Source organism: Streptomyces aurantiaciflavus (assembly GCF_049808595.1).
Lineage (GTDB): Bacteria > Actinomycetota > Actinomycetes > Streptomycetales > Streptomycetaceae > Streptomyces.
Window position 1 is genome coordinate 259,758 of sequence record NZ_JBNCAQ010000001.1, and the last position, 54,695, is coordinate 314,452.

Annotated in this window: 65 protein-coding genes, 1 tRNA gene and 1 pseudogene (1 of these 67 only partly in view); 56 read left to right on the forward strand and 11 right to left on the reverse strand. The window is 71.4% G+C overall.

From position 1 onward, the window contains the following. Nucleotides 1-153 precede the first annotated feature (153 nt). From ACPT94_RS01080 to ACPT94_RS01265, 38 genes are all read left to right on the forward strand, one after another. Nucleotides 154-489 carry a hypothetical protein gene (locus ACPT94_RS01080; protein WP_425244824.1) on the forward strand — a complete coding sequence of 112 codons (336 nt, stop codon included), beginning with the start codon at nt 154-156 and terminating at the stop codon, nt 487-489. Nucleotides 490-503: 14 nt separating this feature from the next. Beyond that, a complete protein-coding gene (locus ACPT94_RS01085) occupies nt 504-836 on the forward strand; it encodes a hypothetical protein (RefSeq protein WP_425244825.1) in 333 nt (110 codons plus the stop codon). Next, entirely contained in the window at nt 833-1,030 is a 198-nt protein-coding gene (locus ACPT94_RS01090; protein ID WP_425244826.1) for a hypothetical protein, read from the forward strand. The genes ACPT94_RS01085 and ACPT94_RS01090 overlap by 4 nt, the downstream gene beginning before the upstream one ends. Further along, the gene (locus ACPT94_RS01095; protein ID WP_425244827.1) at nt 1,027-1,572 is read left to right on the forward strand and encodes an Lsr2 family DNA-binding protein; all 546 of its coding nucleotides are present in this window, start codon (nt 1,027-1,029) and stop codon (nt 1,570-1,572) included. Before ACPT94_RS01090 ends, ACPT94_RS01095 begins: the two co-directional genes overlap by 4 nt. Continuing rightward, nucleotides 1,542-1,712 carry a hypothetical protein gene (locus ACPT94_RS01100; protein ID WP_425244828.1) on the forward strand — a complete coding sequence of 57 codons (171 nt, stop codon included), beginning with the start codon at nt 1,542-1,544 and terminating at the stop codon, nt 1,710-1,712. The genes ACPT94_RS01095 and ACPT94_RS01100 overlap by 31 nt, the downstream gene beginning before the upstream one ends. Before the next feature lie 2 nt (nt 1,713-1,714). Beyond that, nucleotides 1,715-1,915: a hypothetical protein gene (locus ACPT94_RS01105; RefSeq protein ID WP_425244829.1), complete on the forward strand. Its 201-nt coding sequence runs from the start codon at nt 1,715-1,717 to the stop codon at nt 1,913-1,915. 82 nt (nt 1,916-1,997) lie between these two features. Continuing rightward, entirely contained in the window at nt 1,998-2,237 is a 240-nt protein-coding gene (locus tag ACPT94_RS01110) for a hypothetical protein (RefSeq protein ID WP_425244830.1), read from the forward strand. Beyond that, nucleotides 2,234-2,890, forward strand: coding sequence for a hypothetical protein (locus ACPT94_RS01115; RefSeq protein WP_425244831.1), 657 nt, complete (start codon nt 2,234-2,236; stop codon nt 2,888-2,890). The genes ACPT94_RS01110 and ACPT94_RS01115 overlap by 4 nt, the downstream gene beginning before the upstream one ends. A 93-nt stretch (nt 2,891-2,983) precedes the next feature. Then, on the forward strand, nt 2,984-3,877 hold the full coding sequence (locus ACPT94_RS01120) for a helix-turn-helix domain-containing protein (RefSeq protein ID WP_425244832.1): 894 nt from the start codon (nt 2,984-2,986) through the stop codon (nt 3,875-3,877). Then, nucleotides 3,874-4,032, forward strand: a complete 159-nt coding sequence (locus tag ACPT94_RS01125; protein ID WP_425244833.1) for a hypothetical protein — start codon at nt 3,874-3,876, stop codon at nt 4,030-4,032. Before ACPT94_RS01120 ends, ACPT94_RS01125 begins: the two co-directional genes overlap by 4 nt. Further along, nucleotides 4,029-4,343 (forward strand): hypothetical protein, encoded by a 315-nt coding sequence (locus tag ACPT94_RS01130; RefSeq protein WP_425244834.1) that lies wholly within the window; start codon nt 4,029-4,031, stop codon nt 4,341-4,343. The genes ACPT94_RS01125 and ACPT94_RS01130 overlap by 4 nt, the downstream gene beginning before the upstream one ends. Nucleotides 4,344-4,439: 96 nt before the next feature. Beyond that, nucleotides 4,440-6,509 (forward strand): cell division protein FtsK, encoded by a 2,070-nt coding sequence (locus ACPT94_RS01135; protein ID WP_425244835.1) that lies wholly within the window; start codon nt 4,440-4,442, stop codon nt 6,507-6,509. Nucleotides 6,510-6,901: 392 nt separating this feature from the next. Next, on the forward strand, nt 6,902-7,093 hold the full coding sequence (locus tag ACPT94_RS01140; RefSeq protein WP_425244836.1) for a hypothetical protein: 192 nt from the start codon (nt 6,902-6,904) through the stop codon (nt 7,091-7,093). A 161-nt stretch (nt 7,094-7,254) separates the two neighbouring features. Then, nucleotides 7,255-7,677: a hypothetical protein gene (locus ACPT94_RS01145; protein ID WP_425244837.1), complete on the forward strand. Its 423-nt coding sequence runs from the start codon at nt 7,255-7,257 to the stop codon at nt 7,675-7,677. A 93-nt stretch (nt 7,678-7,770) separates the two neighbouring features. Further along, nucleotides 7,771-8,061, forward strand: coding sequence for an HNH endonuclease (locus tag ACPT94_RS01150; RefSeq protein WP_425244838.1), 291 nt, complete (start codon nt 7,771-7,773; stop codon nt 8,059-8,061). Between the two features lie 10 nt (nt 8,062-8,071). Further along, nucleotides 8,072-8,368 (forward strand): hypothetical protein, encoded by a 297-nt coding sequence (locus tag ACPT94_RS01155; RefSeq protein WP_425244839.1) that lies wholly within the window; start codon nt 8,072-8,074, stop codon nt 8,366-8,368. 4 nt (nt 8,369-8,372) lie between these two features. Next, nucleotides 8,373-8,582, forward strand: coding sequence for a hypothetical protein (locus ACPT94_RS01160; RefSeq protein ID WP_425244840.1), 210 nt, complete (start codon nt 8,373-8,375; stop codon nt 8,580-8,582). Nucleotides 8,583-8,725: 143 nt separating this feature from the next. Further along, nucleotides 8,726-9,277 carry a helix-turn-helix domain-containing protein gene (locus ACPT94_RS01165; protein ID WP_425244841.1) on the forward strand — a complete coding sequence of 184 codons (552 nt, stop codon included), beginning with the start codon at nt 8,726-8,728 and terminating at the stop codon, nt 9,275-9,277. Continuing rightward, the gene (locus ACPT94_RS01170; RefSeq protein ID WP_425244843.1) at nt 9,240-10,781 is read left to right on the forward strand and encodes a terminase; all 1,542 of its coding nucleotides are present in this window, start codon (nt 9,240-9,242) and stop codon (nt 10,779-10,781) included. Before ACPT94_RS01165 ends, ACPT94_RS01170 begins: the two co-directional genes overlap by 38 nt. 22 nt (nt 10,782-10,803) lie before the next feature. Then, the gene (locus tag ACPT94_RS01175; RefSeq protein ID WP_425244844.1) at nt 10,804-12,009 is read left to right on the forward strand and encodes a phage portal protein; all 1,206 of its coding nucleotides are present in this window, start codon (nt 10,804-10,806) and stop codon (nt 12,007-12,009) included. Further along, nucleotides 12,006-12,680 (forward strand): HK97 family phage prohead protease, encoded by a 675-nt coding sequence (locus tag ACPT94_RS01180; protein WP_425244845.1) that lies wholly within the window; start codon nt 12,006-12,008, stop codon nt 12,678-12,680. The genes ACPT94_RS01175 and ACPT94_RS01180 overlap by 4 nt, the downstream gene beginning before the upstream one ends. 137 nt (nt 12,681-12,817) lie before the next feature. Further along, nucleotides 12,818-14,206 carry a class III extradiol ring-cleavage dioxygenase family protein gene (locus ACPT94_RS01185; protein WP_425244846.1) on the forward strand — a complete coding sequence of 463 codons (1,389 nt, stop codon included), beginning with the start codon at nt 12,818-12,820 and terminating at the stop codon, nt 14,204-14,206. Nucleotides 14,207-14,279: 73 nt separating this feature from the next. Next, nucleotides 14,280-14,549 carry a hypothetical protein gene (locus ACPT94_RS01190; protein ID WP_425244847.1) on the forward strand — a complete coding sequence of 90 codons (270 nt, stop codon included), beginning with the start codon at nt 14,280-14,282 and terminating at the stop codon, nt 14,547-14,549. Nucleotide 14,550: 1 nt separating this feature from the next. After that, nucleotides 14,551-15,147 carry a phage gp6-like head-tail connector protein gene (locus tag ACPT94_RS01195; protein WP_425244848.1) on the forward strand — a complete coding sequence of 199 codons (597 nt, stop codon included), beginning with the start codon at nt 14,551-14,553 and terminating at the stop codon, nt 15,145-15,147. Nucleotides 15,148-15,155: 8 nt separating this feature from the next. Next, nucleotides 15,156-15,605, forward strand: coding sequence for a hypothetical protein (locus ACPT94_RS01200; RefSeq protein WP_425244849.1), 450 nt, complete (start codon nt 15,156-15,158; stop codon nt 15,603-15,605). After that, complete coding sequence (locus ACPT94_RS01205; protein WP_425244850.1) at nt 15,602-15,793, forward strand: hypothetical protein; 192 nt, start codon at nt 15,602-15,604, stop codon at nt 15,791-15,793. Before ACPT94_RS01200 ends, ACPT94_RS01205 begins: the two co-directional genes overlap by 4 nt. A gap of 1 nt (nt 15,794) precedes the next feature. Continuing rightward, nucleotides 15,795-16,532 (forward strand): hypothetical protein, encoded by a 738-nt coding sequence (locus tag ACPT94_RS01210; RefSeq protein ID WP_425244851.1) that lies wholly within the window; start codon nt 15,795-15,797, stop codon nt 16,530-16,532. A gap of 71 nt (nt 16,533-16,603) precedes the next feature. Continuing rightward, nucleotides 16,604-17,014 (forward strand): phage tail tube protein, encoded by a 411-nt coding sequence (locus ACPT94_RS01215; protein WP_425244852.1) that lies wholly within the window; start codon nt 16,604-16,606, stop codon nt 17,012-17,014. Then, nucleotides 17,014-17,178 carry a hypothetical protein gene (locus ACPT94_RS01220; protein ID WP_425244853.1) on the forward strand — a complete coding sequence of 55 codons (165 nt, stop codon included), beginning with the start codon at nt 17,014-17,016 and terminating at the stop codon, nt 17,176-17,178. Before ACPT94_RS01215 ends, ACPT94_RS01220 begins: the two co-directional genes overlap by 1 nt. Then, nucleotides 17,178-17,690 (forward strand): hypothetical protein, encoded by a 513-nt coding sequence (locus tag ACPT94_RS01225; RefSeq protein WP_425244854.1) that lies wholly within the window; start codon nt 17,178-17,180, stop codon nt 17,688-17,690. Before ACPT94_RS01220 ends, ACPT94_RS01225 begins: the two co-directional genes overlap by 1 nt. Nucleotides 17,691-17,699: 9 nt before the next feature. Continuing rightward, nucleotides 17,700-18,113: a hypothetical protein gene (locus ACPT94_RS01230; RefSeq protein ID WP_425244855.1), complete on the forward strand. Its 414-nt coding sequence runs from the start codon at nt 17,700-17,702 to the stop codon at nt 18,111-18,113. 179 nt (nt 18,114-18,292) lie between these two features. Next, the gene (locus tag ACPT94_RS01235) at nt 18,293-20,614 is read left to right on the forward strand and encodes a phage tail tape measure protein (protein WP_425244856.1); all 2,322 of its coding nucleotides are present in this window, start codon (nt 18,293-18,295) and stop codon (nt 20,612-20,614) included. Between the two features lie 2 nt (nt 20,615-20,616). Continuing rightward, nucleotides 20,617-23,994, forward strand: coding sequence for a hypothetical protein (locus ACPT94_RS01240; RefSeq protein ID WP_425244857.1), 3,378 nt, complete (start codon nt 20,617-20,619; stop codon nt 23,992-23,994). Nucleotides 23,995-24,006: 12 nt separating this feature from the next. Beyond that, nucleotides 24,007-24,516 carry a hypothetical protein gene (locus tag ACPT94_RS01245; RefSeq protein WP_425244858.1) on the forward strand — a complete coding sequence of 170 codons (510 nt, stop codon included), beginning with the start codon at nt 24,007-24,009 and terminating at the stop codon, nt 24,514-24,516. A 10-nt stretch (nt 24,517-24,526) separates the two neighbouring features. Continuing rightward, nucleotides 24,527-24,784, forward strand: coding sequence for a hypothetical protein (locus ACPT94_RS01250; protein ID WP_425244859.1), 258 nt, complete (start codon nt 24,527-24,529; stop codon nt 24,782-24,784). A gap of 71 nt (nt 24,785-24,855) precedes the next feature. Beyond that, a complete protein-coding gene (locus tag ACPT94_RS01255) occupies nt 24,856-25,956 on the forward strand; it encodes a hypothetical protein (protein ID WP_425244860.1) in 1,101 nt (366 codons plus the stop codon). A 35-nt stretch (nt 25,957-25,991) separates the two neighbouring features. Beyond that, nucleotides 25,992-26,183 (forward strand): hypothetical protein, encoded by a 192-nt coding sequence (locus tag ACPT94_RS01260; RefSeq protein ID WP_425244861.1) that lies wholly within the window; start codon nt 25,992-25,994, stop codon nt 26,181-26,183. Nucleotides 26,184-26,192: 9 nt separating this feature from the next. Further along, a complete protein-coding gene (locus ACPT94_RS01265) occupies nt 26,193-26,462 on the forward strand; it encodes a hypothetical protein (RefSeq protein ID WP_425244862.1) in 270 nt (89 codons plus the stop codon). Between the two features lie 712 nt (nt 26,463-27,174). On the opposite strand, the gene ACPT94_RS01270 is transcribed toward ACPT94_RS01265, so the two are convergent. After that, the gene (locus tag ACPT94_RS01270; protein WP_425244863.1) at nt 27,175-27,915 is read right to left on the reverse strand and encodes a GntR family transcriptional regulator; all 741 of its coding nucleotides are present in this window, start codon (nt 27,913-27,915) and stop codon (nt 27,175-27,177) included. 160 nt (nt 27,916-28,075) lie between these two features. Between ACPT94_RS01270 and ACPT94_RS01275 the strand changes: the two genes are divergently transcribed. The 3 genes from ACPT94_RS01275 to ACPT94_RS01285 all read left to right on the forward strand — a co-directional run bounded on the left by ACPT94_RS01275 (nt 28,076) and on the right by ACPT94_RS01285 (nt 29,244). Further along, nucleotides 28,076-28,444, forward strand: coding sequence for a hypothetical protein (locus ACPT94_RS01275; protein WP_425244864.1), 369 nt, complete (start codon nt 28,076-28,078; stop codon nt 28,442-28,444). Then, nucleotides 28,441-28,614: a hypothetical protein gene (locus ACPT94_RS01280; protein ID WP_425244865.1), complete on the forward strand. Its 174-nt coding sequence runs from the start codon at nt 28,441-28,443 to the stop codon at nt 28,612-28,614. Before ACPT94_RS01275 ends, ACPT94_RS01280 begins: the two co-directional genes overlap by 4 nt. 519 nt (nt 28,615-29,133) lie before the next feature. After that, nucleotides 29,134-29,244, forward strand: a tRNA-OTHER gene (locus ACPT94_RS01285). Between the two features lie 25 nt (nt 29,245-29,269). Here ACPT94_RS01285 and ACPT94_RS01290 read toward each other — a convergent pair. Continuing rightward, a complete protein-coding gene (locus tag ACPT94_RS01290; protein WP_425244866.1) occupies nt 29,270-30,016 on the reverse strand; it encodes a 4'-phosphopantetheinyl transferase family protein in 747 nt (248 codons plus the stop codon). A gap of 190 nt (nt 30,017-30,206) precedes the next feature. Between ACPT94_RS01290 and ACPT94_RS01295 the strand changes: the two genes are divergently transcribed. Beyond that, nucleotides 30,207-30,977, forward strand: coding sequence for an alpha/beta fold hydrolase (locus ACPT94_RS01295; RefSeq protein ID WP_425244867.1), 771 nt, complete (start codon nt 30,207-30,209; stop codon nt 30,975-30,977). 15 nt (nt 30,978-30,992) lie between these two features. Here the strand turns inward: ACPT94_RS01295 and ACPT94_RS01300 are convergent, their stop codons facing one another. Beyond that, entirely contained in the window at nt 30,993-31,373 is a 381-nt protein-coding gene (locus ACPT94_RS01300; RefSeq protein ID WP_425244868.1) for an S-adenosylmethionine decarboxylase family protein, read from the reverse strand. A 446-nt stretch (nt 31,374-31,819) separates the two neighbouring features. On the opposite strand from ACPT94_RS01300, the gene ACPT94_RS01305 reads away from it, so the two are divergent. From ACPT94_RS01305 to ACPT94_RS01315, 3 genes are read left to right on the forward strand one after another with little or no spacing between them, the layout of a single operon-like run. Further along, nucleotides 31,820-33,598: a GNAT family N-acetyltransferase gene (locus ACPT94_RS01305; protein WP_425244869.1), complete on the forward strand. Its 1,779-nt coding sequence runs from the start codon at nt 31,820-31,822 to the stop codon at nt 33,596-33,598. Further along, entirely contained in the window at nt 33,595-34,704 is a 1,110-nt protein-coding gene (locus ACPT94_RS01310; RefSeq protein WP_360336694.1) for an HAD-IIIC family phosphatase, read from the forward strand. Before ACPT94_RS01305 ends, ACPT94_RS01310 begins: the two co-directional genes overlap by 4 nt. Beyond that, nucleotides 34,701-34,994 carry an acyl carrier protein gene (locus ACPT94_RS01315; RefSeq protein WP_360336696.1) on the forward strand — a complete coding sequence of 98 codons (294 nt, stop codon included), beginning with the start codon at nt 34,701-34,703 and terminating at the stop codon, nt 34,992-34,994. Before ACPT94_RS01310 ends, ACPT94_RS01315 begins: the two co-directional genes overlap by 4 nt. A gap of 19 nt (nt 34,995-35,013) precedes the next feature. Here the strand turns inward: ACPT94_RS01315 and ACPT94_RS01320 are convergent, their stop codons facing one another. The 3 genes from ACPT94_RS01320 to ACPT94_RS01330 form a co-directional block, all read right to left on the reverse strand. After that, a complete protein-coding gene (locus ACPT94_RS01320) occupies nt 35,014-35,880 on the reverse strand; it encodes a tyrosinase family protein (protein WP_360336698.1) in 867 nt (288 codons plus the stop codon). Continuing rightward, the gene (locus ACPT94_RS01325) at nt 35,864-36,376 is read right to left on the reverse strand and encodes a tyrosinase family oxidase copper chaperone (RefSeq protein ID WP_425244870.1); all 513 of its coding nucleotides are present in this window, start codon (nt 36,374-36,376) and stop codon (nt 35,864-35,866) included. The genes ACPT94_RS01320 and ACPT94_RS01325 overlap by 17 nt, the downstream gene beginning before the upstream one ends. A gap of 300 nt (nt 36,377-36,676) precedes the next feature. Further along, nucleotides 36,677-36,952 carry a hypothetical protein gene (locus ACPT94_RS01330; RefSeq protein WP_360336700.1) on the reverse strand — a complete coding sequence of 92 codons (276 nt, stop codon included), beginning with the start codon at nt 36,950-36,952 and terminating at the stop codon, nt 36,677-36,679. Nucleotides 36,953-37,503: 551 nt separating this feature from the next. Between ACPT94_RS01330 and ACPT94_RS01335 the strand changes: the two genes are divergently transcribed. From ACPT94_RS01335 to ACPT94_RS01375, 9 genes and pseudogenes are all read left to right on the forward strand, one after another. Beyond that, the gene (locus tag ACPT94_RS01335; protein WP_360336702.1) at nt 37,504-38,652 is read left to right on the forward strand and encodes a DUF3344 domain-containing protein; all 1,149 of its coding nucleotides are present in this window, start codon (nt 37,504-37,506) and stop codon (nt 38,650-38,652) included. A gap of 47 nt (nt 38,653-38,699) precedes the next feature. Further along, a complete protein-coding gene (locus tag ACPT94_RS01340) occupies nt 38,700-39,863 on the forward strand; it encodes a glycosyltransferase (protein WP_360336704.1) in 1,164 nt (387 codons plus the stop codon). Between the two features lie 15 nt (nt 39,864-39,878). Continuing rightward, on the forward strand, nt 39,879-41,303 hold the full coding sequence (locus ACPT94_RS01345; protein ID WP_425244871.1) for an exopolysaccharide biosynthesis polyprenyl glycosylphosphotransferase: 1,425 nt from the start codon (nt 39,879-39,881) through the stop codon (nt 41,301-41,303). A gap of 29 nt (nt 41,304-41,332) precedes the next feature. Continuing rightward, the gene (locus ACPT94_RS01350) at nt 41,333-42,658 is read left to right on the forward strand and encodes an O-antigen ligase family protein (RefSeq protein ID WP_425244914.1); all 1,326 of its coding nucleotides are present in this window, start codon (nt 41,333-41,335) and stop codon (nt 42,656-42,658) included. Continuing rightward, nucleotides 42,655-44,436 carry a murein biosynthesis integral membrane protein MurJ gene (gene murJ / locus ACPT94_RS01355; protein WP_360336708.1) on the forward strand — a complete coding sequence of 594 codons (1,782 nt, stop codon included), beginning with the start codon at nt 42,655-42,657 and terminating at the stop codon, nt 44,434-44,436. The genes ACPT94_RS01350 and murJ overlap by 4 nt, the downstream gene beginning before the upstream one ends. Beyond that, nucleotides 44,420-45,184, forward strand: a complete 765-nt coding sequence (locus ACPT94_RS01360) for a polysaccharide deacetylase family protein (protein WP_360336710.1) — start codon at nt 44,420-44,422, stop codon at nt 45,182-45,184. Before murJ ends, ACPT94_RS01360 begins: the two co-directional genes overlap by 17 nt. 1 nt (nt 45,185) lies before the next feature. After that, nucleotides 45,186-46,334 (forward strand): glycosyltransferase, encoded by a 1,149-nt coding sequence (locus ACPT94_RS01365; protein WP_360336712.1) that lies wholly within the window; start codon nt 45,186-45,188, stop codon nt 46,332-46,334. Further along, on the forward strand, nt 46,334-46,990 hold the full coding sequence (locus tag ACPT94_RS01370; RefSeq protein ID WP_425244872.1) for a YveK family protein: 657 nt from the start codon (nt 46,334-46,336) through the stop codon (nt 46,988-46,990). Before ACPT94_RS01365 ends, ACPT94_RS01370 begins: the two co-directional genes overlap by 1 nt. Further along, nucleotides 46,987-48,084 (forward strand): annotated as a pseudogene (locus ACPT94_RS01375) (GNAT family N-acetyltransferase); the annotation flags it as partial. The gene ACPT94_RS01370 and the pseudogene ACPT94_RS01375, both read left to right, overlap by 4 nt. Nucleotides 48,085-48,125: 41 nt before the next feature. Here ACPT94_RS01375 and ACPT94_RS01380 read toward each other — a convergent pair. Further along, nucleotides 48,126-49,511, reverse strand: coding sequence for a glycoside hydrolase family 26 protein (locus tag ACPT94_RS01380; RefSeq protein WP_425244873.1), 1,386 nt, complete (start codon nt 49,509-49,511; stop codon nt 48,126-48,128). Between the two features lie 200 nt (nt 49,512-49,711). On the opposite strand from ACPT94_RS01380, the gene ACPT94_RS01385 reads away from it, so the two are divergent. Continuing rightward, on the forward strand, nt 49,712-50,968 hold the full coding sequence (locus tag ACPT94_RS01385) for a carboxylate--amine ligase (protein ID WP_425244874.1): 1,257 nt from the start codon (nt 49,712-49,714) through the stop codon (nt 50,966-50,968). Next, entirely contained in the window at nt 50,968-52,233 is a 1,266-nt protein-coding gene (locus ACPT94_RS01390; RefSeq protein ID WP_425244915.1) for an NAD(P)-binding domain-containing protein, read from the forward strand. The genes ACPT94_RS01385 and ACPT94_RS01390 overlap by 1 nt, the downstream gene beginning before the upstream one ends. Before the next feature lie 581 nt (nt 52,234-52,814). On the opposite strand, the gene ACPT94_RS01395 is transcribed toward ACPT94_RS01390, so the two are convergent. The 4 genes from ACPT94_RS01395 to ACPT94_RS01410 all read right to left on the reverse strand — a co-directional run. Beyond that, nucleotides 52,815-53,066, reverse strand: coding sequence for a hypothetical protein (locus ACPT94_RS01395; RefSeq protein ID WP_360336719.1), 252 nt, complete (start codon nt 53,064-53,066; stop codon nt 52,815-52,817). Nucleotides 53,067-53,296: 230 nt separating this feature from the next. Then, on the reverse strand, nt 53,297-53,578 hold the full coding sequence (locus ACPT94_RS01400; protein WP_360336721.1) for a hypothetical protein: 282 nt from the start codon (nt 53,576-53,578) through the stop codon (nt 53,297-53,299). A 432-nt stretch (nt 53,579-54,010) separates the two neighbouring features. Beyond that, complete coding sequence (locus ACPT94_RS01405) at nt 54,011-54,295, reverse strand: hypothetical protein (protein ID WP_360336723.1); 285 nt, start codon at nt 54,293-54,295, stop codon at nt 54,011-54,013. Nucleotides 54,296-54,622: 327 nt separating this feature from the next. After that, a protein-coding gene (locus ACPT94_RS01410) for an ABC transporter permease (RefSeq protein ID WP_425244875.1) crosses the window boundary here: on the reverse strand, nt 54,623-54,695 show its end. It continues 800 nt past the right edge of the window; the window shows 73 of its 873 coding nt (coding positions 801-873); its start codon lies off the right edge, out of view; its stop codon occupies nt 54,623-54,625.

Here is a 54,695-nt window from a genome sequence, read left to right on the forward strand (position 1 = left end):
GTGGCGGGACGGGGAGAGTTCGGGCCACCGCGGCCCGAACGAGAACGGGCCACCGCGGCCCCAACTCGACAACGAGGACGCCGAAGAGGTTCGGGCACCCGCGGCCCGAACACTCCAGGGGTTTTCCATGGGGGTTCCCAAGAGGTGGCTGGTGTGAGTGGTCAGCCACAGGACGCACGTACGCGCGACGTCCTCGATGGAGCTCCCGACGCCGCAGCGGCGCCGCCGCTGCGCTCGGTGCCGAGCGCCCCCGGCGGCCGCAGCAGGAAGCCCGAGACGGACAGCGGGCAGCGGCCACTACTGCTGGCCGTCCGCTCGCCACACCAGGTCTCTGCCGAGGAACTGGCCGCGCTGCGCGCCGCCGCGACACCCGACGAGATCCGCCAGGCCATCACCGAGCTGGGCGGCGCCCAGGCCCTGTTCGTCTACGGCCACCGTCTCGTCGCGCCCTACCTCGCCGACCTGCCCGATCACCACACCGGCACCTGACCGGAGGACTTCAGATGCCCAGTCGACAAGGCGTCACAACCTGCCCCAGCTGCAACGAGCCCATCCGCTGGGCCATCACCGAGGCCGGCCGCCGCCAGCCCGTCAACCCCGAGCCCGACGACAGGGGCAACGTGGCCGTCTACACCGACGCCACTGGCACCCTGCGGGCCCGCGCCCTCACCAAGGACCGCCCCACCCCGGAACACCTGGAATGGCGCGCCATGCCGCACGTGGCCACCTGCGCCGGGCCCGAGCCCCGGGTGCTGCCCTCGGCCCAGGTGATCCCGCTCGCCCGACGCCGCCGCCCCGCCGTACGCCGCGGGCCCTGGCAGCGGGGGCAGCGGTGAGCCGGGCCCTCGGCATCGTGGCCGATGCCGTCGCCGCGGTCATCGCCGCCGAGGTCCAGGCCGCGTTCCGCGTCACGGAAAGCGAGGCACGCGCCGTGGGACGTGCCGCTGTCTCCGCCCTCCGCGGCGACGGCTGGTTCATCACCTGCCTGCCCATGCAGATCGAGCCGCCACAGCGGAGCGACCGGCCATGACCATCGCCGCCCTGCGCGCCCTACTCGACGAGATCGACGAGCAGGGCGGCCCCGAAGCCGCCCGCCAGTGGCGCCTCCACCTCCCCGACGACACAGAAAGCCAGCACGCCATGACCCAACCCATTCCGCAGCTCCCGAAGAACGACCTTCCGCCTAGCGCCACGCCGGCCTCCGACGCCGAGCGACTGCCCCTCGGCAAGCTGCTCGCTTGGGGCGACGAGCACCTCGACCCGGAGGTGCAGGACCAGGCCACCCGCGCCCGGATTGCAGTCACTGGCCTCCGCAAGCGCTACGCCGCCGACCAGGAGCTGAAGGCGATCACGACCGAGGCCGAGCAGCTCGAGCAGCGGCTGGCCGAGCTGCGCGCCCGCGAGGCCGAGCTGGCCCCGCCCAAGGCCAAGACCAAGCGGAAGCCCGTGGAGTACCCCGCGGCCGAAGTGCGGGCGTGGGCGAGGCAGAACGGTCACGACTGCCCGCCCGTCGGCCGCGTCCCGAAGGCCATCGTCGATGCGTGGCGGCTGGCCACCGGGAACGCCGCGTGATCGGCGTCCTCGCCTACCTGGCCAGCGTCGTCGCCTGGGCGGGCCTCGCCTGCGGCCACCCCGGCCAGGACCTGCGCACCGCCACCCGCCTGATCGCCCGCACCATCCGCCGCACCATCCGCCCACGAACGGAGCCCTGACCATGCGCGAAGTGAAATGCCCCGGCTGCCCCGGCCGCCGCGCCGTCAAGCAGTACCTTTGCCCGGACTGCTGGCGCGCCCTTCCCAACGCCACCCGCGGCCGCCTCGCCCTCCGCGACCCCCGTGCCCTGTTCCGCCTGCGTCAGCTGCACCAGGCGCTCGAGGCCGGCACCCCGCTCGGCATCATCCGGGTCAGCCGGTGAGCGCCGAACGGGCAGTGGCCGTAGCCGCCTTCCTTGCCGTCCTCGGCGCGATCGCCCTGGCGCTGCGCAGTGGTGGTGAAAAGTGACAGCACAGGACCGCCCCCAGGACACCGCACCCGTGGCGCGCGGCTTCCGGCTGCACCTGGGCCACGGCCGCGTGTACGACGGGGCCGAGTTCCCCTCCGGGTTCGTGGTCGTCCTCGAGGACCCCGAGTACGGCCTGGCTGTCACCGCGCGCAACGCCGACGACCTTCTGCGCGGCTACGGACGCGGCCACATCGAGTGGCCGGACACCGACGAGAACGAGGGGACGGAACGATGACGTGCGGACTGTGCGGGACGAACGAGGCGGACGGCTACCTGTGCCCGGGCTGCACGCTGGCCACGGGCACGCGCCTGGACGGCATGCCGCGCCTGTACGAGGCGCTCGCGGGTTTCCTGCACCCCGGCGGCCGCCGCCCCGAGTTCGGCCGTACGCGGCCCGCCGAGGCCCCTCTGCCGATCGTTGAGCCGGTTTTCAACCTCCGGGGCCCGGGCGGCATCGTCGGCGTCCTGGAGGACTGGCGCAGCGCCATGCAGGCCGAGCGTGGTTGGGGCGAGCCCCTCACTGGGGGGACGATCGCCCGCCGCATCGTCGTCGCCTCGCGCGCGCTGTCCATCAACCTTGAGTGGATCGCGGCCAGCTGGGACATGGCTGGCCAGCTTGCCGACGAGGTGCGCCAGCTCGAGCGCAACGTCGCCGCGATCGTTGATCCGCAGGACCCGGACGAGCGCCCGCAGGAACTGGGCGCGTGCCCGGTGTTCCTGGACGAGGGCGCCGTGTGCGGCGCCGTCCTGCTGCGGCGGCCGGCGCAGACGGCCGTGCAGTGCACGTGGTGCGGCAGCAGCTGGCCGCCGTCGCGCTGGCTCGACCTCGCCAAGGCCCAGCAGGCCGTCGAGGAAGAGCAGCAGGAGGCGTCCTTGACGGCCGCCTGAGAACTCAGCGGCCCCCGCCGGTGCGTGCAACACCGAGCGAGGGCCTGACCTTCACTCCCTGACTTCGGCTAAGAACACCAAGGAGATCCGGCTATGGCGCATCCTGCCATGCCCCATTGGGCCCAGCGTCTGCTCGCTCGGCTCAACCCCCGCTCACCGCAGCGCGGGCACCGTCCTGCCGCGCCCCTGTGGGTGCGCGGCCTCACGGCCGGCGGCCGCCCGATCGTGCTCGGCGTGGCCCTGCTGATGTGCGCCCCCGGCGAGTACCACCTGGCCCGCAACGCGGGCTGGCGCGACCCCTTCACGTACGGGATGCCGGTGGTCCTGTCCGCTTACGCGGGCATCGCGGCCGCCGTCGCCTCGACCCGCCGCCCGGGCGACCGCGGCCGCTGGTCCGCGATCATCGGCGCGTGCCTCGCGCTCGGCCTCGCCATGGCCGCCCAGGTCGTCAGCCACCTGATCGACACCAATCACCTCGAGGCCGACCAGCCCCTGCTGATCGCGGTCACCTCACTGGTTCCGCCGGCCGTCGTGGGACACCTGCTGCACCTTGCCGCCTCGCCCCCGGCCGCCCAGGACACACACGCGTCCCGCGCCGTCCCGCAGGCCTCCGGCGTCCCGCTCGCCCCGGCCACGAGCAGCGCGGCCGCGCCTACCGTGACCCTGGAACGCTTCGACGACCAGGACACCGCCGAGACGCTCGCGTTGCCGCCCGCGCGGCCGCGCCTCGTACGCCCCCGCCCGGGCCTGCGCCGTCCCTCAGGACGAGGCCTTCACCCGCGCACGCGACAGCGCGCAGGACGCCCCCACTCGGGAGGCACAGCACCGCGTCTCGTCGGCTCGTCCGAGGCCGCCAAAATCCTCGGCATCGAGCCGTCGACCGTACGCAGCTGGGTCGCCGCCGGCCGCCTGGTCCCGTACGGCAAGAACGCTCTGGGACACAACCTGTTCGACGCGTCCCGGCTTGGCCAGGAGGTGCGGGCATGAGCCAGCTGGTCCTCGGCGCCGTCCTCGGCCTGGTCGTCGTCCTCGTCCCGGGCCTAGCCGCCGACCTCGCCGCGCAGCCCGTCGTGCTCGCGTTCGTCCTCGGCATCGTCGCGCGTCCCGCCCTCGCCCGCAGGGTGCGGAGGTGGACGCCATGAGCGACGACCTGGCCCAGGCCGCGCGCGAGGCCGTCGAGGCCTCCGACAACAGCGAGCAGCTCCGGCTGATCCTGGCCATGCTGCACGCCCAGCAGTTGACGCAGGCCGCCCAGCCTCAGCCGAGCCACGCCCCCGCGCCCCGTCAGCAGTTCAACGCGGTCAAATGGCTGGTCATCGGCGGCACGGCGGCCCTGCTCGCCCTCGCGTTCGCCCTGTCCATGATCGCCGTGGCCATCCTGGGCGTCTGCGCGACCGCCTGCCTGCTCGTCCTGCGGTCCCTGTGGCGCGAGATTCTCCGCGGCAGGGACTGACCACCAGTACAACGCGCCGAGGACGGCCCTCCGCCACCACGCATCAGGCCGTCCTCGGGCACTCCCAACCCCACCTGAGGGCAAGGAACCACCAGCATGACCGATACGGTTCAGCGTCCCGCCGTGGACGCGCCCGCGCCTGTCCAGGACACCCCCGTCCCGGCGCGTCCTGTCGACAACCCCAACCTGCCCGCGCCCGGCGTCTCCACCGAACGCCGGCGCCCGATCGTGCCCGCCTGGCTCAAGGACCGCACCGAGTTCGCAACGGCCGTCCGCCACACCGGCGGCCGCCTCGCGTACACCGCCGCCTACCACACGCCCCGACTCCCCTGGTACGGCATCCAACTGACCGCCATGGCCCCACGCGGCGCATGCCGCTTCATCGCCAGCACCAACCGGTGGCTGTGGGACCGCGAGGCCGCACCCCTGCGCGACTACGCCGTCCGCCAGGAGGACGTCGAGGAATACCTGAAGCTCGCCCGCCTCCGCGGGAACCGGGTACGCCTCCGCGGCCTCGTCACCGTGACCGCCCTCGTCTTCGGCATCGGGTTCGCACTGTGGCTGTACGTCATGGCCCCAGCTTTCCTGTGGGCGTTCGCCGCCGGTGGCGTGCTGACCCTCGGCTACGCCGGGCAGCAGCCCGACGCCCCGGTCATCGGCCCCGCCGTCCTGCGCACCGAACTCCAGCGGCTCACCGGAATGATCGTGCTGCGCGGCCTGGAGTCGATCGGTAACCCGAAGATCAGCGCTGCCATCAAGAAGGGCGGTGACATGGACGGCCTCCGCTTCACCTCGGAGATCGTCCGAGACGGCCCCGGCTACCGCGCCGACCTGGACCTGCCGTACGGCGTAGTTCCGGAGGACGTCATGGAACGGCGCGAGGCCCTCGCCTCCGGCCTGCGCCGCAAGCTGGGCTGCGTGTGGCCGTCCGGCGACCCCGACGAGCACGAGGGCCGCCTGGTGCTGTGGGTCGGCGACAAGCCCATGAACGAGACGACCAAACCCGCCTGGCCGCTACTGAAGGACGGCCAAGTCGACCTGTTCAAGCCCGTCGTGTTCGGCAACGACCAGCGCATGCGGAACATCGTCGTCACCCTGATGTTCGCCTCTGTCGTCATCGGCTCCATCCCTCGCATGGGCAAGACGTTCCTGCTGCGCCTACTGCTGCTCATCGCCGCCCTCGACCCGCGCGCCGAGCTGTGGGCGTTCGACTTCAAGGGCACCGGCGACCTCGGCCCGCTGGAACCCGTCTGCCACCGGTACCGCTCCGGCGAGGACGACGAAGACGTGTTGTACGTCCTGCACGCCCTGCGGGAGCTGAAAGACGAACTGCGCCGCCGGGCCAAAGTGATCCGCTCCCTGCCACGCTCACGCTGCCCCGAGTCGAAGGTGACCCCGGCCTTGGCCAGCGACCGCAGCCTCGGCCTGCACCCGATCGTGGTGGGCTTCGACGAGTGCCAGGTGCCGTTCGAGCACGAAAAGTACGGCGCGGAGCTGGAATCGATCTGCACGGACATCGCCAAGCGCGGCCCGGCCCTCGGCATCGTCGGCATGTTCGCCACCCAGCGCCCCGACGCCAAGAGCCTTCCGCCCGGCATCAGCGCGAACGCTGTCCTACGGTTCTGCCTGAAGGTCATGAGCCACACCGCCAACGACATGGTCCTGGGCACCGGCGCCTACAAGGCCGGCATCCGCGCCACCATGTTCAGCCGCTCCGACCGCGGCATCTGCTGGATGGCCGGCGAGGGCGACGACCCCCTGATCGCGGCCTCCGCGTTCGTCGACGCCCCCGGCGCCGAGTTGGTCGTCGCACGCGCCCGCCAGATGCGCGAGGAGTACGGCAACATCACCGGCCACGCCCTCGGCGAGGGGCCCTCGGCATCGCGCGGCATGGACGTCCTCGGCGACGTCCTCAAGGTCATGCGCGCCGACGAGGAGCAGCTGTGGTGTGAGCGAATCGCTGCCCGCCTCGCCGACAACTGGCCGGACGTCTACGGCGAGTGGACGACTGCGAACGTCGCCCCAGCGCTACGGCCGTGGGGCGTCGCAACCGCCGACGTGTGGGCCACCGGTGATGACGGAAAGGGCACCACCAAGCGCGGAATCAAGCGCGCCGACGTCGCCGCCGCACTCACACGCCGTGACGCTGACCGGGCCGCCGCCTGACGCTCGCACACCCGCTAGGCCTAGCACCCCACCCTGCTAGGCCTAGCACCCCTACAAGCACCAGAACACGCCCCTGACCTGTTACCTAGCGCCTAGCAGCGGGGGCCCAGGAAACGGGAATAACCGCCTCAGGAAGGATCACAGCCCCTCATGCTGATCGCTAGTGCTGCGCTCGTCGCGGCCCTCGGCTGCTACGCAGTGTTATGCGCCGTCAAGCCGTTCGCCCCCTGCCGCAGATGCAAGGGCGAGGGGCAGATCCACCGATGGCTCACCGGACACCAGACCTGCCCACGCTGCGGCGGCCACAAGCTCCGGCTACGCATCGGCCGGCGCGCACACAATGCCTGGCGCCGCACATACGACCAGGGCGCCCGCTGACGCACCATGGACAGATGACACACCCCGTCCTCGTCGACGCCTACGCCGCCCAGGCCGCCACCGGCATACGGCCCGGCACCATCCGCGTCTGGCTCCACCGCGGCAAGCTCACCCGCCACGGCCACGACGACCGCGGCCGCGCCCTGGTCGACCTGCACGAAGTCCAGGCCCACGCCCAGGACGCGGCCGCCGCCAAGTCCGCTTGACCACGTTGATCACACGGTGTAACACTCAAGCCGTGTTCGGCGTGCCCGGACGCGGACAGCACTCGACGCCCTCGGCCCCGATCGCTCACACGAATCGGCCGAGGGCGTCGCTGTGCCTGGTGCATGATGGCCCCTCAGTCTCAGCAGTCCCTGGGGGGAACATGCGCATCCGTAAGGCCGCCGCGGCCGCCGTCATCCTCACCACCAGCCTCACCGCCTGTGGCAGCAGCGACGACGACACCACCGACGCCGCCAGCAAGGCCACGCCGAAGGCCTCGGCGACCCACACGCCCGACCCGGGCTACAGCGAAGCCATGAAGGCCGCCGGCATCCCGCCCGAGCCCACCGGCGAGAAGCGGGCCCAACTCCTCAAGGCCCTCGCCGCGGTAAACCCGGACATCGTCAAGTACGAGGGCAAGGCCATCGACGCTGCCCGCAACCAGTGCAGCGCCATCAATGGCGGCGCCCAGCGCCTCGAGTGGTCCGCCTCGCAGCGCTTCACCTACAAGGACGTCACGACCACCGAGGCCCAAGGCAAGAAGATCAACCAGGCCCTCAAGGACACCGGCTTCTGCAAGGTCTGACCCGAGCTACCCATTTGAGGCGCCCCGGCGCCGACCGCCAGCGGCCCCGTACCCACCAGGTACGGGGCCGCACCCACACCCGCCTGAGGACACATGGCCAGCCGCGACGAACTCACCAGTTACGAGTACCGCCAACTGCGCGCCCGCATCCTGCGCGAGAGCGACGTGTGCATCGTGTGCGGCCACGGCGCCTCCGACGCCGTCGACCACATCCACCCCGTGAGCCGGGGCGGCGCTCGCCAGGACCCCGACAACCTGGCCCCCATCCACGGCGTGGCCGGCTGTCCCGTCTGCCTCCGCAAGTGCAACAGCGAGAAGAGCGACCGGCCGCTGTCCGAGGTGAGCCAGTTGGTGACCAGCGTCGACTGGTTCGCCGGACCATAGAGAGGAAGGTATGGCTCACCCCGACCGCCCCTGCCCTCACGAGAACTTCGACGCCTTCGTCGACGTCAACCGGATCACGGCGAGCGACGACGACCCGACCGTGGTCGGCTACTCCGCCGACATCAGGGTCAAGTGCCACGACTGTGGCGAACCGTTCCGGTGGACCGGAGCGCCGGCGGGCGTCTCGCCGCGCCAGCCCATGTGCAGCGTCGACGAGACCGAGCTGCATGCACCGCTGCGCCCCGCGTCCGCCGACCCGGACTTCGGCCTCGGCCTGCCCGGGTTTGCCGTCACGTTCCGAGGCTGATCCTGTGCTGACGATCGTGCTGCCGATGGAGCCCGACCCGCACCCCGAGCCGCGGTACGAGGACTACCCCACGCACGATGCCTACCTCCTGGCCTGGTACACCTGGCGCGCGCTGCGCCGCGACGAGCGGCTGACCGACGAGGAACTCACGGCCCAGTTCGAGGTGACCGAGCAGTTCATCAAGGCTCGGAACCCAGACGCATTGTGGCTCTGACCTGGGCTGATCGGCTGGGATCTCCCTGGCGTTTTAGGAATCGGACATATCGCAACCCCGCGCCCAGCTGTTTTTTTTCTCTCCCCGGGGCCCCCAAGGGGCCGCCATGATCGCGGACTGATCACCGGCGTATAGAGGAGGCGATGATGGCGGCTCGGGCCATCCAGATTGGCGAGGCCGGCGGATTCCTCGCCGCCGCCGTCGTCTCACACCGCCAGCGCCACGGCTGGGACCAGACCTACCTCGCCAAGGCCGTCACCGATGCCGGCCGCCCCATGAGCGCGTCCGTCCTCGGCAAGATCGAGGGGGGCGTCCGCCGAGTCGACGCCGACGACCTGGTTGCGCTCGCCGCGGCCCTCGAGGTCGAGCCGTCACAACTGCTCCCCGGCGGAGCCGACTCGGACGAGCAGAAGAGTGACCCGTTCGAGGACGTCGCCGGGCCAGGCCGCGTACGCGCCCGGGTGCTCGACGACCTCGATGCCCTCGGCGACCTCGAGGAGCTGGGCCCCACAGCACCCACCCTGGCCGCCGTTGCCGTACGGCTGGCGCAGGAGATCGACGCCCCCGTATCGCTCGGCAACTCCCTGCACTCTCTGTCCCGGGAGCTGCGCGAAGTCCTCGCGGAGCTGCGCTCCCTCGCGCCGGAGGAGCCGGACGATGACGACGACCTCGACGACCTGGCGACCCCCGACTGAGTTCGTCGAGCAGTGCCGCGAGCTGTACGGGCTGGAGTGCCCACCGATGTGGGGCACTCCGCGCCGGCCGGAACTCCCGACGCTGGGCGGCAAGGTCGCCAAGATCATGGAACGGCTGGGCTTCACGCCGATGCCCTGGCAGCGGTACGTGTGGGACGTCGCCATGGAGATCAACCCGGACACGGGCGTCTTCTGGCACCGCAACGTCGGGCTCTCGGTGCCGCGTCAGCAGGGCAAGACCCAGGGGCTGCTGGCGGTCAAGGTCCACCGTGCGCAGGCCTACAAGCGGCAGCGCATCATCTACGCCGCCCAGAACCGCAGCATGGCGCGCGAGCGGTGGGAAGACGAGTTCTGGGCGACGATCGAGGTGTCCCGGCTGGCGCGCCGGTTCGCCATCCGCAAGGCCAACGGGCACGAGGCGATCATCGCCAAGTCGACCCGCTCGCGTATCGGCATCACGTCGAACACCGAGCAGGCCGGCCACGGCCCGCCGCTGGACCTGGGCGTGATGGACGAGCTGTTCGCCCACGGCGACGATCGCCTCGAGCAGGCTTTCTCCCCGGCCATGCTGACGAGACCGATGGCCCAGCTGTGGTGGGCGTCTGCCGGCGGCACTGAGAAGTCGGTCCCGCTGAACAAGAAGCGACAAGCGGGCCGGGAGCTGATCGAGGAACTGTGGCGTACAGGGGTGTTCACCCGTACGGCCTACTTCGAGTGGTTCGCCCCGGAGGACATGCCGCGCGACGACCCGGCCACGTGGCGCGCGACCCTTCCGGCCCTCGGCTACACCGTGACCGAGGACGTCATCCAGGCCGAGCTGGAGAAGTTGGACCCGGCCGAGTTCGACCGCGCGTACCTCAATCGCACGCGTAAGGCGGCGCCGCCGCCAGACCCCAATGTGCCCAAGGCCGCGTGGCCGGGGCTGGTCGACCGGACGAGCAAGGCCAACAAGGATGTGGCCCTGGCGATCGACGTCTCGCAGGACCGGAAGTACGCGTCCATCGGGGCCGCGTGCCGACGGCCGGACGGGAAGGTGCACCTCGAGGTCGTGGCCCGGCGTCCTGGGACCGACTGGGTAGTGCCCGCCGTGGTGCGGCTGGCCGCGCTCTGGAAGCCCGTAGCCGTCGCTGTCGCCAGCTCGGGTGCGCCGGCCGGATCGCTGATCGACGACCTGATCGCTGCAGGCATCGACGTGCCCAAGGACAAGGAGCACCCGGAGCGCGGCGACCTGGCCGTGATGCGGTCGGGCGACATCACCGAGGCGTGCGGGCAGATGGCCGACGCCATGAATCAGGGCACGGCCGTGCACCTGGACCAGGTGCCGCTCACGGCCGCCGTCAACGGAGCGCGGACCAGGCGCAATGGCGACGCGTGGACGCTGGACCGGACGACGTCGCTGGTGGACATCAGCCCGCTGTGCGCGGTCACCTTCGCCCGCTGGGCGCTGGTCATCCGGGGCCCGCACGTGCTGGACGACTACGACATCGCGGACTCGTTCGCGTGAGAGGGGGCGGGCCGTGGGCGTCGTGTCGAGGTTGAAGCAGATGTTCACCCGGGACGCGCAGATCACTTCCGCCGAGGACCTGTTGGCCCAGTCACGCGAGCGGCGCAGCAGCCGCGTGCACGTCACCAGCGACACAGCGCTGAGGAACTCGGCCGTGTGGGCGTGCCTTCGGCTGCGTGCGGACCTGATGTCGACATTTCCCATCGACGTCTACCGGTACGTCAACGGCATCCAGGTCGAGGTGCCCAAGCCTCCCGTCTTGGTCACCCCGGGCGGGCTCGAGGTCGGCATCAAGGAGTGGATGTACTCCACCGAGTTCGACCTGGACCGAGGCGGGAACTGCTTCGGCCTGATCACCGAACGGACCGGCGTCATCGGGCCGGACGGGCGAGGCCTGCCAGGACGGATCGAACTCGCCGAGCTGGGCGCCGTCACCGTCCGCGCGAACGGGCCGACCATCAAAAAGTTCATCATCAACGGCCAGGAGTACGAGCCGTGGGAGGTCTGGCACGAAAAGCAGTACACCGTGGCCGGCTTCCCTCTGGGCCTGTCTCCGGTGGCCTACGCCGCATGGTCGATCGAGGAGTCGCTGAGCGCCCAGCAGTTCGCCCGTGACTGGTTCGCCGCCGGCGCCGTGCCCCTGGCTGAGCTGAAGAACACCGCCAAGACCGTGGACAAAGACCAGGCCCGCATCGCCCGCGAGCAGTTCCGGGCGGCCGTCGACAGCTCAGGCCTGTTCGTCCACGGCGTGGACTGGGAGTACAAGCCGATTCAGGCCGTCGCCTCACAGTCCGCGTTCCTCGAGGCCCGGCAGTACGGGGCCACCGACATCGCCCGCTTCTTCGGCTGCCCCGGTGACCTGATCGACGCCGCCGTGTCCGGCAGCTCGATCACCTACGCCAACATGACCCAGAGGAACTTGCAGTTCCTCATCATGAACCTGGGCCCGGCCGTGGGCCGCCGCGAAGACGCGTTCAGCCGCAAGCTGGTCTCCGGCCCGCGGTTCGTGAAGCTCAACACGGACGCACTGCTGCGGATGGACCCCGAGACTCGAGCCCGCACGATCGGCGCCCGCATCACCGCCCGCACGCTCGCCCCGTCCGAGGCCCGGGCGCTCGACAACCTGCCGCCCTTCACCGACGACCAGCTGGCCGAGTTCGACCGGCTCTTCGGCTCGCGCTCCGTCCCCGCGCAACCCACGAACGCCGTACCGGGAGCACCGTCATGACCACCACCACGCTCGCCGCCGCCGCGGCCGAACGAGCCCAGCACGTCCGCCAGCGTGCCGACCGCCCCTCGCAGCGCCGCAGCGCCCAGCAGCCCGGCGCCCGCGCGTCCGTGCGCGCCACCCTGACCGGCGTCCAGCTACGCGAGAGCGGCGACGGAGGCAGCACGCTGGAGTTCGTCGGGCACGCCTCGGTGTACGAGCGTGGCTACGAGATGTGGGACATGTTCGGCCCGTACACCGAGATCGTCTCCGAGGGCGCCGGCGCTGACTCCCTCGCCCGCGCGAACCTCGACGTGCCGCTGGTCCTCGGGCACGACCAGCTGCGGCGCCTGGCCCGCACGACGACCGGCACGCTGTTCCTCACCGAGGACGCCAACGGGTTGTTCGTCCACGCGCCCGCCCTGGACCCGGCGGACCACGACGTCGCGTACATCGCGCCGAAGCTGAAGGCCGGCCTCATCGATGAGATGTCGTTCGCGTTCCGCATCGAGTCGGGCCAGTGGTCCCCGGACTACACCGAGTACCGGATCAACCGGTACGACATCCACCGCGGCGACGTTGCGATCGTCGGCTACGGCGCGAACCCCCACACCGGTGCGAGCCTGCGGCAGCCCGCGGCCGCGCCGTCGGGCCGGGCCCGCGCGCTGCTGGAGATCGCGCTCGCCCGCTGACCTCTGATCTTCCCGCCGCCCGGCGGGAGTACTGCCCTGCGCTCTGCGCGCACGAGTCCACCCGGCGCTATGGCCTCGGGTGGCCGTCTGTCCTGGACCGGGGCGTCTGGACTCAACCGACCAAGGAGGGCCGAGCCTTGACGCTCGCCGAACTGATCGCCCAGGCGCGCACCGCGCTGAACACGGCGATCACCACCCGACAGCAGGAGCAGGACGCGCTCATCGCGCTGCGCTCCGACGAGAACCTGACCGAGGAGCAGGTGACCGCGCAGGTCGCCCGCCGTGACGCCGCCGACGCCGAGGTCACCCGGCGCCAGGAGGCCCTCGCCGAACTGGAAGCGGAGCAGGCCCGCGAGGACGAGCTGGCGGCGCTGTCCGCCCGCACCACGCCCTCGGCCACCCGTGCCCCGGCCTACGACCGGGTCGCCCGCGTCGGCCAGGAGGAGCGCACGTACCGGCCCGACATCGACCGACGCGGCGCGCAGTTCGAACGCGACGTCGCCGCCGCCTTCCTCGGCGACTACGACGCCCAGGCCCGCCTCGCCCAGCACATGGCCGAGGAGCGCACCCTGCGCGGCGACCAGCTGCGCGCCGTGGGCACAGGCGCGTTCTCCGGCCTCGTCGTGCCGCAGTACCTGACCGACATGTACGCGCCCGCCGCGCAGGCCAACCGGCCGTTCGCGGACGCCTGCCGCCACCACGACCTGCCCGCCCAGGGCATGCAGGTCAACATCAGCCGAGTCACCACCGGCTCGTCGGTCGACAACCAGTCGGCAGAGAACGCGGCCGTGGCCGAGCAGGACATGGACGACACCAACCTGCCCATCACCGTGCAGACCGCGGCGGGCCAGCAGACCATCTCCCGCCAGGCCGTCGAGCGCGGCGCCGGCGTCGAGGCCGTCGTCATGGACGACCTCTTCCGCCGGTACAACACCAACCTCGACAACAAGCTGCTCAACCAGGCCTCCACCGGCCTGACCAACGTGGCCACCGCCATCACCTACACGGACGCCACGCCGACCGCGGCCGAGCTGTACCCGAAGGTGATCGAGGGCCTGGCCGGCGTCGAGGCCGCCATGCTCGACATGGCCTCCGGCGACAACATCGCGGTGATGAACTCCCGCCGTTGGTACTGGATGCAGAACGCCATGGGCTCCACCTGGCCGCTCATCACCCAGCCCGGCATCATCGCCCAGACCCTCGGCGCGAACTACGCCACCGCCTACGGGCGCGGCATCCGCGGCATCCTGCCCAACGGCACCCCGGTCATCGTCGACAACAACGTCGCGACCAACCTCGGCGCAGGCACCAACGAGGACGAGATCTACCTCGCCGACCGCCAGGAATGCCACCTCTGGGAAGACCCCGACGCGCCCATGTACATCCGGGCCGAGCAGACCAAGGCCGCCAGCCTCGGCGTCCTGCTCGTCGTCTACGGCTACTTCGCCTACACCTTCCAGCGCTACGCGCACTCCCGGAAGATCGCCGGTACCGGCCTGATCACGCCGACCTTCACCGGCGTCTGATCCCCCATCCGGGCGGGCCCGCCTCGACTCCGGCGGGCCCGCCCAGTTCACCACCCCACCAGGGAGCACCGTCATGAGCGAACCCCAGACCGAAGACACGATGATCGCCGCCCTGCTGCGCGAGCGCGAGGGCCTGGTGCAGCTCGGCAAAAAGGACCGCGTCGCCCAGGTCGACGAACAGCTGAAGCTGCGCGGCTACAAGCCCCGCCGCACGCAGGACAAGCCGCAGACCCCGGCGCCGCCGGCTCCGACACCGACGCCGGCCGAGGCACAGAAGGTTGAGGAGCAGCAGCGCACCGAGCCGCCCAAGGGCCGTCAGCCGCAGGGCAAGAGCGCGACCTGAGGTGGCCAACGAATACGTCACCCTGGAAGAGCTGAAGGCCCAGTTCGACATCGAAGCCGGGGACACCAGCCGGGACTCGCTGTTGAACCGGGCCCGGGCGTCCGCGTCCCGCAGCATCGACAAGACCACCGGCCGCCGCTTCTGGCTCGACGCGGCGCCGGTGCAGCGGGTGTTCAACTCGCGCGGGCGCATCGTGCGCGAGGCCGACGGCGACCTGTTCCTCGTCGACGACATCGGCAGCGCTGACGGCCTGGTCGTCGAGACCGGATCCGGGACATCCTGGACGGCCGTGTCGGGCTACGAGACGCACCCCGACAACGCGCTGGCAGACGGTAAACCGATCACCGGGCTGCTGCGCGTCCTGGGCACGTGGGGCACATCCACGGGCCGCCTGCGGGTCACGGCCCGCTTCGGATGGCCAGCCGTCCCCGACGACATCCACGAGGCCGCGCTGATCCAGGCCAGCCGCCTGTTCAAACGCAAGGACAGCCCGGAGGGGATCATCGGCTCGGCCGAGTGGGGCGTGCGCAACCTGTCCCGCCGGGACCCGGACGTGTGGGCGCTGATCGAGCCGTACATCCTCCCCGGATTCGGATAGGAGACAGCGTGCAGATCTCCGCCATTCGCGAGGCGATCGCTGATGCGGCCCGCGAGGTCGTCCTGCCCGACGGCATCGCCAAGCTGACGTGCACCGGCTACGTCCCGGACGCCGTGACCGCGCCCCACTTCTTCGTCGCCGAGTATGAGCAGGTCTTCGACCGGGTCATGAACCGTGGCCTGGACGAACTGACCTTCACCAGCCGCGTCCTGGTCGGCAGGGCTGATGACCGATCGGCCCAACGGATCCTCGACGGGATGCTGTCCGGCGCGGGCCCGGCCTCCCTGAAAGAAGCGATCGAGGCGGCGCGCGGGGCGCCCGGCGATTACGCGCTGGGCGGCCTGGCTCACGACCTGCATGTGATGCGTGTGCAGGGCTACCGCTGGTACGAGCACGCCGGCTCCACCTACGTCGGCGCAGAACTGATGATCAAAGTCATCGGAGAGGGGTCCGCGTGAGGATCCGCATGCTGGTCGCCATGCCCGAGGGCGCCACCCGTAACGGCGAGCCTTGGCCCGGCAAGGGGGAGACGGCCGAGCTGCCGACCACCGAGGCCGCGCACCTGGTCGCCTCCGGCGTCGCCGAGGAAATCACCGAGGAGCCGCGCGGCCGCCGCCGCAAGGCCGGTCCGGAGAGCGAGGGGTGACGTGGCCAAGACGATCCTGACCAACGTCCGCACGTTCGCCGGAGGAGTCGACCTCACCGGCGCCTCCAACAAGGTGGAGCTCTCCTCGGAGATCGAGGAGAAGGAAACCACCAACTACGCCAGCCAGGGCTACAAGGAAGTCATCGGCGGCCTCGGCTCGGCGGAGATCTCCGCCGAGGGGCAGTGGGAGGCGGGCGACCCGACCAAGGTCGACGACGCGTCGTGGACGCACCTCGGCACGGTCATCCCCTGGTCGATCAGCGCCAACAACAGCGCCTCCGTCGGGGACCTGGCCTACGTCGTGTCCGCGCTGCGCTCCTCATACACGCTGTTCGACGCGGTAGGCGAGGTTGCCCCCTGGTCCGGTGACGCGAAGTCGTCGTGGCCGCTGGTGCGCGGGCAGTTCGCCCACCCGCCCGGCACCGCCCGCACCGCGTCCGGCACCGGGACCGGCCTGAACCTCGGGGCGGTCACCGCGGGCAAGCGGATGTATGCCGCGCTGCACGTCCTCTCCGCGTCGGGCACGACGCCGAGCATCACCGCCCGCGTCGAGTCGTCCGTCGACAACACCTTCGCCGCCCCGACGACCAGGCTGACGTTCACCGCGGCGACGGCCGCCGGCGGGCAGGCCCTGCGCACTGACGGGACCGCGATCACGGACACGTGGTGGCGGGTCGCCTGGACCATCTCCGGCACGACGCCCAGCTTCCTGTTCGTCGCCTCTCTCGGCATCCGCTGACCACCTAGCACCACCCACCTGCCCGGCCCGTTTCCGGGGCCGTCGTCATGCCCTGGAAGGGGGCCCCACCCATGGCCAAGATGGTCTTGACCGCGCAGTACCTGTCCATCAACGGGACCGCGCTGAGCAGCTACACGAAGAAGGCGGAGCTGTCCGTCGAGGTCGAGGACAAGGACGTCACGACCTACGGGTCGCTCGGCTGGAAGGAAGTCCTCGGCGGCCTGAAGTCCGGCGAGCTCTCCGTCGAGTTCCTGCAGGACTTCGCCGCCTCGCAGCTGGACTCCATCATGTGGCCGCTGCTCGGCACGGTCGTCAGCTTCGAGGTGCGCGCCGACCAGGCCGCGGTCGGCACCTCCAACCCGAAGTACACCGGCAGCATCCTGATCAAGGGCTGGAACCCCATCGAAGGGTCCGTCGGTGACGAGGCCACCGTGGGTGTCAGCTTCCCGACGTCGGGCGCCGTGACGAGGGCGACCGCCTGATGGCCGCCACGCCGGACAGGATCGTCGTGCGGGTCGACGTGCGCGGCGCCGACGAGGCCTTCAAGCAGATGGTTCGGCAGATGGTGCGAGCTCGGCCGCCGCTGCCGCCGCGCCGCCACCCGCGGTGGCGGCGCATCGCCCGCTGGCGCAAGGGCCGCCGCTGATGGCCAGCGGCGGCCCACCGTTTTCACTGGGCGTCGAGACCCACGAGGGCCTCGCCGCGCTCACCCGCGCGATCCGTGCGGAGGCGGACGGCAAGCAGCTGCGCAAGGAGCTCGCCGCGAACATGCGGAACGCGCTCAAGCCCGGAGCCGCCGAGGCCAAGAGCAGCATCATGGCCATGGGCTCATCGGGCCTGCCCACCGCCCCGGCGCTGCGTGCCTCGGTCGCGAAGAAGATCAGGCCCGAGGTGAAGCTGGGCGGCCGCTGGAGCGGGGCCAGGGTGAAGGCCTTCAAGACGCGCAACGTGCGTAACTTCCCGAACGCGCCGAAGCGCCTGAACAGGGCGGGCGGGTGGCGCCACCCGGTCTACGGGAACCGCGAGGTGTGGGTGCAGCAGCAGGGCAAGGTCGACTGGTTCGACCGCTCATTCGAGGGCCGTGAGGGCCAGTACAAGGCCGCCGTAGAGCAGGCAATGGAAGCGATGGCCCGGCGGATCGCCGAGCGGGCCGGATAGGAGAAGCGCGTGTTCCTGGTCTACAGCCCCGAGGGGCAGGACGAGCCGACGCGGTGGAAGTACAACCCGCGCAAGATCATGTCGGCCGAGCGGGAGAGCATCGAGCGGCTCACCGGCCGCAACTGGTCCGAGTTCACCCAGGACGTCGTGAAGGGCTCGTCCATCTGCCGGCGCGCCCTGCTGTACACGTTCCTCAAGCGGGACCACCCCGGCGGTATCAAGTTTGACGACGTTGACTTCGCCTGGGACGAACTCAGCCTGGAGTACTCCAAGGGCGAGCTCCGCCAGATGCGCGAGGCCGCCGAGGAGGGCGCCCCTGCCGAGCAGCGCGCTGCGATCCTGGCCCGCTTCGACGCGGAGATCGAGGCGGCCTACGAGGACCCCGAGGAAGAGGGAAAAGCGCTGCCGCCCGTCGCCGAGTAGCGCGTTACGGGGACGCGGCCCGCCTCTGCGGCATCCGCCCGTGGGAGTGGGACCTGATGACGGTGGAGCAGGAAGACGCCGTCCTCGCCTGGCTGGACGCCTACGAGGAAGCCCAGAACAAGGCGCTGGAACAGATGAAGCGGGGCCGCTGACGGGCGCCCCTGACCCAGGGGGTGCCCGTGAGCGATACGTCGCTGGTGTTCAACTTGGTGGCGAGGGACAACACCGAGCAGGGGCTGTCCTCGGCGCAGGAGCGGTTCAACAACGTGGCCACCGGTATCGGTGCCGGTGCCGCGGCCGCCCTCGGCGTCGGCCTGGCCAATGCCATGGATGTGTCTGCGGCCAACGCCAAGCTCCAGGCCCAGCTGGGCGTCGGCCCGCAGGAGGCCGCCGAGCTGTCGAAGGTCTCGGCAGCTGTCTACTCCAACGCCTGGGGTGACAGCGTCGCCACGGTGAACGATGCCATCAAGGGCGTCTACACCAACATCGGCGACGTCTCCCAGGTCGAGGGCGGCCTGGAAGGGGTCACCACCAAGGCGCTGGCGTTGGCTGACACGTTCGGCCAGGAGGTCGGGCCGACCACTGCGGCGGTCGGGCAGCTCATGCGCACGGGCCTGGCCAAGGACGCGAACGAGGCGTTCGACATCCTGACCCGGGGCTTCCAGACCTCGGCGGACAAGGGCGGGGACTTCCTCGACACGATCAACGAGTACTCCGTCCAGTTCAAGCGCGTCGGCCTCGACGGCGCCACGGCCGTCGGCCTCATCGACCAGGCGATCGACGCCGGCGCCCGCGACTCCGACCAGGTCGCCGACGCTATCGGCCAGTTCGGCGAGCTCGCCCTGGCCCAGTCCACGGGCGTGCAGGACGCGTTCAAGTCCATCGGCGTCGACGCGGACATGGTCAAGGCCAAGCTGCAACAGGGCGGCAAGAGCGGGCAAGAGGCGCTCCAGCTCACGCTGGACGCGCTGCGCGGCACCAAGGACGAGACCGTCCGGCTGAACGCCGCGACCGCCCTGTTCGGCGACCCGGGCACCGTCATGGGCGACGCACTCTTCGCGCTCAACCCTGCGGCCGCCGCAGCCTCGTCGGGCATGGACCAGGCGGCCGGATCCACGGACAAACTCGTCAAGACCGCGGGCGGAAGCGCCGCCAGCGCCATCGAGACGTTCAAGCGCAAGGCACTGATGCAGCTGACCGAGGTGAGCGGCGGGTTCCTGAAGTTCGCCATGGACAACCAGGCCGTGTTCGAGCCGCTCGCCTACACCCTGGCCGGCCTGGCCGCCACGGTGCTGCTGGTGCGCGGCGCGATGATGACGTACTCGGCGATCTCCACAGTGGTCACCGCCGCCCACACCGTGATGACCGCGTCCACCTGGACCGTCATCGGCGGCTGGCTGCGCATGAACGCCGTGGGCCTGGGCGTCTACCTCCGCCTTGGCGCGGCCGCGATGGCCTCGGCGATCAGGACCGCGGCCGCCTGGACCGGCTCCGCGCTGGTGTCGATCGGAACGTGGATCCTTGCCGTCGTCCGCGCCGGCGTCACGGCGGCCGTGCAGTTCACGCTGATGGCCGCGCGGGCGATCGCTTGGGCTGCGGTCATGGCCGCCCAGTGGCTGATCGCCATGGGCCCGATCGGCTGGATCATCCTGGCCGTCGCCGGGCTCGTGGCGCTGATCGTCGTGTACTGGGACCAGATCAAGGCGTGGACGTTGGCCGCCTGGAACTGGGTGGTCGGCAAGCTGATCTGGGCCAAGGACATGATGATCAACGCGTTCCTCAACTTCACGCTGATCGGTTTGCTGATCAAGCACTGGGGGACCATCAAGAGCACCGCGGCGTCTTGGTGGAACGCGACCGTGAACTGGATCAAGGGCGTTCCGGGGCGGATCTACAACCTGTTCCTCAACTGGTCGCTCCCCGGCCTGATCATCAAGCACTGGTCAGCCATCAAGACCGGCACGGTGACCAAGGCCACCGAGATGCTGAACTGGGTGCGTGGTCTGCCCGGCCGGATCAAGGGCGCCCTGGGCAACCTCGGCAGCCTGCTGTGGAACTCGGGCAGCGCGCTGATCAACGGGTTCATCAACGGCATCAAGTCCCGGATCAGTTCGGTGAAGAACGCGGCCAGCGACATCGTCAGCGCGGCCCGCGATTTCTTCCCGTTCAGTCCCGCCAAGGTGGGCCCGTTCTCCGGCAGTGGCTACACGACGTACTCCGGGCGGGCCCTCATCGACGACTTCGGGCAGGGCATTGCCGACCGGGTCCCGGCCCTGCGCGCCCAGCTGGGCGACCTGCCCGGCGTCGAACCCCAGCCCGTCCAGGCCACGCCGCTCACGGCCGGCATGGCACCCGTCCTCGGCGCGGCCGCAGGCGCCGGTGTCACCCGCGTCATCGTCGACGTGCGCGGCGCCGACGAGGACCTCAAGCGCCTGTTCCGGAAGATCGTCCGCGTCGACGGGCGCGGCAGCGCACAGACAGCCTTCGGGCGAAGGGAGTAGCGGTGGCGTTCCCTCAGACCCCGCTCGACATCCAGGCGGACCTGAAGATCGACGGTCTGTGGCAGAACGTCACCTTGGATGTGCTCACCCGGGACCTGATGACGATCGTGCGCGGGCGCCCCGACGAGGGCGCCCGCACCGACCCCACCAAGACGAAGCTGACGTTCAACAACGGCGCCAGCAAGGTCGCCCCGGGCGTCTCCGGCCGGTACAGCGACGGCAACCCGCTGTCCGACCTGTTCGGGAAGATCGGCCGCAACACGCAGGTCCGGGTGCACCTGCCCGCCGCCGAGTCGCACCTGGAGCTGGACGGCGACGCGACTGGCACCGTGTCCACCCCGGACGCGGCTGCGCTGGACATCACCGGCGACCTCGACGTCCGCGTGGAGTTCGACGCCGACATGACCGATGAGTCCCTCAACCAGACGCTGCTCGGCAAGTGGGGGACGACCGCGGCGGACCGGGCCTGGATGCTGCGGTACTACAACGGGCTGATCTACTTCAACTGGCTCGACGTCTCGCAGACCTCGTTGCAGGCGTTCATCGCCGTGGAGAACTACGGCGGTGGCGCCCTGCGGGTGACGCTGGACGTCGACAACGGCGCCGGCGGCTTCACCGTCCGGTTCTACCAGGCCGACACCCTGGACGGCCCGTGGCACCAGTTCTCCAGCGACCTCACCGGCGCTGGTACGACCAGCATCCAGGCCACCAACAGCCCGCTCTACATCGGCCCCACCGACTCCACCACGACCCCGCCGCGGCAGCCGTTCACCGGCATCGGCACCCGCTTCCAGGTCCGCTCCGGCATCGACGGCACGATCGTCGCCAACGCCGACTTCCGGCCCCTGGCCGACGGAGCTACCGGCTTCACCGACAGCGCGGGCCGGGTGTGGACGGTCAACGGCACCGCCGACGTCCGCAAGCGCGACGACCGGTTCGTCGGCGAGATCTCCGCCTGGCCGCCGCGCTGGGACGTCTCCGGCAACGACCGCTGGGTGCCCGTCGAGGCCGCCGGGATCCTGCGCCGCTACGGGCAAGGCTCCGCCGCCCTGCAATCCCCTCTGCGGCGCCGCATCCCCGGCTACAGCCCGCTCGCCTACTGGCCGATGGAGGAGGGCTCCCAGGCCACCCGCGCGGCGTCGCCCATCCCGGGCGTCACGCCGATGACCCTGACCCGGGTGAACTGGGCAGCCAACGACACGCTCATCAGCTCCGGCCCGCTGCCCGTGTGGGCGGCCGGCAGCGGCTCCCCGGTGGTCATGCAGGGCGCCGTGCCCGCCGCCCCAGCCAGCGCCACCGGCTGGCAGGTCGCGTGGATCTACCGGCTCGACTCCGTCCCGACGACGCTGCGCACCCTCATGCGGATCAACACCAACGGCACCGTGAACGAGTGGCGCATCCAGTCCAAGGACAGCCAGTCGAAGGTGCTCGGCCTCGACGTCGACGGCGCGACGGTCGTGGACTCGACCATCGGCACCAGCAACGACATCTTCAACACCTGGGTCAAGTCCAGCTTCCGCGTCTCGCAGTCCGGTGGCACCGTCACCTGGGCCATCACCTGGGCGGACATCAACGGCGACGCAGGCGAGGTCAGCGGCAGCTTCTCCGGGACCATCGGCCGCGTCACCGCCGTGGGCTCGCCCTCCGGCGGCTACGCCTCCGAACTCGACGGCCTGGCCCTGGGCCACGTCGGCGTGTTCGCGACGACGACGACGGCTGCCTACGACAACGCCATCAGCGCATGGACCCCCGAGGCGGCCGGCCGCCGCATGTCCCGCCTGGCCCAGGAGGAGACGCTGCCGCTATCGGTACGCGGCGTCATCGCCGACCAGGAGGAGATGGGCGCCCAGCGCATGCTCACCCTGCTCGACCTGCTCCAGCAGTGCGCCGACTCCGACGGCGGGATCCTGATGGAGCACCGGGCCCGCCCCGCCCTGCGCTACCGCGGCCGCGCCACCCTCTACAACCAGGACCCGAAGCTCGTCCTGGACTACACCGCCGAGGGCGAGGTCGCCCCGCCCCTGGAGCCCGTCGTCGACGACGCCGAGGTCGTCAACGACGTCACCGTGCAGCGCATCGACGGCTCCTCCGGCCGCGTGGTCCTCGAGGACGGCCCGCTGTCCGTTCAGGCCCCGCCCGACGGCATCGGCCGCTACGACACCACCGTCCAGCTGTCGCTCGCCAGCGACGAACAGACCGAGCCGATCGCCGGGTGGCGGCTGCACCTTGGCACCTGGGACGCACCCCGCTACCCGGTTGTCCACGTCAACCTCGCCGCCGCCCCGCACCTGATCGACGACGTGCTGAAGGTCGACCAGGGCGACCTCATCCGCATCACCAACCCGCCGCCGTGGCTGCCGCCCGGCGACATCGACCTCATCGTGCAGGGCTACACCGAGTCGTTCGATCAGTACGCGTGGGACGTGTTCTTCACGTGCACGCCGGCGGGGCCGTGGACCGTCGGTGTGGTCGGTGACAGCGTCCGTGGGCGGGTCGACACTGCGGGCAGCGAGGTCGCTGCGGCCGCCACCTCGACGGCCACCGCCCTGCACCTGCTCACCACAGCAGAACAGCGGTGGGTGACCACGGCGATCCGCCCGGCCGCGTTTCCGCTCGACCTGCGCCTGGGAGGGGAGGTGGTCACCGCCACGGCGATCACGTCCTGGCTGAACGACACCTTTGCCCGCACGGCATCGTCTGGGTGGTCCAGCCCGGACACCGGCCCGGCCTGGACCACATCTGGTGGCTCGGCGTCGGACTACTCCGTCGGCTCCGGCTACGGCGTCGCGACCCTGTCCACCGTCGACGTCTCCCGGCGGACCTCGGTCACCGCCGTGCATCCGGACTTTGACATCTACTGCGACATCACCACCTCCGCGCTGGCCACCGGTGACCACCTGTACGGGGCCGTCACCGCACGGATGCTGGACTCGGGGAACATGTACCTGCTGCGGCTGGCGTTCACGACGTCCAACACGGTCATCGCCGAACTCCGCAAGATCGTCGCGGACGTCCAGACCCTGCTCGGCTCGTACACGCTGCCCGGCGTCACGCACGTCGCCGGGACGTTCATCCGGGTCCGGTTCCAGGGCCAGGGCAGCACGCTGCGGGGCAAGGTCTGGCCGGCCGCCCAGCCCGAGGTCGACGTCTGGAACATCACCGCCACCGACACGGCGATCACGGCTGCCAACTCGATCGGCACTCGGTCGATCCGTACCGCCAGCAACACCAACGCGGCCACCGTGCAGGTGCGTTACGACAACTACCAGGTCGTCAACCCGCAGACCGCCACGGTCACCCGCTCCGTCAACGGCATCGTCAAGGCACAGACGGCGGGCACGGACGTCCACGTGGCCACCCCGTGCATCGTCCCCCTGTAGGAGGTAGCCCGCGTGTCCCAGTACCCCCAGATCTTCGCGGGCGACCTGCTCGACGCGGACCTGCTGATGTCGATGCTGCCGATCCAGGCGCGCAAGTCGGTGTCAACGCCCCGCGCGTCGACCACCACGGCGACAGCGGACCCCGAGCTCCAGGCGCAGGTCGCGGCCAACGCCGAGTACGGCTTCGCCGCGTACATCCGGTACTCCGGTGACCAGACCGGGGATTTCAAGTGCGCGTTCACCGGCCCGTCCGGCTCGTCCGGCTCGTGGGGCGCTCGCACGATGTCGACGGGCGCGACGCTCGCCACAGACTCCTCCGACGCGATCCGTACCCCCATCGGCGCTACCAAGTCGATCGGCAACATCAGCACGACGGCGGGTCAGACGATCAACGTCCAAGGGCGTCTCATCACCAGCAGCACGGCGGGGACGTTCTCGTTCGACTGGGCGCAGAACGTCAGTAATGCCACGGCCACCGTGGTCGAGGCCGACTCGTACTTCATTCTCTGGCGACTGGCTTAGGAGGCACCCTATGCAATCCGTGATCGAGCGGCTTGAGGCCGTCCAGTACGACGGCACCAACGGCGACTACATCGCCAGCACCTTCCTCAGCAACACCACGCTGGACAGCGACGACGGCCAGCTCCTCCAGCTCGTCGACGGCATGCAGGACCCCCGGATCCCTCTGGGGAGCTGGGTAATCCGACGCACCGCCGGCGTCGGCCTGTTCCTGTTCGCAGGGGCGTTCACCGACGCCGACTACCGAGCGAAGTACACCGTCCTGCCCTGACCCGCCCACCGACCCCGACCACTCGCCCCGAGCCAATGGCCGGGGCGTTTCTCATGCCCTGAGGAGGGCTCATGGCCAAGGCAGGCCCGCAGAAAATCCCGGGCGCCTCGCAGCGCTACTTCTACGGAGACGGCGGCTACTCCGGCTCCGACATGGAGGTCAACTGCGGCGTCGTCCACACCACCGAGGGCCGCACCCTGCCGTCGTACAACGGCGGCGCCATCGCCCCCACCGTGACCGGCGTGCCCGACATCAAGGCCAAGCGGATCAACTGGTACCAGCACTACGACGTCGACGAGTCCGCGCGCGCCCTCGCCAACAAGCTCGGCGGCGTCTCCACGAACACGGCGAACGCCTTCCAGATCGAGCTCGTCGGCACGTGCGACGACTCCAAGGCCAAGACCTGGGACGGCAAGCGGGCGGGCGTCGACTACCTGCACTGGCCGACCGCTCCCGACTGGGCTCTCGCCGAGGTCGCCTGGCTGGTGCGCTGGCTGTACGACTACCACGGCGTCCCGCTCACCTGCGTCAAGGACTGGATCGCCTACGGCAGGGACACGCGTCGGCCCGGCATCACCCCGGCCTCCTACGGCGCCTCCCCCGCCCGCATGAGCTTTGCCGAGTGGCAGGCCTTCAAGGGCTGGTGCGGACACCAGCACGTTCCCGAGAACGACCACGGCGACCCCGGGTCGATGGACTTCGCCCGCGTCATCGAACACGCCAGGGGCGGCACCGGTCCGACGACCACCCCGACCCCGACCGCTCCCGCGCCCACCGAGGAGACCGACGTGCCCCCGATGATGTTGGACGAGTACAACGCGCGCGACGTACAGCTGCCCTCCGGTGAGTGGGTCGGGCTCGCGGTGGCGGACGCTGTCCTCCACTCCGGACCGCGTCTGCACGCCACCCTCGTGCACGTCACGCTCGCCGACGACACCCCGGACAACGCGACCGTCGAAGGGCGCTTCTACCTGACCGACACCTCGGGTGGCTCGCCCTCGGCCTACCAGGTCGTCACGCATCAGGGAGGCGGCGGGCACCAGTTCGCCCTGTCCGGGAAGGTCCCCGCGGGCAAGCACTTGCGGTTCCAGATCCGCGTGACGACCGCGGACGAGTCTGAGACGACGCTGCTGCACCGCACCGCGACCGGCCCGTACTGGGCCGTCGACTGACCAACCCCCTGATCCTCCCACCGAAAGGAAGACCCATGAGAGTCAGCAGCATCGCCAAGAGCATCGTGTCCGGCGTCGCTGCCGGGGCCACGGCCGCGGTGACCGCCGTGCAGGACAACGTCATCACCACGGGCGAGGGCGTGACGATCGCGCTCGCCGTCCTCGGCGCGTGGGGCATCACCTACGCCGTGCCCAACCGGCCCAAGAGCACCGCGCGCAACCTGTAGGGAGCCACCTTGGACGCCACCACCCTCGGCGCAGTCCTGGCGCTGGTAGGGGTGCTGTCCGGCTCGGTGGTGGCGTACCTCGGCAAGCGGGGCGAGAACGCGACCACCCGCTGGAACGCCGAGATGGACCAGATTCAGGAGGAGCGCGACGGGCTCCGCACGCAGCTCGCCGACCGGGACAGCCGGATCGCCGAGCTGCTCGAGCAGCGCCTGGCGGACCAGGTGGAGCTCGCGCGCCTCCGCGTCAAAGTCGTCGAGTTGGGAGGCGATCCGCAGTGACCCGTGCCGAACGGGCCCTGGCCGGGCGCTGGCGCTGGATCGCCGTCACATGCTGGCTCCTCGCGTTGTCCGGCGCGGTGGTCATCGGCTGGTCCTGGTACAGCCAGCTGGCCGACGAGGCCGACCGCAGGGGCGAGGCAGTCAGCACCCTCGCCTCCGATGTCCGCATACTGCGCCAGCAGGTGAAGGCGGCCGGTGAGACACCGCGGGTGCCGGATCCGAGTCAGGCCGTCGAGGACCTGGACGACCGCACCCGCGTACCCGTACCCATCCCGGGGCCCCGTGGCCCCCAGGGAGAGACAGGCGAGCCTGGGACGCCAGGTGAGCCCGGCCCGTCGGGATCCCCTGGGCAGGACGGGACAGACGGCGCGCCAGGCACACCCGGGGCGGACGGCGCTCAAGGGCCAGCAGGACCACAAGGCCCGGCGGGCCCGGCTGGAGAGACCGGGCCGCAAGGTGAGCAGGGCGAGCAGGGTCCCCGCGGTGAGCAAGGACCGCCCGGCCCGGACTGCCCTGAGGGGTACACCTTGCAGGCCCCGGCCTGGGACGCCGATGCCCTGGTGTGCCGCAGGACCGGCGCGCCGTCTGACAGCGACAGCCAACCGTCATCCCCGCTGGCTATGGCTCTCGATCCGCAGCGCCGGCAGTACCCGTGAACGCGTGTGCCCCCTCTCGCCTTCGGGCGGGAGGGGGCGTTTCGTCGTGTCCGGGGTCAGTCGTCGAGGTCGATGACGAAGTCCACCACCGTCGTGTCGCCCCTGCGGACGATCGGGTGGGCAACCTCGACGATGCGCCCGGTGTCGGCGATGTGCCGACGCGTGTAGCGCAGGACTGGGACACCGGCGCCCACGCGGAGGGTTGCAGCTTCCATCTCGGTCGGCATACCTGCGGTGAAGGACTCCGTGATCCGGGTGACACGGATGCCAACGCTGGCCAGCTGGGCCTTGGTGCCGCCCGGCCAGGGCTCGTTGATCGGATCGGCGACTGGTGTTCCTGCGACGTCAGACCACCGGACGTAGCTGGTGCTCATCTGGGTCGGCTGGTCGTTGTCGTAGAACACGAAGTGGCGGGCCAGCAGCCGCTCACCAGGCTCGCACTCGAACAGAGCGGCCAGCTCGGCGTCGGCTGATACCCGCTCGAATCGCTTGTCCAGCCTGTACTCCGACCAGCCGATCCCCTGGTCCCTGGTGAACGGCGTGCTCCTGGCGCCAGGGGTGGAGCGATAGCGGTCAGCAGCCATGCGGTGGATCGGCGGCCGCGGGCGGACGCGCGTTCCAGCGCGGGCCCGCGTCTCGATCAGACCCTCGTTCGAGAGCAGCCGTAGCGCGTTGCGGATGGTGGTCTGCGAGACGTCCCCGTACTCACGGCACAGCGCGGGCAGCGTCGGGATCTGATCACCTGGCCCGAACTCCCCGGTGGAAATGCGGCGCCGCAGGTCGGCGGCGATCCGCACGTACTCAGGCTGTGCCACCGCTGCACCCCATTCCGAGTGATCAGGTCAATCTGAGTACACATACTTCCCGTTCCACTTGACCAACGCCAATCCCGGGGACAATCTGAGTACAGATAACGACTACCTGTACTCAGATAACCCTGCCTGCAAGGGGACAGTCATGCCCGAGTCGGGACATACGTGGCGCAAGCCCTTCAAGGCCGAGCCCATCGAGGCGCGCCACGTCCGCCTGTGGACAGCAGGCCGCGTGACGCACCCCGACGCCCCCCTGATCGCCAGCGAGCTGTTCGTGGCCGTGCTCGCTTCGGGCGCCGCGGCGGTCGAGATGACGCTTTCGACGGCCGGCGCCCGCATCCGCATCACCGCGCAGGGTTCCGACCCGCTCCCAGTCATCAGCAGCCACGGCCCCGGCTGGGCCCTCATCAGCGGCCTGGCTCACACCACCGGGCTCACCACCGACGAGCGCGGGCTGTGGGCCCAGCTGGGGGCGACCAGGAAACTCATCGAGACCGAGGTGAACCAGGCATGAGCCGCATAAGCGCCGGCGTACAGCTGGCCCAGTCCCGGGCCGACGAGGCTTACCGCCGCCTCATGGACCACTGCCTCGGCTGCGCGCCGTGCAGGGCCAAGGAGGAGTGCCCGGACTCCCTGTTACTGCTCCGCGCCTGGAGCCAGGCGCACAGGGCGGTGCGCGGATGATGTGCGACCGATGCGGCCAGCCGATCCGCGCGGGCCAGCCCTACGAACAGTTCACCCCCGACGTCGGATCGGGCGCCGCTGCCACGGTGCTGCTGCATCGGGCCCGCTGTCGCCCGGCATCGCGACAGCGGACGCCGGAACCGCCTGTCGTTCTCACCGAGTCCACCCGCTCCCGGGCGCGTCGCCGACCGCCCCGGTAGCGGGTCCTCGCGGCCGCCCTCGCCCCCCGTCGGGGGCGGCCGCCTCCACACAGAAGGCTCACATGACGTGCACACGATCGCCCGTGTCCCCTAGGTGATCTTCCCGTTGGCATATGTGGATAGCTGTGTGGCCATGATCCCGAAGCCACCCCCCACCGCGAGCGGGACCTGGCAGGCGCTTCTCTGCGAGGTGCGCCGCTCCGCCCGGATGACGGAGCCCGGTCCCAGAGCCGCCCCCGGCCCACTACGGTGGGCCGGGGGCGGTGCCATGCTGGGACCAGCGAAATGCGGACAAGATGAGCCGCGAGATTGGCCAAGCGCCCCCCGTAAGTTTGGTCATCCGGAACCTGCAAAGATGCAGGTAAGCGCAGCGCTAATGCCTGCGCACCTTCTAAGCGCTTGGCCGCAGGTTCGAGTCCTGCCGGGGGCGCCCAGATCCCTTCACCCGGTCGTCGTCATCTCCCCGGGCCGTACGCGGCCAGCGCGGTCGACGCGTCGCGCTGCTCGAGCCGCATTCCGCTCACCCCCACGACCACGGCCGATGCCGGATGCACCGTGCCAACGATCATGTCCGCCATGGCCAGTTCGGGCCGCTCGGCGAGCTGGTCCGGCCAGGCGAGCACGGCCGGCGGCGCATCCGGAGCGGACACTTCCAGTCCCCGGAGCGGCACGCGCAGGCCCACACCGAGCGCCTTCAGTACGGCCTCCTTGCGTGTCCAGGTGCGCAGGAAGGCGGAGCGCCGCTCGGCGGCCGGGCGGGCGTACAGGGCCGTCAGTTCGGCGCCGCTGAGGGCGCTCGGCGCCACCGTGTCGAGGTCGAGGCGCACGGCGTTCTCCTCGACGTCGAGGCCGACCGCCGCGCCACGGCAGACGGCGACCCCGATCACCTCCCCGCTGTGGGTCACGGAGAAGTCGACGTCGGCGTGCTCGGACGCCTGCGACACCGCCAGTCGCGCCTTGCCGTGCGGGCCGCCGCAGCGAGGGCACACGCGGCGCAGGGGGACGTCGGCGGGGGGCAGGCCGAGGAGTTCGCCCAGGGCCAGGCGGCTGAGTGCGCAACCGACCAGAAATCGCCCCCTGTTGGCGTAGTCGGCGGTCGCCTCGTACCGGGCACGCTCCACGGGATCGAGCAGCCCCAGGAGCCCCGCATGCCCGTCGGCCCGACGCGCCCACCACACCGGAACCGCGTGTCGCCCTGTCACATGCCTCACCCTGATTCGACGATCGGCCCACGCCCTACACTCCTGCCCGCCCCGCACGACCTCGCCCGAACGACGCCACACCCGAACGACCACTCACGCGACCACTCGGACGACGACCGCTCGGACGATGACCACTCGGACGACGACCGCTCGACGCACGATTCAGACGACAACAGGGGGAAGAAGCCGGATGCGCCTGCACACACGGGAGTGGGGGACGGGTGAGCGTCTCGCCGTCCTCGTCCACGGCATCATGGCCGACCATCGCACCTGGCACGAACTGGTCCCGGTCCTGACGGGCCGGGGCTACCGCGTCCTCGCCGTGGACCTGCGCGGCCACGGAGCCAGCGCCCGCGGGGCGTACGCGCCCGAGTTGTTCGCCGAGGACCTGCTGGACACGCTCCCGCGCCGCCCCGAACTGGCGCTGGGGCATTCGCTGGGCGCGCTGGCCCTGGCCCTGGCGGTGGAGGAGCTGGCGCCGGACCGTGCGGTCTACTCGGAGCCCGCCTGGCGGCTGGCCGGTTCCCTGGGCACCCTGGACCCGGCCTTCTTCACGCTCTTCAAGCGCTCTCCCCGCCTGCTGACCAGCTTCTCCCGCCCGCCGGCGCGAGTCCGCCCGGCGGGCGCCCCACCGGCGACCAGCTCCGGCCAACCGACGGACGACGCACCGTTCGGCGACCGGGAATCCGTACGCATCGCCGCCGAACGCCAGGCTCTCGACTCCTGGGACGAGAACACCGCCCTCGCCCTGTCCTCCTACCGGCTCGTCGACCACACCCCGAAGAAGGCTCTGGTGCGTTCCCTGGTCCAGGTCTCGGACCCGAGCCTGCTCGTCAGCGCGGAGATGAGGGCGGAACTGGTGCGACGCGGTTTCGAGGTGCGTACGGTGCCCGCGGCGCCGCACGCCATCCACCGCGACCATTTCGACGCGTTCGTCGCGTCGCTGTCGGGGTGGTTGTGACGGTGACTCGGCGGATCAGTGCACGGCGCGCAGCATGCGCGTCACGTTGATTTTCGTCGGCGACAGGCCGAGCTCCACGCTCTGCATCATCCGCTCGCCGTTCAGCCGGCCGTACGCCAGCAGATCGACGTTGGCCAGGCTGAATTCCGGCCAGGTGTGAATGCTGAGATGGGACGCGGAAAGCAGCAGAATGGCAGTGACGGCACCATTCGGGAAAACATGCGAGGCTTCACCGAGAACCTGGGCATTTCCCTTTTCGGCAGCCATACGCAGCACCTGGAGGAGGCGCTTTTCGTCGGTCAGGATGCTGTGGTCGCTCACCCACACGTCGACGGCGTAGGAGCACAGATCGTCGACGTTTATACCCTCGGTGGCGAGGCTGGCGGAGTTGGTCATGGGGAACCGGGGGTCGTGAACCGCTGCCCCCGTCTCCTTTCAATAGATCTGCGCTGGTCCGCGCGGCCGAAGCGGAAGGTTTCGAGGCCGATAACCGGCGCTCGGTGCTGCCCAGCGTAGCATCCGGGGAGCTACGGGGCTCCCGCGCGCACGGCGTCAAGGGAGCCACCCCCGCCCCTTCCCCTCGCTCCGGACATTCCACCTGGGCATTCCGGAAGGAATTCACCGGATATCACGGGAACAGCCACAGAAAAACTCCGGAGGAATTCCCCTCAAAAACTCCTCCCCTCCCCCCGTGTCCCCTTCCGAATTCCCCCCTCGCGCACCGAGTCGAGTCGGCACCCCGCCAGCCCGTATACTCGATACTCCTGGATTCCATACCGCCCGCCCGGAGCAGCATTGTGAAAAACGCGCCTCGACACCGTCGGAGTACCACAGCCGATCACGTGCTCACGGAAGTCGCGGACGCCGTCCGGCTCCAGGAGGGCCCGCCCGGCGTGCGGTCCGTCCTTCGTGCCCTGCGCCGCCTGGCTCCCGCCTCCACGAAGGACATCAGCCGCGCCACCGGCCTGCCCGTCCCGATCGTGGCCGCCGTGGGCAACGAGCTGCGCCGCCGGGACCTGCTCACCAAGGAGCGCCCCTCCCGGCTGACCCCGGCCGGTCTGGACGTCGTGGCCCAGCTGGGCATGGACCTCACCCTCGACGCCACCTGCACCACCTGCGACGGCCGCGAGCTGGTCATCCCCTCCGTGCTGGACGAGGCCGTGCGGCGGCTGCGCGCCGTCATGGAGTCCGGTCCCGCCGCGGACATGGCGATCGACCAGTCCCACTGCACGCCCGAGACCAAGGTGCGCCGGGTCCTCGCGCTGCTCGCGTCGGGCGCGCTGCCGGGCGGCTCCCTGCTGCTGGTCGGCGACGACGACCTCGTCTCCCTGGCCGTCGCCGTCGTGGGCGACGTCCTCGGCGCCCCGATCGTCGAGCGGGTGACCGTCGTGGACATCTCCCCCGAGATCCTCGCCTACATCAGGAAGGTGTCGGCCGGTCTCGGCACCCGCGTCGAGACGGTCGAGCACGACCTGCGCCGGCCGCTGCCGGCCGAGTTGCGCGGCGGCTTCGACGTGGCGATGACGGACCCGCCCTACACCGCGGAGGGCGCCCGCCTGTTCCTGTCGCGCGCCGTGGAGGGCCTGCGTCCCGGCCCCGCGCACAGCGTCTTCTTCTCCTTCGGCGGCAAGAGCCCCGACGAGATGCTGGAGGTCCAGCGCGAGATCATGGCCCTCGGCCTGGTCACCAACGGCTACATCCGCAACTTCAACGAGTACGAGGGCAGCGGCATCCTCGGCGGGGTCGGCTTCTTCCAGCACCTCCTCACCACCAGCTCGACCGCCTCCGTGCAGGGCGAGTACGGCGGCCCCCTCTACACCGGCGACAAGCGCACCCGGCAGCGCGAGTACGCGTGCGTGGCCTGCGGCGCCCAGGTCCGCGTCGGCCCCGGCGCCCGCTGGGCCTCGGTCGCCGCCCTGCGCGCCGACGGCTGCCCCCGGTGCGGCGAGGGCCCCTTCCGCCCGGGCCGCCTGGTCGCGGAGGAACCGCAGGCCCCGGCCGCCCCCACCACACCGGCACCGGCCCTCGTGCCGGCACCCGTGTCCGCACCGGCACCGGCACCGGCCCCCGCGCCCACCTCCCCGTCCGCCCAGCGACCCGGCTGGCGCCCCCCGACCCCCGACGACCGCGCGGCTCTGGAAAAGCGGGCGGATCCCTACGTCACCCGGCAGGCCGACGAGCGCGACCTCCCGGCCATCGGCGAGTTCGAGGCCGAGATCGCCCGTATCTCCTTCGGTGAGGACGCCGTCGACGACCCCGCCCGGCACGCGTCCCGGGTGGGCCGTGCCATGGAGAAGTCGAAGGAGGGCATGATCGTCGCCCAGCGCCCGGGCGAGGAGGCGGCCGGCTGGTGCTGGGTGAGCATCAACCAGAACCAGATGACCGGCGACCGCTACGCCAACTTCCGCTCCCTCGCGGTCGCGCCCCTCGACAACCGCGGCGACATCGCCGAGCTGCTCCTCACCGCGGGCCTGGAGTTCTGCCTGGCGAACGGCATCACGGAAGTCGTCGGACGCGTCCACGTCGGCAACGTCCCGATGCGCACGGTCTACCGCAAGTTCGGCTTCGACCCCGCCACCCTGACGATGAAGCTGCGCCTTCCGGAGGAGGACTCCCGATGACCGGGGCGACCGGCGTGACCGGCGTGACCGGCTTCGATCCCGACCGGGTCAAGTGCGTCGTCTGGGACCTGGACGGCACGCTGTGGGACGAGATCGCGGTGGAGTCGCCCACCGACGACCTGCCCACACCCCGGCCCGAGATGCTCGCCGTGATCGACGCGCTGGCGGCCCGCGGTGTGCTCAGCAGCCTCGCGAGCCGCAGCGCGCCCGCGGTCCTCGACCGGCTGACCGCCGTACCGGAGCTGCGTGAGCGCTTCCTCGCGCCGCAGGTGAACTGGCAGGACAAGAGCGAGTCGCTGCGCAGGATCGCCAAGGACCTCGGGATCGCCGTGGAGGCGCTGGTCCTGGTCGACGACTCGCCGTACGAGCGCGCCGAGGTGGAGGCGCTGCTGCCGGGCGTCCGCACCCTCGCCCCCGAGGACGTGCCCGCGCTGCTGGCGGCGTTCGAGGGCCGGGCGGTCACCCCTGAGTCGCGCGAGCGGGTCAACCGCTATCGCACCGAGGAGACCCGCCGGGCCGAGAGTGAGCGTTTCCAGGGGACGCGGGAGGAGTTCCTGCGCTGGTGCGACATGCGGCTCACCGTCGGCGCGGCCGTACCGGACGAGGTCCCCCGCGCGCTGGAGCTCGCCGCCCGCACCCACCGGCTGAACTCCTCCGGGCTGAGCCCGGAGCGGCTGCGGGCGCTGGCCGCCGCGGACGGGCACGAGCTGTACACCGCCCGCATGGCCGACCGGTTCGGCGCGTACGGCGTCATCGGGGCCGCGCTGGTCGACCGGAGCACCCCGGGCACCTGGTCGGTGCCGCTGCTGGCGCTCTCCTGCCGGGTCGCCGGCCGGGGCGCCGCGGCGGCCTTCCTGTTCTGGCTGATGGAGCGGGCCCGCGAGGCGGACGCCGAGGAGTTCCGGGTGACCCTGCGCCCGACCGACGCCAACCTGGAGATGCGGATCCTGCTGCGCCAGGCGGGACTGCGCCGCACGGAGGACGCCGGCGACACCGGCGCCGCGTCGGCGGTCCTGGGCCGGCCCCTCCACGGCGACCTGCCGAAGCCCCCCGACTGGCTGCACCTCTCCGCCCGAGAATCCACCCGAAAGGACACCGAAGCGTGACGGACTCCCCCCTCCCCTCCTCCGAAGACCGGGCAACGGTGGAACGGGAGCTCCGTTCGATGGTCGCCGAGGCCGCCCGCCTGGACACCGCCGCGGTCGCACAGCTCCCCGCCGACACCGACCTGTTCGGCCCGGAGATCGGCCTCACCTCGCTGGCCGGCGTGACGCTCCTGGGCGCGATCGACAAGCGGTACGGCGTCGACGTGGCCGCCCTGGACCTGAGCCTGGACAGCCTGCAGTCCATCGCGACACTCACCGACTTCGTCGTGGCGCACCGGCAGCCGGAGTGAGCGCCCCTTTGCGGCGGGGCTACTCGTACCGATAGATCTGGCGGTGGTCCTCCAGCTCCGCCGGGGTCGCGTCCCAGGGCGGCATCTTCTCGTCCCGTGCGATGACCCGGCCGTGCTGGGCGTCCCCCCGGGCGAGCGGCTTCGCGGGGAGGTAGCGCGCGTCCGGGTACCGCCGCTGCCAGCGGGACCACACGAGGTCGACGAAGGCGTGGTGCATCCAGAAGGCGGGGTCGTTGACGGAGGCGCCGCCCACCATGTGGCCGCCGACCCATCGGTGGACCCGGTTGTGGTTGAGCCACGACACCGTGCCGGGCCCCCGCCCCCACCCCTCCAGCCTGTTGCGGAACCCCTTGGTGGTCGTGGAGTTCCAGGGGGAGGCGTCGTACACCGGATCGGCGAGGGCCTTCTCGAGGTCCCCGGCCGTCGGCAGGGCGATCGGGTCCCGGGCGCGGCCCAGGTCGCGCATGAGGTACTCGGCGTCGGTGAACCCCTCCTTGACGGTCCACCGGCCGTGGCTGTAGGCGAAGGGACCGGTCATGACCTGCCGGTCGGAAGCCCGCCCGGTGCCGCCGAGCAGGTCGTCGGTCCACGGTACGGCCGTGGTGGTGCGGTGGCGCGTCCAGTCCCAGTACGGCACGGTCACCGACTCGTCCACGCGGCGCAGCGCCCGCTCCATCTCCAGGACGAACCTGCGGTGCCAGGGCAGGAAGGAGGGCGCCATGTGGGCCGTCCGCAGGCCGCTCTCGCCGTCCGGGAGGTAGTACTGGATGTGCATGCGCACGAACTCGTCGTACTCACCGCGGCGTTTGACCTCGAGTACGGCGTCGACGAACCGGCGCCGCTCGGACGGGGTGAGCGTGCTGACGCTTTTACGCGTGTACACCATGGCGGTGCCCCCCTTCGGTTTCCCGGCCGTCGCCCGGCGTGCCGCCGTCGTCGTCGCGGCCGCCGCTCGCGCGCGACGGGACCAGCCGCGTGGTGGGGCCGAGTTCGTCCACGGCCGCGCGCGCCGCGGCAAGCGGTGTCGGATACGACTGGTAGTGGTCGACCATGGTCATCCAGGTGCCGTCCACGCGACGCATCATGTGCAGTGGCCGCCCGTCGACGGTGACGTGCCACGTGCCGGAGGCGTCTTCCCCCGACTGCCCGTCGTCGTCTCTGATGCCGACGATGCTCCGTCCGCGATACGTCTCGTCGAACCGCGCCTCCTTGGGCCCGGCCGGCCTCGAAGCCACCAGGACCGGTGCGAGCGCCGCCCCGGCCGCCGACGCCAACAGCCCCCACAACACCCGCCTGCGACCGGTCGCCTCCGTGGGGTCGCCGACGAGCGGGACGGGATCACCGGCTCGAACAAGGTGCGTTTCGGTGGGGTTTGAGGTCACCGCCGCATCGTAGGACGAGTCAGATCGCACACGGATGCTCCGTCACCCACGCGGGTGACGCCCCGTCAACCCGACCACTCGAACGAGGGATTCTCCAGGACCCCTGGTACGCCATTTCCCACGGAGTCACCGACGACTGGATTCCGTGCCGCCCGGGCCGGGTCACTCAGGGAGCCGACATCCCGCAAAAGGCCGACTCCGCGCGACACGGAATCGGCCTCTTCGGAGCAACACCGGGAAAACGCCGGGAAACGCCGCGTCAGAAAACGGCGGGCATCGCACCCGGAGAAGTTCTCAGCGCTACAGCGACAGACCGCCCTTCAGCGGGGGGCGCTTGTTCAGGTCGGTGGACGCGCGGTCCACGGCCTTCAGCAGCGACTCCTTCCTCTCCTTCACGTCGAGCGTGTCCGTCTGCTCCAGCGGCGCCACGTGAACGGGGCCGTTGTTGAGGGTGCTCACCGTGTTGTCGAGGGTGTTGCGCGCCACGTCGTTGGCGTTCTGGGCGAACGCGGGCGCGGCGGCACCGGCGATGACCAGGGACCCGGCGATGACAGCGGCAACCTTCACAGACTTCATGGGTGTTCCTTTCTTCGGCCACATGAGTGGCCGGAGGGATTTCTACGCCGTGCACAACGAGCGCCGCCCGGTCCGGAAACCCATGTGCCGAGAATTGCCGAGTCCTCATATGAGACCTCTGAAGGATATGACTCCGAAAGGACGAGGGCGCGGCCCGAGAAAGAGTGAAAGAAACAGCCGTCGCGCCGGCGCGGGCGGACCGCCCGCGACATCGCCCGGTCAAGGGCGGCGCGGGCGTCATCCCCGGCCGGGAACAGCAGTTGGAGGTCCGCTGTCCCCCGTAAGACTGAAGAGCCCGACGATTCCGACTCGACGCCGGTGACTGCTGTATGACTCAGGGAGCACTGCCGCCCGGCGGCCGGGTCAGGAACGCATTACTTCACCAATCCGACACACTTGCCCCGTTTCCGGGGATTAAGTCTGACAACGGCTAGTGTGGCGCACCTCCCGACGCGGTCTTCAGCATGCAATCGCCTTGGCGCTGCCCCTGACGCCGCACCCTTCGTGCTGCCCCCGACCCCCCGACCTGTTCCGAAAGGGCAACGCCCGTCATGCGCAATTCCCTGGCCCCCCTGCTACGCCGTGCGACGGCGGGCGCCCTCGCCCTCGCCGGGATCTGGGCTCCCACCGGCGCCCTGGCGACCGCGTCTGCCGCGCCGCCGTCGCCGGAGGCGGGCCGACTCGCGTTCGCCCAGCGCTACCACACGGTCCAGCACGGAGGCATCGCCCGCGCGGCCAACGTCTCCATCACCTGCCGGATGCCACGGGCGGTGCACGGAACCCTGGCGTCGACGGCGCACTCCTGCCCGGCCGCACGCGGGGGGCGGAGCGGGGCGAACAGTGACTTCGACATGTCCTACGTCGACGTCGACAAGGACCCGAACACCTACAACTCCTCCCGCGCGGAGGTCCGTCTGCCCAAGGGTTCACGGGTCGGCTACGCACGGCTGTACTGGGGCGGCAACCTGCGCGTCGGCGAGCAGAAGCCGCCCAAGGACAACGGGCGGGTGCTGGTCGCCGAACCGGGCGGGGAGTACCGGGAGGTCCTCGCGGACACGGTGGTCGGCCACCGCGTGGCGCACGGCGCGGACGCCTTCCAGGCCTCGGCGGACGTCACGAAGCTCGTGCGGGAGAGCGGGCCGGGTCTGTACACCGTGGCGCAGGTCAACGTGGCGATGGGGAAGTCGGCGGCCGGCGCGTGGGGTGGCTGGACGCTGGTGGTGGCGTACGAGAACCCGGCGCAGCCGTTGCGGCACCTCGCCGTCTGGGACGGCTTCGACGCGCTGACCTCGGGTGCGGGGCAGGAGATCTCGCTGCGCGGACTGCGGTTCCCGGCGGGCGCCGGCGGCCGCGTCGGCCTGGTGACGTACGACGGCGACCGCGGCCTGACCGGCGACACCCTCACCCTCACGACGGCCCGCACCCGCTCCGCCCGTCCGCCCCTGCGCACCCCGGCGACCGCCCTCACCGACCCCCTCAATCCCCGCGACGACGTCCTCAACTCCACGATCAGCGACCCGGGGAGGGACCAGCCGCTGCGGGTGCCGGCGTACGCGGGCACCCTCGGCTACGACTCCGACGTGTTCGATCTCGGAACTGGTCTGCGCCACGGCGGCGACCAGCTGGCCTTCCGCCTCGTCTCCCAGCGGGACACGGCGTGGGCCGGCGTGCTCTTCGTCGCCGTCGACGCCCAGCAGTGAGGCCTTCTCTCCCGTCCCCAGCGTCACCGTGAGCGAGGACATCGCGCATGCATCAGTCATCAACCGACCCTCGCCCGCGGGTCCTTCACGTCACCCAGCCCGTGGACGGCGGGGTCGCCCGCGTCGTGACGGACCTGGTCCGGGCGCAGATCGAGGCCGGTCTGGCCGTCACCGTGGCCTGTCCCGACGGCGCGCTCACCACCGGGCTGCGGCCCCTGGGCGCGGACGTACGGCACTGGCGGGCGACGCGGTCACCGGGTCCGTCGCTCGCCCGGGAGGTACGGCACCTCGCGCGTGTGGTCCATGACGTGCGCCCCCAACTGGTGCACGCGCACAGCGCGAAGGCCGGGCTCGCCGGGCGGCTCGCCGTGCGGGGGCGGATCCCCACCGTGTTCCAGCCGCACGCCTGGTCGTTCGAGGCCGTCGGCGGGGCCACCTCGGCGCTCGCGCTGGTGTGGGAACGGTGGGGGGCGCGTTGGGCCTCCCAGGTGGTGTGCGTGAGTGAGGCGGAGCGCACGACCGGTGTGCGCGCCGGGATCCGTGCGCGGTGGAGCGTCGTCCCCAACGGCGTCGACCTGCGGCGCTTCCGCCCCGCCCCCACCGCCACCGTGCGGGCCGGGCTGAGGCCGCTGGGCGGGGTCGATCCGGCCGCGCCGCTGGTCGTCTGTGTGGGGCGGCTGTGCCGGCAGAAGGGCCAGGACGTCCTGCTGGAAGCGTGGGACACCGTCGCCCGCAGGGTGCCCGGCGCTCGTCTCGTCCTGGTCGGCGACGGGCCGGACCACGACCGGCTGCAGGCGCGGGCGCCGAGGTCCGTGGTGTTCGCGGGGGCCGTCGACGACGCCGTCCCCTGGTACCAGGCCGCCGATCTCGTCGTCCTGCCGTCCCGTTGGGAGGGCATGGCGCTGGCCCCGCTGGAGGCCATGGCCTGCGGACGGCCGGTGGTGGTCACGGACGTCGACGGTGCCCGCGAGAGCCTGCCCCCCTCACACGATCCCCACTGCCTGGTCCCGCCGGAGAACCCGGCGGTGCTGGCCGACGCCCTCGCCGCGCTGCTGCTCGACCTGCCGCTGCGCGAGTCACTCGGCCGGCAGGGTTTCCGGCATGTCCTGTCCTCACACGACGTGCGGCACACCGCCGAGGCGGTTGCGGACGTCTACCGCCATCTGATCGACCTGCGGCCCGCACCACGCGTCAGCGCCCACAGAGCCTAGGGAGCACGTCCTCTCGTGTCCGCGGAAAGCACCGTCTCGTCCCCCGGCACATATCCCCGGGATCACGGATTCAAGCCCGTCTCGATCGTGCCGCCCCGCGGCACCACGGGGGGCCGGTTCCCCCTGCGCAGGTCGTCCGCGTGGTCGGCCGCGTCGGTGCCCCTTCTCGTCGCGGACGGCACAGCAGCGCTGCTGGGTGCGCTGATACTGACCGGCGATCAGCTCCACCCCCTGCTGTCGGCCGTGCTGGTGGCGGCGGCGCTGCTGCTGCGCCCACGCCACACGTGTCCGCCGGTACCGGGCGTGCTCGACGAGCTTCCCGCCGTCTGCGGCCGCACAGCGGTGGCCTGGCTGGCGCTCGCCACGCTGGCGGCGGCGTACCGGCCGGACCACGCGCTGTCCGCCCGCACCCTGCTGATGGGCTTCGCCGTGCACGCGGCGGCGAGTTGCGCGCTGCGCGGCGGCGTGCACGCGGCGTGGCGCGCCGCGCTGCTGCGCAACCCGCGCACCGCCCTCGTCATCGGCCCGGTGGCGACCGCGCAGCGCGTGGCGGCCGCCGTGCTGCGGCACCCGCAGTGCGGGGTGCGGCCGGTCGGGATCGTGTCGGAACGGCAGGACGACGCCGAGGACCTGCCCGTGCTGACGGCGAGTGAGGAGATCGAGCGGGCGATCGTCCAGAACGGGGTGCGGGCGGTGCTGTCCGTCCATCCCTCCGTACGGGCCGAGCAGGAACCGCTGCTGCGCGCGCTGGCCGAGTGGGGCTGCGTGGTGTGGGAGGTCGACCCTGACTCTCCGTCGTACGCGACCAAGGAGCGGCTGGCCGGGTTCTCCTGCCGGCGTCTGGACAGGTCGGCTGCGCGCTGGGCCGGCGCGGGCAAGAGGGCGCTGGACGTCCTTGTGTCGGGGGCGCTGTTGCTGCTGGTCAGCCCCCTGTTGCTGGTGTTCGGGGTGGCACTGCGGATCAGCGAGGGGCCGGGCGTGGTGTTCCGGCAGGAGCGCATCGGCAAGGACGGAAAGCCGTTCACACTGCTGAAGTTCCGCACCCACCGCCCCGTCGACCAGCAGGAGGCGGCGACCCGGTGGAGCGTGGCGAACGAGCACGAGATGCGCGGGTTCTGCCGCATGCTGAGGCGCACCTCGCTCGACGAGCTGCTGCAACTGTGGAACGTGCTCCGGGGCGACATGAGCCTGGTCGGACCGCGGCCCGAACGCCCTTACTTCGTCAAGCAGTTCAGCGGCGTCTATCCCGGCTACGCGGCCCGGCACCGCATGCGGACCGGCATCACCGGCCTCGCCCAGATCCATGGGCTGCGCGGTGACACGTCCATCGAGGACCGCTGCCGGTTCGACAACGTCTACATCGACAACTGGTCGCTGTGGCAGGACGTGTGCATCCTGCTGCGCACCGCGGGCACGCTCGTGCGTCGGACGGGGAGCTGAAAGCCGTGAGCCTCGTCCTGCCGGCGCGCATGCGCCGGGGCGCCGCCCTGACGCCGGTCCTGCCCGTGGTGGCCGTGTTCGCCGTGCTGGCGCTGCCGCTCGACCCGAGCGGCGAGGGTGGTCCGGGTGCCGCCGACGCCGTGTCCGGGGTGGTGGTGCTGTACTGCGCGGTCCGTCTCGTACGGGACCGGCGGCGCCCCTTGTCGCGCACCGCCGCCGTGGTGCTGGGCCTGCCGGTGGTCGGGCTGAGCCTCGCCGCGCTGGGGGCGTACACGCCCGGCGCCGGTGTCGCCGGACTGGGCCGGTATCTGCAGGTGTTCGTGCTCGTCCCGGCGGCGGTCCTGCTGCTGATCCGTCACCGGGGCGACTTCCGGCTGCTGGCCTGGTCGTTCGTGGGGCTCGCGCTCTGGCAGGGGGCCGTCGGCGTGCACCAGTACGTCACCCGGACCGGCGCCTCCTACCAGGGCGAGCAGATCCGGGCCGTCGGCACGTTCGGGCCGCAGGACGTGATGGGCATGGCGACGGTGGTCGGCATCGGCCTGGTGTGCGCGCTCGGGCTCGCGCTCGGGCGGCCGTCCCCCCGGCAGCGGGGGGCCGCTTTCGTGTGCGCGCTGGCGCTGCTGCTGCCGCTCGCGCTGTCCTTCAGCCGGGGCGCGTGGATCGCGACGGCCCTGACCTGCGGGGTGCAGCTGGTGCTGGCCGGGCTGCGGCGCGCGCTCAAGGTGGGCGCGACCGTGGCCGCCGCGGGTGTGGTCCTGGTGGGCGGTTTCGGTGTCGGCACGGCCATGCTGCAGGAGCGGCTCGACAGCATCACGCGGGTCGCCGACGCCCCCGACCAGTCCGTCGTCGACCGGTACACGATGTGGGCGGCCGCGACCGACATCTGGCGGGACCACCCGTTGACCGGCGTCGGGTTGAAGGGCTTCCCCGAGTACCGGGACGGGTACGCCTCGTCGGCGCTGTCCGCGGGCAGTGACACCGAGGGCGCGGGGGCCGCGTTTCGCAAGCAGCCGCTGCTGTCGCCGCACTGCATGTATCTGCTGGTGCTCAGCGAGCAGGGCCTGATCGGGTTGCTGGCACTCGCCGGGAGCTGGCTGGCGCTGCTGGTGTGCGGGCTGCGGGCGCTGGTGCGGGCCCGCGCGTCGGGGGCGCACGGCCTCGACTGCGCGCTCATCGCCTGCGGGTTGCTGGTGTGGCTGCTCATCGACTTCGTGTACGCCGACATCGGCGGCCCTTCCACCGTGCTGACCGCGGTGTGCCTCGGGATGGTCGCGTGGTGTGCGCTGGCCGGGAACGGCGAGGCCGTGACGCCGGCCCCGGTGCGCGCGTGCGCGGAGAAGGCCGTGGCGCGATGACCGTGACGCCGCCGCGGGCTCCCGGTCCCGGGGCCGACACAGCGGCCGTACCCGCGGCGCGCCCCGCCGAGCGGGCCGTGGACGGCACCGGCCTCACCGCGGTCACCCGGAAGTTCCTCGCCAAGGCCACCCTGATCACGGCGTCGCTGTCGGTCGCCGGCGCGCTCCTCGGCCTGGTGCGGGACCAGGCACTGGCCCGGCTCTTCGGGGCGGGCCGCGAGACGGACGCCTTCCTGGTCGCGTGGACCGTGCCGGAGTTCGCCGCCACGCTGCTCATCGAGGACGGGCTGGCCATCGCGCTGATCCCGGCGTTCAGTCTGGCTCTGGCCCGGCGCGCCCAGGGGGTCCCCGGCGACCCGGTCCGCTCCCTGGTCGCCGGCACCCTGCCCCGTCTGTCCCTCGGCTTCGTCGCCGTGTCCGCGCTGATCATCGGCGGCGCCCCCTACCTGGTCGAGGTGCTGGCGCCCGGCCTGCCCGACCCCGGCCTGGCCGTCGACTGCACCCGGCTGACGGCGACCTGTGTGCTGAGCTTCGGGCTCGCCGGGTACTGCAGCGCGGCCCTGCGGGCCCACCGCCGCTTCCTGCCGCCCGCGACGATCTACGTGGTCTACAACGCCGGCATCATCGCCACGATGTTCCTGCTCGGCGGGCACTGGGGGGTGCGCTCGGCGGCGGCCGGGGTGGCGGTGGGCGGCTGCCTGATGGTGGCGGCCCAGCTTCCCTCCCTGTGGCGGCAGTTGACGAGCCACCCGGTCACCCCGGGCGGTGCCGACGTCGAAGTGCGTCCGATGAACGTCGCCCTGATCAGCACCGTTCTGCTGTTCGCCATGTGCCGCCAGTCGCAGGTCCTGATCGAACGCTTCCTCGCCTCCACCCTTCCCGCCGGCGCCATCTCGCACCTCAACTACGCGCAGAAGGTCGCCCAGATCCCGATGACGCTCTCGCTGATGCTGTGCACCGTCACCTTCCCGGTGGTGGCGCAGGCGCTCGCGGACGGCGACACCGAGCGGGCCCGCGCCCGCGTGGAACGGGACATGGCGCTGGCTTCCTTCCTGGTGCTCCTCGGCGCGGCCACGGTGATCGCCTGCGCCCCCCAGATCATCACCATCCTGTTCCAGCGGGGCGCGTTCACCGCGCAGGACACGGCGGTGACCTCGAGCGTCATGCGCGTGTACGCCCTCGGGCTGCTCGGCCAGACCCTGGTGGGAATCCTGGTCCGCTCGTACTTCTCGGCGGGCCGGGCCACCTGGTATCCGATCGGCGCCATGGCCGCGGGTCTCGTCGCGACCTCCTGGATCGGGGCGGGGACCGTGGGCCTCTGGGGCGTGTCGGGGATCGCCGCCGCCAACGCCGCCGGCATCACCGTCACGGCCGCACTGCTGCTCGCCGGTCTCGGGCAGGAGCCGGAGGGGCGCGCCCGCCTCAAGAGCGCGCGGGCCCGCACGTCCGAGGGGCCGCGCAGGCTCGCCTCGGCGTGGGCCTTGGTGCGCCGCGGCCGGGCCGGGCGGCACAGCCGTCCGCGCGGGGTCCCCATCCGTACCCGGCAGGTGCTGTCCGAACTGAGCAGGCCGGTGCGGGCGGCGGCCGCTGCGACGGCGGCGGGGGCGTTCGCCGCGAGCGTGCCGGAGTCCCCGGTGGCCGGCCTCGCGGTCGGCTGCGCGACCGTGACCGTCGTCTTCCTCCTGCTCGGAAAGGCCCTGGGCGCCCAGGGCTGCACATCCGCGCTTCATTCCGTCCGTACCATCACGCGAAGGCTGAGGCATGGCCGCTCCAGTTGAATCCGTAGGATCCGGCAGACGCGACGGAGCGCGTCCGGGTCCGGTCCCGTGGGTGGCGATGTACCACTCCGTGGGCGACTGCTCCGACGACCCGTACCGCATCACGGTCACGCCCGAGCGGCTGGACCGGCAGCTGGCCTGGCTGCGCCGGCGCGGACTGCGCGGGGTGTCCCTGCGCGACCTGTTCGCCGCCCGCGCCCGGGGTGAGGGGCGGCGCCTGGTCGGTCTCACCTTCGACGACGGATACGTCGACTTCCTCACCCACGCTCTTCCGGTGCTGCGCCACCGGGGCTGCGGCGCCACCCTCTTCGTCCTGCCCGGACGGCTCGGCGGCGTCAACGCCTGGGACCCGCTCGGCCCGCGCAAGCCGCTGCTGACCGCGGACGGCATCCGGCGGGCGGCCGCCGAGGGCGTGGAGATCGGGTCGCACGGGCTGACGCACGTCGACCTCACCCGGGCCGGCGACGTCACCCTGAAGGCCGAGGTCACCGAGAGCAGGGCGCTGCTGGAGGAGCTGATCGGCGCTCCGGTCGACGGCTTCTGCTACCCGTACGGCACGATCGACCGGCGCGCCGTCGCCGCCGTGCGGGAGGCCGGGTACACCTACGCCTGCGCCATCGACCCCGGCCCCCTGACCGGCCCGCACGCCCTGCCCCGTCTGCACATCGGCCAGAACGACACGGCCTGGCGGCTGCACCTCAAGCTCAAGCTGCACCGGCTGCGGCGGCGCCCCGTGAAGGGCGTGTGACGTGAGGGCCCTGCACATCATCACCGGTCTCGGCGTCGGCGGAGCCGAACAGCAGCTCCGCCTGCTGCTGCGGCATCTGACCGTCGACTGCGAGGTGGTGACCCTCACCAACCCGGGCGCCGTCGCCGACGGGCTGCTCGCCGACGGTGTCCGGGTGCACCACCTCGGCATGGGCGGCAACCGCGACCTGTCCGCGCTGCCCCGTCTGATCCGCCTGATCCGCGCGGGCGGTTACGACCTGGTGCACACCCACCTCTACCGCGCCTGCGTCTACGGCCGGTTCGCCGCCCGCCTCGCCGGCGTCCGGGCCGTGGTCGCCACCGAACACTCCCTGGGCGCGTCCCAGTTGGAGGGCCGGAAGCTGACGGCGGGCGTCCGCGCGCTCTACCTGGCCAGCGAGCGCCTCGGCTGCGCCACGGTCGCCGTCTCCCCCGCGGTCGCCGACCGCCTCAGACGCTGGGGCGTGCCCTCCCCGCGCATCCAGGTCGTCCCCAACGGCATCGATCTGGCCCGTTTCCGCTTCGACGTGACCCAGCGCCACCACACCCGCCGGCGCCTCGGCCTGCCGGAGGACGCCTACGTCGTCGGAGGGATCGGCCGGCTCATCGCGAGCAAGCGCTTCGACGTCCTCGTCCGGGCGATGGCCCGGCTTCCGGACGACCACTGGCTGTTGCTGGTCGGCGGCGGCCCGGAGGAGAGCGTCCTGCGCCGGACGGCGCACGAGGCGGGCGTGGCCGACCGCGTCCTGTTCACCGGCGAACGCCCCTACGTCCCCGACGGCTCCCCCGGCCCGGACCTGCCCTCGCTCACCTTCGCCATGGACCTCCTCGCCTCGCCGTCCCCGGAGGAGTCCTTCGGCCTGGCGGCGGTGGAGGCCCTGGCATCGGGCCTGCCCGTGCTCTACGCCTCCTGCCCGGCGATCGAGGACCTGCCCCCGCGGGCCGCCGCCGACGCCCGGCGCGTGCGCGGCGGCCCCGAGGAGTACGCCCGTGCCGTGGCCGGGGTGCGCGCGGCCGGACCGCGGCCGCGTACGGCCCCCGAGGCCGCCCACCGCTACAGCATCTCCCGCAGCGCCGCCCGGCTCATGGACGTGTACGCGGCAGCGCTGTCCAGCTCACCGACCCACTCACTCCAGAAGGCCAGTTCCTGATGACCGACAATCCCACCCGGCACCGCCGGCAGCCCGGCCGCCTGGCCCGCGCCTGCCTTCTGCGGCCCTGGTCGCTGCTCGCGGCCGGCGCGCTCGTCGGCGGCCTGCTCGGCGTCGCCTACGGCACGCTCAAAGCCCCGACGTACACAGCGACCAGCTATGTCGTCGCCGTACCGACCGAGAAGTCCGACTCGGCCTCCGCGCTCGGCTTCGCACAGGCGTACGGCCGCACCGCCACGCAGCTCGCGGTGCTCGGGGACGCGCAGTCGTCGGTGGGCGTGCCGGTCCGGACGCTGCAGCGGAACGTGCGGGCGGCCACCTCGCCGGACGCGCCGATGATCGCCGTCTCGGCCACCTCCCCGCGCCCCGGCCTCGCCTCCGACATGGCCAACGCGGTCACCCGCGCGCTGACCCGGCACGCGAACGAGACCAAGAGCAGCACCCACGTCGAACTCATCCAGTTCTCCCGGGCGGTGCGCCCGACGGACCCGACGTCCGCGTCACCGATGGTGACCGGTCTGGTCGGCACGAGCGCGGGCGGCCTGCTCGGCGGCCTGGCGCTGCTCGTACGGCCGAGGCGTGCGGAGGACGACGACGCCCGCTCCGCCTCGGTGCCCGGCCCGGCCACCGCCACCGACGTGCGCGGGCAGCTGTGACGGCGGCCTGGACGACGGAACTGGTCACCGACGGGCGCGCCTTCGCCGAGGTGGCCGCGGACTGGGGACGGCTGTACGAGCGGTGCGCCGCGGCCACGCCGTTCCAGACCCACGCCTGGCTGCACTCGTGGTGGGTGTCGTACGGCAGGCCCGGCCGGCTGCGGCTGGTGCTCGTGCGGGAGGGGGCCGACCTAGTGGCGGCCGCGCCGCTGATGCTCCGGCGCGGCCCGGTGCCCACGCTCGTGCCGCTCGGTGGGGCGATCTCCGACTACGGGGACGTCCTCATCGACGACGAGCGGGCGGACCGGGCGGCCGGCGTGCTCGCCGAGGCGCTGTCGGCCGCCGCCCGCACCGCGCTGATCGACTTCCGCGAGGTGCGGCCGGGCGGTGCGGTCGAGTACGTCTACGACCGCTGGAGCGGGCCGCGCCGGCGGATGCCGGACTCGCTGTGCCTGGAACTGCCCGCCGTGCCCATGAACGAACTGCTGTCCCGGCTGCCGTCCAGCAAGGCCCAGCGGGTCCGCGCCAAGCTGCGCAAGCTGGGGTCGCTCGGCGTGGAGCGAACCGTCGTACCGCCCGACGGGGTGGGCGCGGCGCTGCGGCGGCTGCTCGAACTGCACCGGCTGCAGTGGCAGGGCCGGAACGTGACGCCGGAGCACCTGCAGCCACGCTTCTGCGAGCACCTGGTGCGCTCCGTGGGGCCGATGGTGCGCTCCGGCGACGCGGTGGTCACCGAGTTCCGGCTCGACGGCGACGTCGTGGCCGTGGACCTGACGCTGCTGTCGCGGCGGCTCGCGGGCGGCTACCTGTACGGCGCCCATCCGCGCCTGCGGGAACGCAAGGCGGACGTGGCGGTGATGCTCCTCGACGCGTGCACCCAGCACACGGGGAACGGCGGGCTGGGCACGCTGAGCCTGCTGCGCGGCAACGAGCCCTACAAGCATCACTGGCGTCCCGAACCGGTCGTCAACCAGCGGCTGCTGCTGGCCCGGCGGCGCACGGCCCCGCTGATCTCGGCCGTGGTCGCCGACGTGGCCGCGCGGCGGCAGGCCAAGGAGATGCTGCGTCGCTTCCGGGAGCGGACCGCCGACGGCGGGCCCGCCCCGGAACCCGCCGCCGGCGACGGCCGCGGCCGCTATCGGGTCCACGAACGCCAGTCGGGAGGCAGGCACAGCCCGTTGCCGAGCCCGCCCTCGACCCAGTCGCCGACGCGGGGCGGCGAGCAGCCCGTCGCGGGCGACACGGCGGGAAGTCCGGTGGGCGCGGGCGGCACGGACGGCACGGGCGGCGTCGCCGGTTCGTCGGCGCGGCCGAAGAGGGCCGACCGGTAGGCCCGGGACGAACCGGGGTTGGCCGGGCACTGCCAGACACCGTGCGGGCAGTAGTCGGTCACCGTGTTGTACAGCGGTTTGTGCTCGTCCATCCAGGCGAGCATCCGCCGCATGTATTCGACGTTGTCACCGTTACGGAAGAGTCCCCATTCGGGATAGGAGATGGGCTTGTTGTGGAGTCTCGCGAATTCCACGTGTGTCTGAAGTCCGAGGGGCTCTTTCACCTGCTCGTCGAAGGAAAGTCCTCGCGGCTGGTCGTACGCGTCCATGCCGATGATGTCGACCGTGTCGTCCCCCGGGTAGCACTGCGTCCAGGCGACGGCGTCCAGGCCGCGGCTCGGCGTGAAGTCGAACCGGAACTGCTGACCCGGCACCGAACGCATGGCGGTGACGATCCTGTTCCAGTACGTCTTCCAGGCCTCCGGGTCGGGCCCGCAGCGATGGGTGTACGTCGAGCCGTTCATCTCCCAGCCGAGCACCAGGACCGTGTCGGGCACCCCCAACGCGACGAGCCGCTCGGCCAGGGTGCGGAAGTGGTGATCGAAGTCGCCGGCCGCGCCCTGCCGGAGCAGCGACCGGACCTCGTCGTCGGAGACGCCCTCCTCGTTGCGCTCCTGCAGGGGCACGTTGAGGACGAACATCCGGTCGTCCTTGGCCTTGCGCCAGCGCGCCCATGTCTCGAGGAAGCCGGGGGCGCCCTCGATGTTGCTCCAGCGGTCGCCGGGCAGGTAGGTGTGTCCGACGCGCAGGTCGGCGTTCCCGAGCCACCTGCTGAGCTTCCTGATGCGGGCCACGCCCCGGGATCCGGAGTCGAGGAAGGCGCCGAACGCGGGGCTCTCCTTGCCGGGCGCCGGGGTCGCCGGCGCGGCCGCGGAGGAGCTCGGCCCGGCGGGCGCCGGCGGCTGGAGGGCGGGCGGCGCCGTGAGGGCCGGCGTGGCCGAGGGGGTCTGCGGTGCTGACGGCACGTCCGACGCGGTCACGCCGGGTTTCTGGGGCGCCGGCGGCGCGTCCGACGCGACCGTCACGGGTGCCGGCGGCACCGGGGGGGCCGATGCCGGATCGGGAGGCTCGGTGAAGGGCACCGTACCCACTGCGAAGCCGGTCCCGGCGGCCAGCGCCGCCGAGACGGCGACCGCCGCCGCGACGACCGCCAGCCGCCCCGTCCGGGCCCGGCGCTGTTGTAGGACCATGCCTGCTCCTCTCTCCTGCTGTCCTGCTGTCCTGCCGTTGCGCTTCTTCTGCGGCTGTCGGTCTTCTTCCTCGCTGTTCGTATTACTGACACGCGGTCACATGAAGTCAGTCATATGAAATGGAATAACGCCACTATCCCTACCGCTTTCGAGTGCCTCACTCGCCCGCACGGGTGAGCCGAACCGAAGGAATGAAGTCTGTGCCGCCGCTCGACACCCGCGTCCCCGCCGTTCTTCTGCGGATCGACCGGAATCCCTTTCACCACGGAACGCTGGGTGCCGTGCGCTCGCTCGGCAGAGCGGGAGTGGAAGTGCACGTGGTCGCCGATTCCACGGGAAGCCCCGTGTCCGGATCGCGTTTCGTACGGGAAATGCACCCCCCGCCGCCACCCGGGTCGTCCCCCCGCGAGATCGCCGACGCGCTGCGCCGGGTGGCCACCGGGATCGAGCGGCCCGCCGTCCTGATCCCGATGGACGACGCGAGCGCGGTCGCCGTGGGCCGCATGCGCGAGGAACTCGCGCCCTCCTATCTGCTGCCGGCCCCCGGCGCGCTGCCCGAACACGTCGCCGACAAGGCCGAACTGGCCGCCGTCTGCGCGGCCCTGGACATCCCGCACCCGGTGACGCTGGTCCCGGACAGCCCGGCGCAGGCCGCCGACGCCGCCCGGCGGCTGGGGTTGCCGCTGGTGGCCAAGTGGAGCCGGCCCTGGCTGCTGCCGGCCGACAGCGGGCTGCGCAGCACGGTCCTGGTCGACACCGCGCGCCAGGCCCGGGAGCTGTATCTGCGCGCCGAGGAGGCCGACAGCCCGCTGCTGCTGCAGGGCTACCTGCCGCCGGGCCCGGACCGCGACTGGTTCGTCCACGGATACGCCGACCGCTCCTGCGCGGTGCGCGGGGGCGGGACGGGCCGCAAGCAACGGGCGTGGCCGCGCGGGGCGGGCCTGACCGCGGTCGGCTGCTGGACGGCCAACCCACAGGTGCAGGCGCTCGCCGAGCGGCTCACCGGCGAGCTGGGCTACCACGGCATCTTCGACCTGGACTTCCGCCGCTGTGGCGCGACGGGCCGCTATCACCTGCTCGACTTCAACCCGCGTCCCGGCGCCCAGTTCCGGCTCTTCTCCGACTCCGCCGGACTGGACGTCGTACGCGCTCTGCACCTCGACCTGACGCACCGTCCGCTGCCGGAGGCCGCGCCGCTGGTGGGACGGTCGTTCGTGGTGGAGAACTACGCGCCGCTCGCCGCGCTGCGGCCTGCTCCCCGCGGCCGCGAACTGGCCTGGCACGCCGCGGACGACCCGGCTCCCGGCCGGGCGATGCGGACCCTGTGGTGCCGTCATGTGTCCCGCCGGCTGCGGGAGCGACTCAGCGCGGCCCTGCCGGCGCCCGCGCCGGCGCGCACGGCCCGCCCGGCGACCATGCCGTCCCTGACCGACGACGAGAAAGCGAGCAGTTGCTGATGTACGACCTGCTGGTGGTGGGCGCCGGTCCGTACGGCCTGTCCATCGCGTCCCACGCCGCGGCCGCCGGGCTGAGCCTGCGTGTCCTCGGGCGGCCCATGGCGTCCTGGCGGGACCACATGCCCAGCGGCATGTTCCTGAAGTCGGAACCGTGGGCCTCCAACCTCGCCGATCCGCACGGCCGTTGGCGGCTGGACGCGTACTGCGCCACCCGCGGGATCACGGCACGCCACGCGCAGCCGATCCCGGTGGCGACGTTCGCCGCGTACGGCCTGTGGTTCGCGCGGCACGCCGTACCCGGGGTGGACGAGCGCATGGTGAGCCGGGTGGCGGCCTGTCCGGCCGGCTTCGAGGCGGTCACCGAGGACGGAGAGGTGCTGCGCGCCCGAACCGTGGCGCTGGCGGTCGGCGTCATGCCCTTCGTGAAGCTGCCTTCCCCGCTGCGCGGCCTGCCCTGCGCGCTCGTCACGCACAGCAGCCACCACAGTGACCTCGGCCGTTTCCGCGGCCGGGACGTCACGGTGATCGGGGGCGGTCAGGCGGCCCTGGAGACGGCGGCGCTCCTCGCCGAACAAGGCACCCGCGTACGGGTGCTGGCGCGGGCGGACCGGCTGCGCTGGAACGACGTGCCGCCGCCCGAGCAGCGCCCCTGGTGGCAGTCGGCCCGCACCCCGCACAGCGGCCTCGGCTGCGGCTGGCGCAACTGGTTCTACGCCGAACGTCCGGACCTCTTCCGTCGCCTGCCCGAACCGACCCGGGTGCGTGTCGCGGCCACCGCGTTGGGGCCGGCGGGCGCCTGGTGGGTGCGGGACCGGGTCGAGCCGGCGGTGGAGACGCTGCTCGGCCGCGAGGTCGCCGCGGCCCGTGCGGTGCCGGGCGGCGTACGGCTGGAGACGGTGAGCCGGACGGGGGAGCTGGGCACCGTGGAGACCGAACACGTCATCGCGGCCACGGGGTTCCGGGCGACCCTGGACCGGCTGGACCTGCTCTCCGCCGAGCTCCGCGGGACCCTGGCGACGACGGCCGACGGCTCCCCCGCGGTCGGGCGGGGCTTCGAGTCGTCGTACCCGGGGCTGTTCCTGGCGGGCCTGCTCACCGCCTCCGCCTTCGGCCCGGCCATGCGCTTCGTCCACGGCGCGACCTTCACCGCGACGACCCTCGTGCGAGGCGTACGCCGGCGACTGAGCGCCGCCGCACCCGCCCGGCCCGTCCCGGTACCGGCGGGCCGGAAAGCCGCGGAGGCACTGGGGAACACGCGCCACTGACCGGACGTGCGGCAGTCAGTTCCTCCTCTTCCTCCTGCCGCCGCGCCGGGAGGCGACTTCACGCCTGCCGTAGTTTCGCTGCCACCGGATCTTCTGACTGGTCCAGTGGTGGGACCCGGTGAAGTGCCAGTACCGGCAGTCGGAGCATCGGTAGATACGGTCCGGGATCCGGTCCAGCAGCGGCTGCCTGACCAGCCAGACCCTCGCCTCGGATTCAGTGCGGAACGACGCTTTCCCGCTCTCCGGGCAACGCGGATAGATAATTACATCACTCATGTGACCTCCGAAGCGCGATTCGGCCCACATCCCTCTTCGACAGGAGGATGGAATCGATGCTGCATCAGAAGTAAACCGCTGGATCAAGCGGGTGACTCCCTTACGGACGAGTAGCCTTCGAGCTTCATCCGAATAGCCCCGCATTGACTGCTGATGTGAATTGCGCTGATCGGATGGTATCGGGCGGGAAAAGGAGGAAGCGGCCATCAGGATGATGACCGCTTCACGCACCAGGGCCCCTCCACGCATACGCGGAGGGGCCCGGCTTCATTCACTTCTGGACCAGGGTCCGGACGATCGTCCGATCACTTGCGTGGAGCCGCCTGCGTGCAGAAGTTCCCGATATTCGTGATGCTGTCGCCCCCGATGGTGACCGGCACACTGACCGTGATCAGGGATGAGTTGAATGCCTGTTCACAGTTCAGGAACTGCGCGTTTTCGATGGTGGCGTCGGGCTGGTCGCCGCCGTCGTTGTGGGCCTGGGCCACACCGGCACCCGTCAGGCCGATGCTACTGATGGCGGTAGTCACCAGCATGACCTTCTTGAACATGCGCACGCATATCTCCATGGATTGACTCGCGGCCACCACGAAACGTCATGGCCTCGATCGGCGCAGCAAAGGGGATGTCGAGCCCTTACCGCCTCGACATCCCCTGCTCCGCGCATTGCTGACCCTCGCCCCCGCGACCCCGAGCGGACAACGATCAGGGCGTCCGACGCGGCAAGGACCTGAGGAGCGGGTCTCGCCGCTGGAAGTGCGAGACCGGAACTCCAGGGCGGCTGGGATCAGCCCCCGATCACCGTGCAGAAGTTGCCGACGAGCTGGGTCTCGTCCCCACCGTTGGCCCCGGCGCCGGGCGCGAAGGCGGTGCCGCCGTCGAACGACTGCTCGCAGTCCACGACCTGCAGGTTGTCGACGGCGAACGGGAACGGGAACGGGTCGTCGTAGTCGTGGCCACCGGTGGCGCTGGCAACCCCGCTGCCGACGAGGCCGAGGCCGCCGACCATGACCGCTACGGCCGCAGCCTTCTTGAGCTTGTTCATGACGTCTCCGATTTCTTCACGCACACGGCCCTCCTTACGGTCCGTGTCCGGCTCGTCACAGACGCTAACACAGTCCCCTCTTAACGCACCATTTCCGACACACCCGATTAAGCGACACTTATTTGGCTATGCGCTTTTTACGACAATCGGAGAGGTGGACCGCGCCGGGACAGCCGGCACAGAGGCCACAACAGAGGGCCCATAACAGAGGGCGTAAAACAGAGTGCCTCCGACAGGCGCTGGGAAGCAGGAGCATGAATGCCCTGGTTCACACCGGTCGAAGGCACTTTCCGTTCGCACCCGGAAGCGCAACGCATTCCGGGGTCAATCACCCTCGGGCGGCGGCACCACCCGGGGGTCAGCCGGCTCCCCACAGGGGGCACCCGACGCAACAGGAACCGGGGAGCGCGTCTCACACCGCAGGCACGAGACCCGACTCCCCGCCGCGTCCTGGGATCAGTCGCCGACGCCGCCGACCACCGTGCAGAAGTTGCCGATGAACTGGTTCTGGTCGCCAGTGCCGGCCCCGCCGCCGGGAGCGAAGGCGGTGCCGCCTTCGAAGTCCTGGTCGCAGTCCACGACCTGCAGGTTGTTGATGGCGAACGGGAACGGGTCGTCGTAGTCGTGGCCACCGGTGGCGCTGGCAACCCCGCTGCCGGCGAGGCCGAGGCCGCCGACCATGGCCGCTACGGCCGCAGCCTTCTTGAGCTTGTTCATCACGTCTCCGATTTCTTCACGCACACGACCCTCCTTACGGACCGTGTCCGGCTCGTCACAGACGCTAACACAGGCCTCACTTAACGCACCATTTCCGACACACCCGATTGAGTACTACTAATCAAGGTATGCACCTTTTACGACAACCGGAGTAACGGCATCACACCGCAGCCGGGCGGCGACCCTTCAGGGCAAATGGAGGAAACGGGCGAGGAAATCCCAGCGTGCGTCTCTGCGGTCCCCGCAATTGCCGTCGCTGCCTTCGGCCTTGTCCGGGCATGGTTGTGGCCGCGGGGGATCGGGAAATCACCTCGCGGCCGGTAAATGCGCGCTACGGGAGCGTTGCGCGGCCTAGGACACCACGTCCTTGCGGGCGAACCCGCGGAAGGCCAGGGCGAACAGCACCACCGCGTACGTCAGGGAG

What these genes read in the sequence shown, in the direction of transcription:
- ACPT94_RS01250 (WP_425244859.1), top strand. Translation starts at nt 24,527, where the DNA reads ATGCAATCCGTGATCGAGCGGCTTGAGGCCGTCCAGTACGACGGCACC.
- ACPT94_RS01095 (WP_425244827.1), top strand. Translation starts at nt 1,027, where the DNA reads ATGACCATCGCCGCCCTGCGCGCCCTACTCGACGAGATCGACGAGCAG.
- ACPT94_RS01145 (WP_425244837.1), top strand. Translation starts at nt 7,255, where the DNA reads ATGCGCATCCGTAAGGCCGCCGCGGCCGCCGTCATCCTCACCACCAGC.
- ACPT94_RS01300 (WP_425244868.1), bottom strand. Translation starts at nt 31,373, where the DNA reads ATGACCAACTCCGCCAGCCTCGCCACCGAGGGTATAAACGTCGACGAT.
- ACPT94_RS01220 (WP_425244853.1), top strand. Translation starts at nt 17,014, where the DNA reads ATGGCCGCCACGCCGGACAGGATCGTCGTGCGGGTCGACGTGCGCGGC.
- ACPT94_RS01350 (WP_425244914.1), top strand. Translation starts at nt 41,333, where the DNA reads ATGCGCCGGGGCGCCGCCCTGACGCCGGTCCTGCCCGTGGTGGCCGTG.
- ACPT94_RS01140 (WP_425244836.1), top strand. Translation starts at nt 6,902, where the DNA reads ATGACACACCCCGTCCTCGTCGACGCCTACGCCGCCCAGGCCGCCACC.
- ACPT94_RS01275 (WP_425244864.1), top strand. Translation starts at nt 28,076, where the DNA reads ATGCCCGAGTCGGGACATACGTGGCGCAAGCCCTTCAAGGCCGAGCCC.
- ACPT94_RS01380 (WP_425244873.1), bottom strand. Translation starts at nt 49,511, where the DNA reads ATGGTCCTACAACAGCGCCGGGCCCGGACGGGGCGGCTGGCGGTCGTC.
- ACPT94_RS01125 (WP_425244833.1), top strand. Translation starts at nt 3,874, where the DNA reads ATGAGCCAGCTGGTCCTCGGCGCCGTCCTCGGCCTGGTCGTCGTCCTC.
- ACPT94_RS01280 (WP_425244865.1), top strand. Translation starts at nt 28,441, where the DNA reads ATGAGCCGCATAAGCGCCGGCGTACAGCTGGCCCAGTCCCGGGCCGAC.
- ACPT94_RS01215 (WP_425244852.1), top strand. Translation starts at nt 16,604, where the DNA reads ATGGCCAAGATGGTCTTGACCGCGCAGTACCTGTCCATCAACGGGACC.
- ACPT94_RS01130 (WP_425244834.1), top strand. Translation starts at nt 4,029, where the DNA reads ATGAGCGACGACCTGGCCCAGGCCGCGCGCGAGGCCGTCGAGGCCTCC.
- ACPT94_RS01180 (WP_425244845.1), top strand. Translation starts at nt 12,006, where the DNA reads ATGACCACCACCACGCTCGCCGCCGCCGCGGCCGAACGAGCCCAGCAC.
- ACPT94_RS01120 (WP_425244832.1), top strand. Translation starts at nt 2,984, where the DNA reads ATGGCGCATCCTGCCATGCCCCATTGGGCCCAGCGTCTGCTCGCTCGG.
- ACPT94_RS01370 (WP_425244872.1), top strand. Translation starts at nt 46,334, where the DNA reads ATGACCGACAATCCCACCCGGCACCGCCGGCAGCCCGGCCGCCTGGCC.
- ACPT94_RS01170 (WP_425244843.1), top strand. Translation starts at nt 9,240, where the DNA reads ATGACGACGACCTCGACGACCTGGCGACCCCCGACTGAGTTCGTCGAG.
- ACPT94_RS01190 (WP_425244847.1), top strand. Translation starts at nt 14,280, where the DNA reads ATGAGCGAACCCCAGACCGAAGACACGATGATCGCCGCCCTGCTGCGC.
- ACPT94_RS01360 (WP_360336710.1), top strand. Translation starts at nt 44,420, where the DNA reads ATGGCCGCTCCAGTTGAATCCGTAGGATCCGGCAGACGCGACGGAGCG.
- ACPT94_RS01390 (WP_425244915.1), top strand. Translation starts at nt 50,968, where the DNA reads ATGTACGACCTGCTGGTGGTGGGCGCCGGTCCGTACGGCCTGTCCATC.
- ACPT94_RS01225 (WP_425244854.1), top strand. Translation starts at nt 17,178, where the DNA reads ATGGCCAGCGGCGGCCCACCGTTTTCACTGGGCGTCGAGACCCACGAG.
- ACPT94_RS01135 (WP_425244835.1), top strand. Translation starts at nt 4,440, where the DNA reads ATGACCGATACGGTTCAGCGTCCCGCCGTGGACGCGCCCGCGCCTGTC.
- ACPT94_RS01295 (WP_425244867.1), top strand. Translation starts at nt 30,207, where the DNA reads ATGCGCCTGCACACACGGGAGTGGGGGACGGGTGAGCGTCTCGCCGTC.
- ACPT94_RS01150 (WP_425244838.1), top strand. Translation starts at nt 7,771, where the DNA reads ATGGCCAGCCGCGACGAACTCACCAGTTACGAGTACCGCCAACTGCGC.
- ACPT94_RS01255 (WP_425244860.1), top strand. Translation starts at nt 24,856, where the DNA reads ATGGCCAAGGCAGGCCCGCAGAAAATCCCGGGCGCCTCGCAGCGCTAC.
- ACPT94_RS01340 (WP_360336704.1), top strand. Translation starts at nt 38,700, where the DNA reads ATGCATCAGTCATCAACCGACCCTCGCCCGCGGGTCCTTCACGTCACC.
- murJ (WP_360336708.1), top strand. Translation starts at nt 42,655, where the DNA reads ATGACCGTGACGCCGCCGCGGGCTCCCGGTCCCGGGGCCGACACAGCG.
- ACPT94_RS01085 (WP_425244825.1), top strand. Translation starts at nt 504, where the DNA reads ATGCCCAGTCGACAAGGCGTCACAACCTGCCCCAGCTGCAACGAGCCC.
- ACPT94_RS01105 (WP_425244829.1), top strand. Translation starts at nt 1,715, where the DNA reads ATGCGCGAAGTGAAATGCCCCGGCTGCCCCGGCCGCCGCGCCGTCAAG.
- ACPT94_RS01115 (WP_425244831.1), top strand. Translation starts at nt 2,234, where the DNA reads ATGACGTGCGGACTGTGCGGGACGAACGAGGCGGACGGCTACCTGTGC.
- ACPT94_RS01335 (WP_360336702.1), top strand. Translation starts at nt 37,504, where the DNA reads ATGCGCAATTCCCTGGCCCCCCTGCTACGCCGTGCGACGGCGGGCGCC.
- ACPT94_RS01330 (WP_360336700.1), bottom strand. Translation starts at nt 36,952, where the DNA reads ATGAAGTCTGTGAAGGTTGCCGCTGTCATCGCCGGGTCCCTGGTCATC.
- ACPT94_RS01260 (WP_425244861.1), top strand. Translation starts at nt 25,992, where the DNA reads ATGAGAGTCAGCAGCATCGCCAAGAGCATCGTGTCCGGCGTCGCTGCC.
- ACPT94_RS01310 (WP_360336694.1), top strand. Translation starts at nt 33,595, where the DNA reads ATGACCGGGGCGACCGGCGTGACCGGCGTGACCGGCTTCGATCCCGAC.
- ACPT94_RS01155 (WP_425244839.1), top strand. Translation starts at nt 8,072, where the DNA reads ATGGCTCACCCCGACCGCCCCTGCCCTCACGAGAACTTCGACGCCTTC.
- ACPT94_RS01320 (WP_360336698.1), bottom strand. Translation starts at nt 35,880, where the DNA reads ATGGTGTACACGCGTAAAAGCGTCAGCACGCTCACCCCGTCCGAGCGG.
- ACPT94_RS01165 (WP_425244841.1), top strand. Translation starts at nt 8,726, where the DNA reads ATGATGGCGGCTCGGGCCATCCAGATTGGCGAGGCCGGCGGATTCCTC.